The 57,671-nt window shown below is 71.5% G+C and carries 47 protein-coding genes (2 of these 47 only partly in view); 22 read left to right on the top strand and 25 right to left on the bottom strand.

Annotation, left to right across the window (positions count from 1 at the left end; genetic code table 11):
• From ACWEVS_RS21520 to ACWEVS_RS21490, 7 genes are all read right to left on the bottom strand, one after another.
• Positions 1-1,408: the 5' portion of a pseudouridine synthase gene (locus ACWEVS_RS21520; protein WP_452552947.1), read on the bottom strand. It extends 560 nt beyond the left edge of the window; only the first 1,408 of its 1,968 coding nucleotides appear in the window; the start codon lies at positions 1,406-1,408; the stop codon falls past the left edge of the window.
• Complete coding sequence (scpB, locus tag ACWEVS_RS21515) at positions 1,405-1,938, bottom strand: SMC-Scp complex subunit ScpB (protein WP_354911001.1); 534 nt, start codon at positions 1,936-1,938, stop codon at positions 1,405-1,407. Before scpB ends, ACWEVS_RS21520 begins: the two co-directional genes overlap by 4 nt.
• Positions 1,939-2,797: 859 nt before the next feature.
• Positions 2,798-3,580 (bottom strand): segregation and condensation protein A, encoded by a 783-nt coding sequence (locus ACWEVS_RS21510; RefSeq protein ID WP_354910999.1) that lies wholly within the window; start codon positions 3,578-3,580, stop codon positions 2,798-2,800.
• Positions 3,581-3,681: 101 nt separating this feature from the next.
• On the bottom strand, positions 3,682-4,623 hold the full coding sequence (locus tag ACWEVS_RS21505; protein ID WP_449920784.1) for a ParA family protein: 942 nt from the start codon (positions 4,621-4,623) through the stop codon (positions 3,682-3,684).
• A gap of 114 nt (positions 4,624-4,737) precedes the next feature.
• Positions 4,738-5,643 carry a site-specific tyrosine recombinase XerD gene (locus ACWEVS_RS21500; RefSeq protein ID WP_449920786.1) on the bottom strand — a complete coding sequence of 302 codons (906 nt, stop codon included), beginning with the start codon at positions 5,641-5,643 and terminating at the stop codon, positions 4,738-4,740.
• Between the two features lie 14 nt (positions 5,644-5,657).
• A complete protein-coding gene (locus ACWEVS_RS21495; protein ID WP_354910625.1) occupies positions 5,658-6,278 on the bottom strand; it encodes an NUDIX hydrolase in 621 nt (206 codons plus the stop codon).
• The gene (locus tag ACWEVS_RS21490) at positions 6,275-7,939 is read right to left on the bottom strand and encodes a CTP synthase (protein ID WP_354910623.1); all 1,665 of its coding nucleotides are present in this window, start codon (positions 7,937-7,939) and stop codon (positions 6,275-6,277) included. Before ACWEVS_RS21490 ends, ACWEVS_RS21495 begins: the two co-directional genes overlap by 4 nt.
• Positions 7,940-8,047: 108 nt before the next feature.
• Between ACWEVS_RS21490 and ACWEVS_RS21485 the strand changes: the two genes are divergently transcribed.
• The 5 genes from ACWEVS_RS21485 to ACWEVS_RS21465 all read left to right on the top strand — a co-directional run bounded on the left by ACWEVS_RS21485 (position 8,048) and on the right by ACWEVS_RS21465 (position 12,177).
• Entirely contained in the window at positions 8,048-8,704 is a 657-nt protein-coding gene (locus tag ACWEVS_RS21485; RefSeq protein ID WP_449920792.1) for an acyltransferase, read from the top strand.
• Positions 8,705-8,808: 104 nt separating this feature from the next.
• Entirely contained in the window at positions 8,809-9,894 is a 1,086-nt protein-coding gene (locus ACWEVS_RS21480) for an NAD(P)H-dependent flavin oxidoreductase (RefSeq protein ID WP_449920794.1), read from the top strand.
• 285 nt (positions 9,895-10,179) lie between these two features.
• Positions 10,180-10,755, top strand: a complete 576-nt coding sequence (locus tag ACWEVS_RS21475) for a DUF4126 domain-containing protein (protein WP_354910617.1) — start codon at positions 10,180-10,182, stop codon at positions 10,753-10,755.
• Positions 10,756-11,000: 245 nt separating this feature from the next.
• Positions 11,001-11,537, top strand: coding sequence for a hypothetical protein (locus tag ACWEVS_RS21470; protein ID WP_449920797.1), 537 nt, complete (start codon positions 11,001-11,003; stop codon positions 11,535-11,537).
• Positions 11,538-11,655: 118 nt separating this feature from the next.
• Positions 11,656-12,177 (top strand): Uma2 family endonuclease, encoded by a 522-nt coding sequence (locus tag ACWEVS_RS21465; RefSeq protein WP_452552944.1) that lies wholly within the window; start codon positions 11,656-11,658, stop codon positions 12,175-12,177.
• Here the strand turns inward: ACWEVS_RS21465 and ACWEVS_RS21460 are convergent.
• Complete coding sequence (locus tag ACWEVS_RS21460; protein ID WP_452552942.1) at positions 12,170-12,703, bottom strand: hypothetical protein; 534 nt, start codon at positions 12,701-12,703, stop codon at positions 12,170-12,172. The genes ACWEVS_RS21465 and ACWEVS_RS21460 overlap by 8 nt on opposite strands.
• 198 nt (positions 12,704-12,901) lie before the next feature.
• Here ACWEVS_RS21460 and ACWEVS_RS21455 point away from each other — a divergent pair, with 198 nt between their 5' ends.
• Positions 12,902-13,747 carry a serine protein kinase RIO gene (locus ACWEVS_RS21455; RefSeq protein WP_452552940.1) on the top strand — a complete coding sequence of 282 codons (846 nt, stop codon included), beginning with the start codon at positions 12,902-12,904 and terminating at the stop codon, positions 13,745-13,747.
• Between the two features lie 43 nt (positions 13,748-13,790).
• Here ACWEVS_RS21455 and ACWEVS_RS21450 read toward each other — a convergent pair whose 3' ends face one another.
• The 9 genes from ACWEVS_RS21450 to ACWEVS_RS21410 all read right to left on the bottom strand — a co-directional run bounded on the left by ACWEVS_RS21450 (position 13,791) and on the right by ACWEVS_RS21410 (position 25,510).
• A complete protein-coding gene (locus ACWEVS_RS21450; protein ID WP_452552938.1) occupies positions 13,791-15,362 on the bottom strand; it encodes an amylo-alpha-1,6-glucosidase in 1,572 nt (523 codons plus the stop codon).
• Complete coding sequence (locus ACWEVS_RS21445) at positions 15,362-16,183, bottom strand: carbohydrate ABC transporter permease (protein ID WP_449920809.1); 822 nt, start codon at positions 16,181-16,183, stop codon at positions 15,362-15,364. The genes ACWEVS_RS21450 and ACWEVS_RS21445 overlap by 1 nt, the downstream gene beginning before the upstream one ends.
• A 10-nt stretch (positions 16,184-16,193) precedes the next feature.
• Positions 16,194-17,123 (bottom strand): carbohydrate ABC transporter permease, encoded by a 930-nt coding sequence (locus tag ACWEVS_RS21440; protein WP_449920812.1) that lies wholly within the window; start codon positions 17,121-17,123, stop codon positions 16,194-16,196.
• 2 nt (positions 17,124-17,125) lie between these two features.
• Positions 17,126-18,406 carry an ABC transporter substrate-binding protein gene (locus ACWEVS_RS21435; RefSeq protein WP_452552936.1) on the bottom strand — a complete coding sequence of 427 codons (1,281 nt, stop codon included), beginning with the start codon at positions 18,404-18,406 and terminating at the stop codon, positions 17,126-17,128.
• Between the two features lie 67 nt (positions 18,407-18,473).
• On the bottom strand, positions 18,474-19,235 hold the full coding sequence (locus ACWEVS_RS21430; RefSeq protein WP_452415630.1) for an SDR family NAD(P)-dependent oxidoreductase: 762 nt from the start codon (positions 19,233-19,235) through the stop codon (positions 18,474-18,476).
• The gene (locus ACWEVS_RS21425) at positions 19,232-20,686 is read right to left on the bottom strand and encodes an ATP-NAD kinase family protein (RefSeq protein WP_452552934.1); all 1,455 of its coding nucleotides are present in this window, start codon (positions 20,684-20,686) and stop codon (positions 19,232-19,234) included. Before ACWEVS_RS21425 ends, ACWEVS_RS21430 begins: the two co-directional genes overlap by 4 nt.
• Positions 20,683-22,224 carry an aminomethyl-transferring glycine dehydrogenase subunit GcvPB gene (gcvPB, locus tag ACWEVS_RS21420; RefSeq protein WP_449920817.1) on the bottom strand — a complete coding sequence of 514 codons (1,542 nt, stop codon included), beginning with the start codon at positions 22,222-22,224 and terminating at the stop codon, positions 20,683-20,685. Before gcvPB ends, ACWEVS_RS21425 begins: the two co-directional genes overlap by 4 nt.
• Positions 22,221-23,546, bottom strand: a complete 1,326-nt coding sequence (gcvPA, locus tag ACWEVS_RS21415; RefSeq protein WP_449920819.1) for an aminomethyl-transferring glycine dehydrogenase subunit GcvPA — start codon at positions 23,544-23,546, stop codon at positions 22,221-22,223. The genes gcvPB and gcvPA overlap by 4 nt, the downstream gene beginning before the upstream one ends.
• Positions 23,543-25,510 carry a beta-galactosidase gene (locus ACWEVS_RS21410; protein WP_452552932.1) on the bottom strand — a complete coding sequence of 656 codons (1,968 nt, stop codon included), beginning with the start codon at positions 25,508-25,510 and terminating at the stop codon, positions 23,543-23,545. Before ACWEVS_RS21410 ends, gcvPA begins: the two co-directional genes overlap by 4 nt.
• A gap of 105 nt (positions 25,511-25,615) precedes the next feature.
• On the opposite strand from ACWEVS_RS21410, the gene ACWEVS_RS21405 reads away from it, so the two are divergent.
• Positions 25,616-26,260 (top strand): GntR family transcriptional regulator, encoded by a 645-nt coding sequence (locus ACWEVS_RS21405; RefSeq protein WP_452552930.1) that lies wholly within the window; start codon positions 25,616-25,618, stop codon positions 26,258-26,260.
• A 694-nt stretch (positions 26,261-26,954) separates the two neighbouring features.
• Here the strand turns inward: ACWEVS_RS21405 and uvrB are convergent.
• Entirely contained in the window at positions 26,955-29,090 is a 2,136-nt protein-coding gene (gene uvrB / locus ACWEVS_RS21400; protein WP_452552928.1) for an excinuclease ABC subunit UvrB, read from the bottom strand.
• 177 nt (positions 29,091-29,267) lie between these two features.
• Here uvrB and ACWEVS_RS21395 point away from each other — a divergent pair, with 177 nt between their 5' ends.
• The 5 genes from ACWEVS_RS21395 (at position 29,268) to ACWEVS_RS21375 (ending at position 35,463) form a co-directional block, all read left to right on the top strand.
• On the top strand, positions 29,268-29,771 hold the full coding sequence (locus ACWEVS_RS21395; RefSeq protein ID WP_449920827.1) for a SigE family RNA polymerase sigma factor: 504 nt from the start codon (positions 29,268-29,270) through the stop codon (positions 29,769-29,771).
• A gap of 211 nt (positions 29,772-29,982) precedes the next feature.
• Positions 29,983-31,197: a hypothetical protein gene (locus ACWEVS_RS21390; protein ID WP_452552926.1), complete on the top strand. Its 1,215-nt coding sequence runs from the start codon at positions 29,983-29,985 to the stop codon at positions 31,195-31,197.
• Positions 31,198-31,397: 200 nt separating this feature from the next.
• Positions 31,398-33,443 (top strand): SPFH domain-containing protein, encoded by a 2,046-nt coding sequence (locus ACWEVS_RS21385; RefSeq protein ID WP_452552924.1) that lies wholly within the window; start codon positions 31,398-31,400, stop codon positions 33,441-33,443.
• On the top strand, positions 33,440-34,669 hold the full coding sequence (locus ACWEVS_RS21380) for an SPFH domain-containing protein (protein ID WP_449920835.1): 1,230 nt from the start codon (positions 33,440-33,442) through the stop codon (positions 34,667-34,669). The genes ACWEVS_RS21385 and ACWEVS_RS21380 overlap by 4 nt, the downstream gene beginning before the upstream one ends.
• Before the next feature lie 20 nt (positions 34,670-34,689).
• Positions 34,690-35,463, top strand: coding sequence for a sporulation protein (locus tag ACWEVS_RS21375; protein WP_449920837.1), 774 nt, complete (start codon positions 34,690-34,692; stop codon positions 35,461-35,463).
• 56 nt (positions 35,464-35,519) lie between these two features.
• Here the strand turns inward: ACWEVS_RS21375 and ACWEVS_RS21370 are convergent, their stop codons facing one another.
• Complete coding sequence (locus ACWEVS_RS21370; protein ID WP_449920839.1) at positions 35,520-36,416, bottom strand: PIG-L family deacetylase; 897 nt, start codon at positions 36,414-36,416, stop codon at positions 35,520-35,522.
• Positions 36,417-36,583: 167 nt separating this feature from the next.
• On the opposite strand from ACWEVS_RS21370, the gene ACWEVS_RS21365 reads away from it, so the two are divergent.
• From ACWEVS_RS21365 to ACWEVS_RS21355, 3 genes are read left to right on the top strand one after another with little or no spacing between them, the layout of a single operon-like run.
• Entirely contained in the window at positions 36,584-37,615 is a 1,032-nt protein-coding gene (locus ACWEVS_RS21365) for a hypothetical protein (RefSeq protein WP_449920842.1), read from the top strand.
• The gene (locus ACWEVS_RS21360) at positions 37,612-38,232 is read left to right on the top strand and encodes a hypothetical protein (protein ID WP_452415637.1); all 621 of its coding nucleotides are present in this window, start codon (positions 37,612-37,614) and stop codon (positions 38,230-38,232) included. Before ACWEVS_RS21365 ends, ACWEVS_RS21360 begins: the two co-directional genes overlap by 4 nt.
• A gap of 10 nt (positions 38,233-38,242) precedes the next feature.
• Positions 38,243-39,040, top strand: a complete 798-nt coding sequence (locus ACWEVS_RS21355) for an inositol monophosphatase family protein (protein WP_449920846.1) — start codon at positions 38,243-38,245, stop codon at positions 39,038-39,040.
• Here ACWEVS_RS21355 and ACWEVS_RS21350 read toward each other — a convergent pair.
• Positions 39,032-40,180 (bottom strand): SLC13 family permease, encoded by a 1,149-nt coding sequence (locus ACWEVS_RS21350; RefSeq protein WP_452552921.1) that lies wholly within the window; start codon positions 40,178-40,180, stop codon positions 39,032-39,034. The genes ACWEVS_RS21355 and ACWEVS_RS21350 overlap by 9 nt on opposite strands.
• A gap of 95 nt (positions 40,181-40,275) precedes the next feature.
• Between ACWEVS_RS21350 and ACWEVS_RS21345 the strand changes: the two genes are divergently transcribed.
• Positions 40,276-45,846, top strand: coding sequence for a TIR domain-containing protein (locus ACWEVS_RS21345; protein WP_452552919.1), 5,571 nt, complete (start codon positions 40,276-40,278; stop codon positions 45,844-45,846).
• Between the two features lie 19 nt (positions 45,847-45,865).
• Positions 45,866-46,828, top strand: coding sequence for a hypothetical protein (locus tag ACWEVS_RS21340; RefSeq protein ID WP_452552917.1), 963 nt, complete (start codon positions 45,866-45,868; stop codon positions 46,826-46,828).
• Here the strand turns inward: ACWEVS_RS21340 and coaE are convergent.
• Together coaE and ACWEVS_RS21330 are read right to left on the bottom strand one after the other, a co-directional pair.
• Positions 46,818-47,405, bottom strand: coding sequence for a dephospho-CoA kinase (gene coaE / locus ACWEVS_RS21335; protein WP_452552915.1), 588 nt, complete (start codon positions 47,403-47,405; stop codon positions 46,818-46,820). The genes ACWEVS_RS21340 and coaE overlap by 11 nt on opposite strands.
• Positions 47,406-47,439: 34 nt before the next feature.
• Positions 47,440-47,886 carry a GNAT family N-acetyltransferase gene (locus ACWEVS_RS21330; RefSeq protein WP_452415640.1) on the bottom strand — a complete coding sequence of 149 codons (447 nt, stop codon included), beginning with the start codon at positions 47,884-47,886 and terminating at the stop codon, positions 47,440-47,442.
• Positions 47,887-48,003: 117 nt separating this feature from the next.
• On the opposite strand from ACWEVS_RS21330, the gene ACWEVS_RS21325 reads away from it, so the two are divergent.
• Positions 48,004-48,177, top strand: a complete 174-nt coding sequence (locus ACWEVS_RS21325; RefSeq protein ID WP_452415642.1) for a hypothetical protein — start codon at positions 48,004-48,006, stop codon at positions 48,175-48,177.
• 125 nt (positions 48,178-48,302) lie between these two features.
• Positions 48,303-50,318, top strand: a complete 2,016-nt coding sequence (locus tag ACWEVS_RS21320; protein WP_452552913.1) for a CehA/McbA family metallohydrolase — start codon at positions 48,303-48,305, stop codon at positions 50,316-50,318.
• Positions 50,319-50,517: 199 nt separating this feature from the next.
• On the opposite strand, the gene ACWEVS_RS21315 is transcribed toward ACWEVS_RS21320, so the two are convergent.
• A complete protein-coding gene (locus ACWEVS_RS21315; RefSeq protein WP_452552912.1) occupies positions 50,518-50,844 on the bottom strand; it encodes a hypothetical protein in 327 nt (108 codons plus the stop codon).
• A gap of 373 nt (positions 50,845-51,217) precedes the next feature.
• On the opposite strand from ACWEVS_RS21315, the gene ACWEVS_RS21310 reads away from it, so the two are divergent.
• The 3 genes from ACWEVS_RS21310 (at position 51,218) to ACWEVS_RS21300 (ending at position 55,255) form a co-directional block, all read left to right on the top strand.
• Positions 51,218-51,607 carry a hypothetical protein gene (locus ACWEVS_RS21310; protein WP_449920860.1) on the top strand — a complete coding sequence of 130 codons (390 nt, stop codon included), beginning with the start codon at positions 51,218-51,220 and terminating at the stop codon, positions 51,605-51,607.
• Entirely contained in the window at positions 51,604-53,649 is a 2,046-nt protein-coding gene (locus tag ACWEVS_RS21305) for a M48 family metalloprotease (protein WP_452552910.1), read from the top strand. The genes ACWEVS_RS21310 and ACWEVS_RS21305 overlap by 4 nt, the downstream gene beginning before the upstream one ends.
• 421 nt (positions 53,650-54,070) lie before the next feature.
• Complete coding sequence (locus ACWEVS_RS21300; RefSeq protein WP_452552909.1) at positions 54,071-55,255, top strand: acyltransferase family protein; 1,185 nt, start codon at positions 54,071-54,073, stop codon at positions 55,253-55,255.
• A 487-nt stretch (positions 55,256-55,742) separates the two neighbouring features.
• Here ACWEVS_RS21300 and rpsA read toward each other — a convergent pair whose 3' ends face one another.
• Complete coding sequence (gene rpsA, locus ACWEVS_RS21295; RefSeq protein WP_449920869.1) at positions 55,743-57,224, bottom strand: 30S ribosomal protein S1; 1,482 nt, start codon at positions 57,222-57,224, stop codon at positions 55,743-55,745.
• Between the two features lie 224 nt (positions 57,225-57,448).
• Positions 57,449-57,671: the final stretch of a polysaccharide deacetylase family protein gene (locus ACWEVS_RS21290; protein WP_452552907.1), read on the bottom strand. It continues 848 nt past the right edge of the window; 223 of the gene's 1,071 nt are visible here — the last part of the coding sequence; its start codon lies beyond the right edge, outside the window — the gene reads right to left on this strand; the stop codon is at positions 57,449-57,451.

Here is a 57,671-nt window from a genome sequence, read left to right as displayed (position 1 = left end):
TGCCGTCGACGTGGATGACCTGCGTCGCGGGGTCGACCTTCGCGCCGAACCTCCGCACGACCTGGCCGTTCACGGTGACGCGGCCCTCGCCGATCATCTCCTCGCAGGCCCGCCTGCTGGCCACGCCCGCCTGGGCGAGCACCTTCTGCAGCCGCACGCCGCCCGGCACCTCGGTGGTGTCGCGCTCGTCGGCGTAGTCGTCGGGGTAGAAGTCACGGTCGCGGATGGGCTGGCGAGCCGACTTGAAGGCGTCGCGCGGCTTGCCGCCGCCGAACGACTGCGCCCTTCCGGTACGGCCCGCGCCGGCCTCGCGCTTGGGGGCGGGACGGCTGGAGACCCGGCCGATCGTCTGGGGCTCCTCGCGCCTGCCGTAGCGGGCCCGCGTGGAGCTCTCCCCGCGCCTGCCGACCCTGTCGGCCCTCAGGCCGGCACGGTCGTCACGGCCCGAGGCGCCGCGCTCCTGACGGTCACCGCCCTGGAAACCGGCCCGGTCGCCACCCTGGAAACCGGCCCGGTCGCCACCCTGGAAGCCGCGGCCGTCCCGGTCACGGAACCCACGGTCACCGCGGTCGCCGCGGTCACCACGGTTACCCCGGTCGCCGCCGAAGCCGCGGTCCGGGCGGTCGCCGCCGCCGGATCCACGCCCGTCACGGCCACCGCCGAACCCGCGGCCGCCGCGGTCACCGCCGAACCCGCGATCGCCGTAGCCGCGCTCGCGGGACCCGCGGCCTTCCCGGTCGCCGCCGCGGAACCCGCGGTCGTCACGGTCACCGCCGAACCGGCGGTCACCACGCTCACCACGCTCGCCACCGCCGGACCCGCGGCCCGGACGGTCGCCGGCACGGAAGCCGCGCTCGTCACGCTGGGCGCGGAAACCCCGCTCGCCCCGGTCCTGGCGGCCGGCGTCGCGGGAGCCGCGCTCGCCACCGCGGAAACCGCGGTCCTCACGAGAACCGCGGTCCTCACGGGCCCGGCCGTCCCGGTCGCCCCGCCCGTCGCGGAAACCCCGGTTGTCTCGGGCCTGATCGCCACGGTGACCCCCGCCGTCGCGGAAGCCGCGGTCCTCGCGCGGGCCGCCGTCGCGGAAGCCGCCACCGCGCTCGTCGCGGGACTGCGGCTTGCCGTACCTGGCACGGGAGCCGCCGCGGTCGGCGCGCATGGAGTCGCGGGAACCGCCGAAGCCGCCCCGGCTGTCGGATCCGGCACGGAAGTCGTCACGGCGGGAACCCCCGCCGAAGTCGTCGCGGCGGGGACCGCCACGAGAGTCGTCGCGGCGCGAGTCGCGCCTGTCGTCGGAGCGGTAGGCGGGACGCCCACTGCCGCCGCTCCTGGAGCTCGCGCCCCGGGAACCGCCGGTGCGTCCTCGACCGCGTCCATCACCGGACGGGGTGCTGCGCCTGTTGATCACTTCGTTGTCTCCTCAAGGTTTTCCACGTCGTCGGGCAGGAAGGGCGCGAGCTCGGGAAGCTCGTCGAGGCTCTTCAGGCCCAGTCGCTCCAAGAAGTAGGAGCTGGTCCGGTAGAGCACCGCCTGGCTCTCCGGATCGGTGCCGGCCTCTTCGACCAGCCCTCTGGCGACCAGCGTCCGCATGACGCCGTCGCTGTTGACGCCGCGCACGGCGGCGACACGGGCGCGGCTCACCGGCTGCCGGTAGGCCACGACCGCGAGAGTCTCCAGCGCGGCCTGGGTGAGCCGCGCCTGCTGGCCGTCGCGGACGAACCGCTCGACCAGCGGGGCGCAGTCGGCGCGCGAGTAGAACCGCCAGCCGCCTGCGACCTCCCTCAGATCGAAACCCCGCCCGGCACCGGAGTATTCCGCCGCCAGCGCATTCAGCGCGGCCTCGACCTCGTGGGTGGGGCGTTCGAGCACCTGGGCGAGGGTGATCGCGTCGACCGGCTCGTCGACGACGATCAGGATCGCCTCCAGCGCCGCGTTCAGATCCGGCGCGGCCGTACCGGGCTCGGGCTCGCCGGCGTCGAGGGGCGCGAAGTCCGCCTCGTCCGGGCGGGGCGGGTCATCGGCCGGCGACCCGACCAGGCCGGACGAACCCGTACCCGGGCTCGTCTCCCCGCCGTCACGGCCGGCACCCCGAACGGCACCGGACTCCCCCGCAGCCACATCCCCGACCTCCGCAGCGGCGAACTCATCCGCCGCCGCGCCCACGGCCGTCTCCGGAGCGGCTAGCTCGGCACCCGGAGCGCCGGACTCGACATCCGGAGCGGCGAAGTCGACACCCTGAGCGGCGAGCTCGGCCGCGACCGCCATGCGCTCGGCCTCCGGAGCGGCGGGCGCGCCATCCTCGGAACCGGTGTGCCCCCCGGGAACGTGCGCGGCCCCCAGGAGGCCGGGCGCGACCCGTGCCGCGGGAAGGCCCGGCCTGACCTGCGTCGCCGGAGGGCTGGATTCGACCGGCCCGGCCGGAAAGTCCGACGTGGCCCGCGCGACCGGAAGGACCGACGAATCCTGCCCGCCCGTACGATCCGGCTCGACCAGCCCCGCCGGGACGTCCCGCTCAGCGGACACCCCCGGCAGGTCAGGCCCGCCCTGGACCTCGGCAGGCTCCGGCTCGGCCCGCGCTGCCTGCGGCTCCGGCGCGTCCGGCGCCGCCGTCTGCGGGGCGGGGTCGTCCATGGGGGAGGCGGCCGCTGGGTCCGCCGGAGCGTCCTCGAGGTCGGCGCCGAAAGCGCCCGAACCCGGCAGGCCCGCCCACGCGGCCCCGCGCGGACGCTCGCGCCGGGGCGCCGGCGAGCCGTCGGCCCGACGCTCGGACGGCGACGGGCCCCTGGGAGCCCGGAACTCACTCATCAGCAGCCTTCTCCGCGCTCTCTTCGTAGTCGTCGCCCACCGCGACGTCTCCGTCGTCGGCTCCCGTCCAGGTCACGTGCAGATCGCCGAGGGGCTCCACCTGTTCGAAGCTGACAGCCGACTCCCTGAACAGCTCCAGCACGGCCAGAAAGCGGGCGATCACCTCGAAGGTGCCCTCGCAGTCGGCGACCAGCGTCCTGAACGTGGCCGTGCGCAGGTGCCGCAACCGCCGCACAAGGATAGCGGCTTGGTCCCTGACGCTGGCCAGCGGTTGGTAGATGTGCCCGACGCCGACGGTGGGCGGCAGCTTGGGCGTGAACGCCTTGGCAGCGATGCGCGCCAGCTGCTCGGGCCCGATGCCGAGGACCAGCTCCGGCAGCAGGTTGGCGAACTGCGGCTCCATCGGTACGGCCCGCGGGAACCGCAGCGACTCCTCCGCCATCAGCCCGGAGAAGACCTTGGCGACCTCCTTGTAGGCCTTGTACTGCAGCAGCCTGGCGAACAGCAGGTCGCGCGCCTCCAGCAGCGCGAGGTCCTCCTCGTCCTCGACCTCGCCGGTCGGCAGCAGCCGGGCCGCCTTGAGGTCGAGCAGCGTGGCGGCGACCAGCAGGAAGTGGCTGGTCTGGTCGAGGTCCCACTCGGGGCCCTTGGACCTGATGTAGGCGATGAACTCGTCCGTCACCTTCGACAGCGAGACTTCGGTGATGTCGAGCTTGTGCTTGGAGATCAGCCCGAGCAGCAGGTCGAAGGGGCCCTCGAAGACGTCGAGGTGCACCTGGAAACCTTGCGGCCGCTCGTCGCCCTGACCGCCGGCTGGGCCGGCCTTCCCGGGCGGGGACTGCCGCCCCTGCCCGGAGCGTGTGGGGGAGGTCGCGGTCACCTGGCCATTGTCGCAGGCTGCTGCCAGCGCGAGAGCACCTCTCTGGCCAGCTCGCGGTAGGCGTTGGCGCCCAGCGAGGACGGGTCGAAGGTGGTGATCGGCTCACCCGCGACGGTCGCGTCGGGGAAGCGGACGGTCCTGTTGATGACCGTGTGGAACACCTTGTCGCCGAAGGCCTCCACGACGCGGGCGAGCACCTCGCGGCCGTGCAGGGTGCGGGCGTCGTACATGGTGGCCAGCAGGCCCTCGATCTCGAGCTCGTCGTTGAGCCGCTCCTGCACCTTGGCGATGGTGTCCATGAGCAGGGCGACACCGCGCAGGGCGAAGAACTCGCACTCCAGCGGCACCATGACGCCGTGGGCGCAGGTGAGCGCGTTGACCGTGAGCAGGCCGAGCGAGGGCTGGCAGTCGATCAGGCACACGTCGTAGAAGGGCAGCAGCGGCTTGAGCACGCGCCCCAGCACCTGCTCGCGGGCCACCTCGGTGACGAGCTGGACTTCGGCCGCCGACAGGTCGATGTTGCACGGCAGCAGGTCGAGGCCCTCGACCCCGGTCTGGAGCAGCACGTCCTCGGCGGCGACGTCGCGCTCCATGAGCATGTTGTAGACCGTCAGGTCGAGCTGGAGCGGGTTGATGCCCAGGCCGATCGACAGGGCGCCCTGCGGGTCGAAGTCGACCAGCAGGACCTTCAGCCCGCACTCGACGAGCGCGGCGCCCAGGTTGATCGTGGTGGTGGTCTTGCCGACCCCGCCCTTCTGGTTGACCATCGCGACCACCCGCGCGGGGCCGTGCGTCTCGCGCGGCACCGGCTCGGGGAACACCGGGCGCGGCCGCCCGGTGGGGCCGAGATTCACGCCCTTGGCGGTCGTGTCGGTCTTCGTGTCGCCCCAGGGGTTCTCAGGGGTCCCCGGGGTCGAACCGTTGGCGGTCACAGTCACCAGCTCGAACCTCCCTGACGGTCCCGAACCGGACCGTCCGGACGGACACTATGGCGTCAGCACTTAGGCGGCAAGAAGGCACGCCGACTTACCGCACGACGCAAAGACTATAGATCACCGGCGGGCACGGGGGTGCGCGGCGGCGTAGACCTCGCGGAGCTTGTCGACCGTCACCAGCGTGTAGACCTGGGTGGTCGTCACCGAGGCGTGGCCGAGCAGTTCCTGGACCACCCTAACGTCCGCGCCGCCGTCGAGCAGGTGGGTCGCGAACGAATGCCGCAAGACGTGCGGAGAGATCCCTTCCAGGCAGGCCCGCTCGGCGGCGGCCTGCAGCACCTCCCAGGCGCCCTGCCTGGTGAGGCGGCCGCCGCGGGCGTTGAGGAAGACGGCCGGCGTGCCTCTGCCGTGGCCGAGCAGGGACGGCCTGGCCCGCACCAGGTAGGCGTCGAGCGCTTCCCTGGCGAAGCGGCCGACGGGCACGACGCGGGTGCGCCCGCCCTTGCCGCGCAGCCGTACCTGGTCGTCCTCGAGGTCGTCGAGAGCCAGGCCGACGGCCTCGGAGATGCGGGCGCCCGTGCCGTACAGGAGCTCCAGGAGGGCGCGGTTGCGGAGGGTCAGCGGCGCGCCGTCGGGCCCGGAGGCGGCGATGAGCCGCTCGACCTCGGCGACGCCGATCGCCTTGGGCAGGCGGCGCAGCTGGCGGGGCGGGCGCACCTCGTGGGCGGGATCGTGGCCGGTGACGCCTTCGCGCAAGGCGAACCTGTGCAGGCCGCGCACGGCCGAGACGGCGCGCGCCGCCGAGCTGGCCACCAGGGCCGGGTGCTCGCCGTCGCCCTCGCGGAGCGCGGCGAGGAAGGCGAGGACGTCGGCCTCGCCCACCTCGCCCAGCGAGACCCGGCCGCGCGACCGCAGGTGGTCGACGTAGCGGCGCAGGTCTCTGCGGTAGGAGGCCAGCGTGTTGGCAGCCAGGCCCCGCTCCACCGCCAGATGGGCGAGGTAGCTGGAGAGCACTGCCTCCACGGATGATCCTCCCGTCACGCCTCCGGTGCGTCGGCGGGCCGCAAGTGGGCGAATCCGTCGGCCGACGCCGCATATGCGGCGAGGATACCGGCCACGGCCGGGGAATTGTGGATCATTCCCTCGAGCGTCTTCTCGACCGCTTCGGCGAGCGGGACCCACTGGACCGGCATGTCGAACTCCTCGTGGCGGCGTTCGAAGTCGATCTCCGTCTCGGACAGGTCCCTGGCCAGGAAGACGCGGATGCGCTCGTCGGACATGCCGGGCGAGGTGTAGAGGTCGACGAGCGTGTGCCAGGTGTCGGCCTTGTAGCCCGCCTCCTCGGCCAGCTCGCGCGCGGCGGTGGCGACCAGCGGCTCGCCCTCGACGTCGCGCAGGCCCGCGGGCAGCTCCCACAGCAGGCGGCGCGTCGGGTGCCGGTACTGCCTGATCAGCAGGACGCGCTCGTCGGCGTCGAGCGCGAGGACCGCCACCGAGCCGGGGTGGACGACGTAGTCACGCTGGGCGACCTCGTCGCGCGGCATGCGCACGGTGTCGGTGCGCACGCCGATCACGTATCCCCTGAAGTGCTCCCGCGAGTCGACGACCGGCCACTCCTCGGGAGAGTCGGCCACGGGCAGGCCGGCGTCGGAGCTCACTTGCCTGCCGCCTTGGGCGAGCGGCCCGCCGCGTAGGCGAGCGAGGCCGAGATGAGGCCCTTGAACAGCGGGTGGGCGCGGGTCGGCCGCGAGCGGAACTCGGGGTGGGCCTGCGTGCCGATGAAGAAGGGGTGCTGCTCGACGGGCAGCTCGGTGTACTCCACCAGGCGGCCGTCGGGCGACAGCCCGGAGAAGACCAGGCCGACCTTCTCCAGCTGCTCGCGGTAGGCGTTGTTGACCTCGTAGCGGTGGCGGTGGCGCTCGTCGGCCTTGGCCTTGCCGCCGTAGAGCTGGCGGGCCAGCGTGCCCTCGCCGAGCTTGGCGGTGTAGAGGCCAAGGCGCATGGTGCCGCCCATGTCGCGCTCGCCGGCGACGACGTCCTCCTGGTCGGCCATGGTGGAGATGACCGGGTGCTTGGTGTCGGGGTCGAACTCGGCGGAGTTGGCGTCATCGACGCCGGCCAGGTTGCGGGCGGCCTCGATGACCATGCCCTGCATGCCGAGGCAGATGCCGAGCAGCGGGATCTTCTTCTCGCGGGCGTGGCGGATGGCGCCGATCTTGCCCTCGATGCCGCGCACGCCGAACCCGCCGGGGATGAGCACGCCGTCGACGCCGTCGAGCTCGCGGGCCGCGCCCTCCTCGCTCTCGCAGTCGTCGGACTTGACCCAGCGGATGTTGACGCGGCTGTCGTTGGCGAAACCACCGGCGCGCAGCGCCTCGGTGACGCTCAGGTAGGCGTCGGGCAGGTCGATGTACTTGCCGACGAGCGCGACCGTGACCTCCTTGGCCGGACGGTGGACGCGGCGCAGCAGCTGCTCCCACTCCTTCCAGTCGACGTCACGGAATGGCAGGCCGAGGCGGCGCACGACGTAGGCGTCGAGGCCCTCGGAGTGGAGCACCTTGGGGATGTCGTAGATGGAGGCGGCGTCGACGGCGCTGACCACGGCGTCCTCGTCGACGTCGCACATCAGGCTGATCTTGCGCTTGATGGAGGTGTGGACGGGGCGGTCGGAGCGCAGCACGATCGCGTCGGGCTGGATACCGATGCTGCGCAGCGCGGCCACGCTGTGCTGGGTCGGCTTGGTCTTCAGCTCGCCGCTCGGCCCGATGTACGGCAGCAGCGAGACGTGCAGGAAGAAGACGTTGTCGCGGCCGACCTCGTGCCTGATCTGGCGCACCGACTCCAGGAAGGGCAGCGACTCGATGTCGCCGACGGTGCCGCCGACCTCGGTGATGACCACGTCCACGTCGGGACCGGCCATGCCGCGGATGCGGTCCTTGATCTCGTTGGTGATGTGCGGGATGACCTGGACGGTGTCGCCGAGGTACTCGCCGCGCCGCTCCTTGGCGATGACGTTGGAGTAGACCTGACCGGTCGTGACGTTGGCCGAGCCGTGCAGGTCGGTGTCGAGGAAGCGCTCGTAGTGGCCGACGTCGAGGTCGGTCTCAGAGCCGTCGTCGGTGACGAAGACCTCTCCGTGCTGGAAGGGGTTCATCGTGCCGGGGTCGACATTGAGGTAGGGGTCGAGCTTCTGCATGGTGACCCGCAGCCCACGGGCCTTCAGCAGGCGGCCCAGGCTGGAGGCCGTGAGTCCCTTGCCGAGACTGGAGGCGACACCGCCGGTGACGAACAGATGCTTGGTTTGCGATGCGCTGCGCAAGAAGTCTCCCGTGGCTCGAGGTGTGGCGTTGACGTCCACGGGCTCTCAGGATATCAAACGGCGCCCCGACATGCCCTAACGGCGTACCAGAGAGTAACTTTGGGCCCTATGTCACTTGTACGGCGGGCGGTCGGCTCCCTCGTTCACCGCGCCTACGCCGCCATCCGCGCCGCGGGAGCGATCACGCCCGCCACCCCCGCCGGGTACCGTTTCGGCAGGCTCGGCGAGGGCGTCAGCATCGCCTTCCCGGTGGGCGCCATCTTCGGCGAGCGGTGGATCGAGATCGGTGACCACACGCTCATCGGGGAGCGGGTCTCGCTGTCGTGCGGCATGGGCCCCGGCGTGGACCTCGGCCCCGCCTCCATCCTGCGGATCGGCGGGAGCTGCTCGATCGGCAGGGGCAGCCACATCGTCGCCCACCAGTCGATCGACATCGGCGAGCACGTCTTCACCGGCCCCTACGTCTACATCACCGACCAGAACCACGTCTACGACGACCCGGAGACGCCGATCGGCCGGCAGTGGCCGCGCAACAATCCGGTCTCGATCGGCGCCGGGTCGTGGCTGGGCACCGGCGCCATCATCCTGCCGGGCACCAGGATCGGACGGCAGTGCGTGGTGGCGGGCGGCGCGGTGGTGCGGGGGCAGTTCCCCGACCACAGCGTGATCGCGGGGGTTCCGGCCAAGCTGGTCAGGAGCTACACGCCCGAGCTCGGCTGGCACCCGCCCGGCGTCACCCCGCTCGACCGCCAGGCCACCGCCTGACCCCGCCCGCCGCACCACCCGCAGGGAGCCGGGGCGGGGGTTCTGCCGGCTGCCCGTGCTCGGAGGTTCTGGCAGCCGCCCGGCCCCGGGGTTAGCGTCACGTCATGCGGACCGCGATCTGTGAACGCCTCGGCGTCGAGTTCCCCCTGTTCGCCTTCAGCCACTGCCGCGACGTGGTCGCCGCGGTCACCAACGCAGGCGGTTTCGGCGTCCTGGGCGCCGTCGCCTACACCGCCGAGCAGCTCGAGACCGAGCTGAGCCGGCTCGACGCCCAGGTCCGCGGCCGCCCCTACGGGGTCGACGTGCTCGTTCCCGGCAGGACCGAGGGTCCGCGCCCGGCCATCCCTCCGGCTCACCTCGCCTTCACCGCCGACCTGCTCCAGCGGTACGGCGTGCCGTACGCGGGCCCGGTGGGCGGGCTCGGCGAGCGCGTCACCGCGAGGGGTGCCACCGAACTGGTCGAGGTGGCGCTCAAGCACAGGATCGGCCTGATCGCCAGCGCGCTCGGGCCGCCTCCGCCGCCGATGGTGTCCATGGCCAGGGACGCAGGCGTGCCCGTCGCCGCGCTGGTGGGCACCGTCGAGCACGCGCGCAGGCAGGTGGCGGCGGGCGCCGACCTCATCGTCGCGCAGGGCACCGAGGCCGGCGGCCACACTGGTGAGATCGCCACCATGGTGCTGGTGCCGCAGGTCGTGGACGCCGTGGACCCGGTGCCCGTGCTGGCGGCGGGCGGCATCGCGTCGGGACGGCAGATGGCGGCGGCGATGGCGCTGGGCGCGCAGGGCGTGTGGTGCGGGTCGGTATGGCTGACCACGGAGGAGGCCGAGACGCCGCCGTCGGTGAAGCGCAAGATGCTGGCGGCCTCGTCGCTCGACACCGTCAGGTCCCGTTCGCGCACGGGCAAGCCGGCCCGTCAGCTGGCCTCGGCGTGGACGGCCGCCTGGGACGGCGGCGAGGACAGCCCGGGACCGCTGGGGATGCCCTCGCAGATGCTGCTGGCCGAGTCGGCGATGGCGCACGTGGTACGGGCCGCGGAACGGGGCGAGCCTGGGGCGGTGGAGCTGGCGAACTACTTCGTCGGCCAGGTGGTGGGGCAGCTGGACCAGGTGAAGCCGGCCCGCAGGGTGGTGCACGAGATGATGGAGGAGTTCGCCGCGGCCGTCGAACGGCTGTCGGCCATCACCGGCTGACCGGGCCACGGCCCGCAGACAGACCGCAGGCCACGCGCCACGGGTCAGGTGTCACGGGCCGCAGACCACGGGCCGCAAACCACGGCCGCAGACCGCGGGTCACGGGCCGCAGGCGCCACAGGCCCGCGGGTCACGGGTCACGGGTCACAGTACGGGGAAGATCCGGCGTCGGGTGCGACGCCATGGCGAGCACCGCGGTTCGGCCGGCGTTAGCGTGAAGGACGGAGGGTCACGCAATGACCGCGGCGGGCTGTGGGGTGCCGGCCGTACAGGACGGGGAACACCATGCTCGCAGCACTGACCGGTCTGGGCCTGAGCACCGCGGCCGGGCTCAACGCCTACATCCCGCTGCTGGTCGTCGGGGTGCTGGCCAACATCACGGACGCGGTCAAACTGCCCGACGGCTACGCGTGGCTGACCGACTGGTGGGTGCTGGCGATCATCGCGGTGCTGCTGCTCGCCGAGTTCGTGCTGGACAAGGTGCCGGTCGTCGACAGCGTCAACGACGCCATCCAGACCGCGATACGGCCCGCGTCCGGCGGCGTGGTCTTCAGCGCCACGGCGGCCGCCGCCGAGTTCGACAACTCCACCTGGATGGCGGAGCACCCGTGGGCCGGGTGGCTGATCGGCATCGTGACCGCGCTGGCCGTGCACGTGCTGAAGTCCACGGCCAGGCCGGTCGTCAACGCCACCACCGGAGGGCTGGGCGGCCCCGTGGCCAGCACGGTGGAGGACGCCGGTTCGCTGGGCGTGAGCCTGGTCGCCATCTTCCTGCCGGTTCTGGTGCTGTTCCTGATGATCGGGATGGCGGTGCTCGCGTGGCGGCTGTTCAGGAAGGTGCGCAGTCCGTCGAGGAGGTGAGACGATCTCACCCGGCAGGCTGATCCCAAGACCCGGCCCGGCCCCTAGCCTTCGACGGGACGACGTGCGGGCGACGTGCCCCCGCCCTGGCGCCCGCACGTCCGTCGCCGCCTCCGAACGAGCCGCGCCCGGCCGCCAGGGATCGCTTATCCTCTCAGGTAAAGGCCGGACGGGAGGTCCCTCCAATCAGCACATTCCTTCTGATCCTGCTCGCGATCGTCCTGATCTTCCTGGCGCTCGCGGGTGTGGCCGTCTACGCCCTGGTCAAGGTCGGCAAGCGGGCCAGCCGGTCGGCCCGGCAGGTCACCGCCCGCCTGGCCACCCACGTCAACGCCATGGGCGTGGGCGACGCGGCCGAGGTCGAGCGGCTCCGCCTCGACCTGCGCCGGGAGGTCTCCATGACCCGCCAGGCGATCGACGCGGCGACGCAGCAGGGCTGGAGCCTCGGCGACCTGCCGCACTTGATGGGCGAGCTGTCGCGCCAGGCCGACGTGCACGACACCCAGCTCGGGATCTACGCCCAGCAGCGCCGCGTGTCGCCGTACATCGACCACGTCACGCTCGACCGGCTGCGCGAGCACCAGGCCAAGCTGACCGCCATGTGCGCCAGGATCAGGGCCGATCTGCTCGACAGCCAGGTCCACCACGCCGGCACCGGCATCGACGAGCTGCACGCCCGCACCGAGCTGGAGATCGAGTCGCGCCGCCGCACGGTCGACCCGCTGGACGAGATCGACGAGCTCTACCGCAAGACCCTGCAGGAGCGCCGAGACCAGACCTGACGGTCACCGACTGTGTCATCATGGATCCGTCGCGTGATCCCCCCGGAGGAGGTACCCGATGACCACCGCACTTCCCGAGTGGTTCTGGCCGGGTCCTCCAGGCGGGTGGACCGCTGACATGCTCGATCGTCTCCCCCCCGACGCGCCCAAGCACGTCGAGCTGATCGATGGGTCCCTCGTCATGATGTCGCCGCAGACCTACCGCCATATGCTCGTGATCGACCTGCTCAGAGACCGGCAGCTGGGTATCAGGCCGCCCGCTCATCTTGCGGTCGCCCGAGAGATGAGCGTCACTCTTGGCCTGCGCCAGCGCCCCGAGCCGGACGTCCTCGTCGTCAACAGATCGGCGATCGTCGGCAACGTCACATCGTTCAAGCGGGAAGACGTCCACTTGGTCGTCGAGGTGGTTTCGGACGAATCCCGAGATCGCGACCGGCAGACCAAGCCCATCAAGTACTCCGACGCGGGCATCAAGTACTTCTGGCGGATCGAACTCGAAGACGACCGGCCTGTCGTCTACACCTTCGAGCTCGAACCGGCGGTCAAGGCCTACGTCCCCACCGGCATCCACCGCGAGAAGCTCCACACCTATGTCGGGTTCGACGTGGACATCGACCTCGATCTCGACCAGGTCATGTGACGAGTTCGGTGGCGAGCTCCTCGTAGGCGGCGCCCTTGTTGATGCGGGCGCGCAGGGCCTGGGCCTGCGGCGTGGTGAGCATCGCGCCGCCCATCACCAGCGGGAAGCTGATCTGCCAGCTGAGCAGGGCCCGCGGCGAGTGCCGGTGGCCGTTGCGCAGGACGGCGGCGCCCACCCGCACGGCGTGCTCGTTGCGCGGCGCCACACCGGGCCGGTCCACCTCGCGGGCGGCGTAGCGGAACCCCTCGTCCAGGTCGCACGGCGGGCAGCCGGTCGGCCCCCTGCCCCGCCGGTTGCCGCACTGCGCGCAGGTCAGGCGATCGAAGGCGGCGTCGACCACCCGCCAGTCGTAGCCCTTGATCTCATCGACGATCATCTCGGCCAGAGCCGGGTCGTCCTCGAACCCCTGCTCGGCCAGAAACGCCTGGTAGCCGTCCTCGACGATGCGGTCGACCAGCGCCAGGCAGCGACCGCAGCCCGGCGCTCCGCCGTACGGCAGCCGGCCGCACTCCGCGCACCTTTCCATGCCGCGATGGTAGGCGGCCGAAAATACGTTGCGCCGCCGGTTTTCGCTCCGGCACACTCGTCGGAGCTTCGACCGAAAGGAGGGTCAACCGTGACGACGACTGTTCGCATGCCGTTTTTCGCGTCCTGTTTCCTCCCCACCGGTCAGCTTCCGACCTGATCGCGCGCCGGTGGGCATTCTCATCAGGAGAACACCACCGTGCCGAAGAAGAACCGTCTCGACGCCGACGACCTCGAGTGGCTCGAGAACAACCCCGTGGACCTCGACGGGCCGCCCGCCGGTGACCGCTGGTCCACCTGGGATCTCAGCACCCCGACCGAGCGCGGCCCCCGGCCGCATCCCGACTGGCTGGTGACCGAGCTGGCCGCCGTCGACACCGAGCTCGGCATCCTCAAGACCGGCAAGGAAGCCGACGTCCATCTCATCTCGCGCGGCGTTCCCGACACCGACCGGGTGTGCCTGCTGGCCGCCAAGCGCTACCGGTCCAACGACCACCGGCTCTTCCACCGCGACGCCGGATATCTGGAGGGCCGCCGGATGCGCGACTCGCGGGCGAGCAGGGCCATGGCCTCGCGGACCGCGTTCGGCAAGCAGGTGATCGCCGGGCAGTGGGCGCAGGCGGAGTTCGCGGCGCTGGTGCGGCTGTGGAAGCTGGGCTTGCCGGTGCCGTATCCGGTGCAGATCCTCGGCACCGAGATCCTGGAGGAGTTCGTCGGCACCGCCGACGGCTATGCCGCGCCCCGGCTGGCGACCGTCGACGAGGGGCTCGACGATCTGTGGGAGCAGCTGGTGGCGGCCATGGTGACGCTCGCCGGGGAGGGGCTGGCGCACGGCGACCTTTCGCCGTACAACCTGCTGGTGCACGAGGGCCGGCTGGTGATCATCGACCTGCCGCAGATCGTCGACGTGATCGCGCACCCGACGGGGCCCGACTTCCTGGACCGGGACGCGCGCAACGTGGCCACCTGGTTCGCGCACAAGGGCCTGCCCGTCTCGGGGGAGGCCCTTGCGGCGCTGCTGCGCCGCGAGGCCGGCCTGGCGTGACCTTGCGGGGCGCCTCCCGCTCGGGACGGCGCCCCCGGTGCGGTCACTGCGCCGCGCCGGCCGTCTCCTCGCGGGCCGGATCGAGGAGGTCCTCGTGGGCCAGGTCGAGGAAGAGCGCGGCCGACCAGCCGAACCCGCTGGTCGCCCGGCCGGCCCTGCGGCCCGTCAGCGGGTTCCAGTACTCGTAGAGGCCGCCGCCGTCGCGGACCATCGCCAGCGTGCGCCGCCGCAGCTCGCGGGCCGTCCCGGGGTGGCCGGACCGGCGCAGCCCTTCGATCAGCAGGTAGTTGATGTTCAGCCAGACCGGCCCGCGCCACATGGCGTCGGGGTCGAACCTCGGGTCGTCGAAGGCGACGGTGGGCACGGGACGTTCGCCCCAGAAGCTCGGCGAGCGCAGGTCCGCCACGAGCCGGGCGGCGATGTCCGAGGGGAGCCTGCCGGTCAGCAGCGGCATGAGCTCCAGCGGGGTGCGCACGGCCACCTCCTGCCCGCCGACCCTGGTGGCGAACCGCGTGCCGGTCCAGCGGCGCGCCACCATGCGGTCGACCAGTTCCTGCGCCCTGGCCCGCCACGGCGACGGGTCGCGGCCGAGCGCGCCGCCGATGTCGCCCAGCCGGTCGTACTGCAGGGCCAGGTAGGAGTTGAGATCGGGGGGCTCGGCGCGCGGCCCGTGATCCCAGACGGGGCTGTCGTCCAGGCCCGAGGAGTACGGGTGGAGGTACTCGGCCAGGCCGTCGCCGTCGGGGTCGGAGTGGGTGAACCACCACTCCTGCGAGCGGACCAGCGGCTCGAAGACCTCGGCCAGGAAGTCGGGGTCCGGGTCCACCTCGTGGATCTTCCACACCGCCCAGGCGGTGAGCGGCGGCTTGGTGACGGGCACGACCTCGCGGACCGGCTCGCCGCCCACGTGCTGGGCCAGGCGGGCCAGGTCCGAGCGGGGCAGGTCGGTGGTCTCGCTGAGCACCCCGTGGTCGTGGACCACGTCGGGGATGAGGCCGTCCGGGCGCTGGTTGTCGAGCAGGATGCGGATCTGCTCCCTGGCCAGCGCGGGGTCGGCGTGCCTGAGCGCGATGGCGTGGAAGTAGGAGTCCCAGTTCCACAGGCCGACGTAGCCGTACTTGGAGGGGATCAGCGACTGCCTGCCCCTGATCGGTACCAGGTTCACCCCGAGCGTCCACCACGCCTGTTCGGCGCGTTCGCGCAGCGCCTGCGGCACGGACGGCATGGCGGCGAACCAGTCACGCCAGCGCGCGGCGGCGGCCGCCAGCACGCCGGGACCGTCGCCGGTCGGGGAGCCGACCAGTGCGAGGCAGCCGTCGATGTCCGCCTCGCCGCCGTCCCACACCGCCCGCGCGTCCCTGCCGGTCAGCACGATGGTGTCGGGCCCGGCGAAGGCCATCGCCACGCCGCCGGCGAAGTCGATCCGGTCCGGCAGCGCCTGCCGTACCGGCAGCTGCCTGTCGCCGGCGAGGACCCGCAGGCCCGTGAGGACGGTCGTGTCGCTCAGCCGGGTCTCGTACAGGGCTCTGGCGATCCACAGGGAGCCGTCGTCGGCCGCCATCACCAGCAGCCGGGAGCCCCGGTCGGTGAACGGCCGTTCTCTCAGATCCAGCATCAGCGTCCACCCAGTCCGGAAGCCGCCATCGAATTGATGATCTTCCGCTGGCCGATCAGGAAGGCGATCAGCGTCGGCACGACCGCGATCGCCGACCCCGCCAGGATGAGCCCGTAGTCGACCGCCGTGCGCTCCCCGGAGAACTGGCTGAGCAGCAGCGGCACCGTGAACAGCTCCGGCGAGTTCAGGAAGATCAGGGGGAAGAAGAAGGAGTTCCACGAGGCGAGGAAGGCGATGATGCCGAGCGCGCCCAGGCCGGGGCGGATGTTCGGCAGCACGACGTTCCAGAAGCACCGCCAGCGGCCCGCGCCGTCGATCCTGGCGGCCTCCTCCAGCTCCACCGGCACCGCCCTGATGAACTGGCGCAGCAGGAACACCGCGAACGGGTTCGCGATCGTCGGCACGATCAGCGCCAGGTGCGAGTCGATCCACCCGAACTCCGCCAGCATGAGGTAGAGCGGGACGATCGTGACCTGCACCGGCACCATCTGGGTGGCCAGGAACACCACGAACAGCACGCCTGAACCCTTGAACCTGATCCGGGCGAAGGCGTAGGCGGCCATGGCCGACGTCAGCAGCGTGAGCGCGACGTTGAGCACGGCGATGTAGAAGCTGTTCCAGTACGCGGTGCCGAACGGCATCGCCGCCAGCGCGTCGGGATAGTTCTCCCACCGCCACGGGGCGGGCAGCCAGTCGAGCGGGTTGTTGAGCATCTGCCGCACGCCCTTGAAGGACGTCAGCAGCATCCATACGAACGGGAAGAGCATCGCCAGCCCGCCGATGGTGAGCGCGGCGTGCAGGGCTACCTGCCGGTGTCGCATCCGGGCTCCCTCACGTGTCGTAGTGGACGAGGCGCTTCTGCGCGGCGAACTGGACAAGGGTCACCAGCAGCGTCAGGACCAGCAGGATCAGCGAGGCGGCGCTGCTCATGCCGAACTCGAAGTCCTGGAAGCCGAGCTCGTAGACCTGGTAGACGATGGTGCGGGCGCCCTCGTTGTACTTCGGGTTGACCAGCACGTAGATCTGGTCGAAGGCCTGGAACGAGCTGATCACCGCGACCACCGTCGAGAAGAAGATGGTGGGCGAGAGCAGGGGCAGGGTGACCGAACGGAAGATGCGCAGGCTGCCCGCGCCGTCCATCCTGGCGGCCTCGACGATCTGCGGCGGGATGGTCTGCAGCCCGGCCAGGAAGATCACCACGTTGAGGCCGAGGGACGACCAGATCGTCACGACGGCGATGGCCACGATCACCCAGCCGGGGTCGCGCAGCCAGTCGGGCGCGGTGATGCCGAACCAGCGCTGCAGCGAGGTGTTCAGCACGCCGTACTCGTCGCCGGCCAGGATGATCTGCCACATCAGCGCGACGGCCACCGAGCTGGTGACCACCGGCATGAAGTACAGCACGCGGTAGAAGCCGCTGCCCTTGACGCTGTTCAGCGCGATCGCGATGAGCAGCGCCAGGGCGAGCCCGAACGGGACGGTCAGCAGCGCGAGCTTGATCGTGTTCCACACGGCCAGCCCGAACTCGGGGTCGGACAGCTGGGCGGCGAAGTTGTCCAGGCCCACCCAGTCCTTCTCGCCGAGCCCGTCCCATCGCATGAAGGCCAGCACGACGGCGAAGCCGAGCGGGAAGACCAGGAACAGGGCCAGCGCGACGAGCTGCGGCCCGAGGAAGAACGCGGCCCACCAGCCGTCCCTGTTCCTGATGGTCTGCTTCCCCCGGGCGGCCGCCCGGGGGCGCGCCTCGGTGACGATGGCCACGGCTAGCCCAGCTTGCTCTCGACGAGCTTCTGCAGTTCGTCCATGCCCTGGTCGAAGCCGACCTTGCCGGTCCACACCTTCATCAGGTGCTCGTTGATGTCGGCGGTGAGGCCGGGCACGGACACCTCCTCGGAATAGTTCGCGAAGCCGGTGTCGCGCACGTCGAGGAAGGTCTGGGCGTGGGCGGGGTAGTTGTCGCCCAGGACGACCTGCTCGGCGCCCTTGATGGACGGCACGGCGCCGCCGTCCTTGAGCCGCAGCAGCTGTCCGTCCTTGCCGACGAACTCGGTGAAGAAGGTGAAGGCCTCCTTCGGCAGCTTGGTGTCCTTGTTGATCGCCAGGTAGGAGGCGGCGACCGCGCCGGGCATCGGCTCACCGGTCGGCGAGGGGAACGGCACGATGTCGTAGTTGCCGAGGTCGCCGCCCTTCCTGAGCGAGTCGATCATCCATCGGCCGCCGGCGTAGAAGCCGGCCTTGTGCTTGAGGAACTGCGTGCTGGGCCCGTTGCTGTCGGGCAGCGTGTCGGCGCTGAGGAAGGTCTCGTCCTGGTAGCCCTTGGCCAGCGTCTGCAACGCCTCGCGGGACTTGGCGTCGGTGGTGGCCACGAACTTGCCGCCGTCCCACACCTTGCCGCCGAAGCCGTTGATCATCGAGTACGTCGAGCCGTACCAGTTCCAGAAGATCGAGCCGGCCTTGCCCGCCGCCTTGAGCTTGGCGTTCATCTCCAGGTACTTGGCCATGGTCCACTGCTTGGCCTCGTGGAGGGCGGCGGGGTCCTCGGTGATCCCGGCGTCCTTCAGGGCCTGCTTGTCGAACCAGAGGACCTCGGGGTTGGTGTCGTTGGGGACGCCGTAGATCTTCCCGTCGCGCTTGGCGCCGCCGTACACGCCCTCGAAGAAGTCCTCCGGCTTGCTCTTGGAGTCGGCCCCGGCGAGCTGGTCGTTGAGCGGGGAGAGCACGCCGGCGGAGACGAACTTGCCGATGTTGTCGTCGCCCACGAAGAACACGTCGGGCGCCGTCTTGCTGGTGAGCTGGGCCAGCAGCTTGGGGTGGTACTCCTCGTACTTGGCGACCGACTCCATCTTGAGCCGGATGCCGGGGTGGCGCTTGTGGAAGTCCTCGGTGAACTTCTCGTACAGCTTCACGTCCTCGGCCGATCCCCAGGTGGACCAGCGGACGGTGACCTGGCCGCCGCTCGTGCCGGGAACGTTGCCGCCGCCGCTGCCGCTGCACGCGGTGGTGGCGAGGGCGAGTGCGCCCAGGAGGGCTAGCGCACGCTTCATGGTGGCTCCTTCAGGCTTTTCGGGGGGTGGTGAGGCGATTCGGGGCCCGGGGGACGGGCCCGGGGGGTCAGGCGAGGCCGCCGCCGTCGACGACGAGGGCCGATCCGGTGATGTAGCTGGCGGCGTCGCTGGCCAGGAAGAGCACGGACTGGGCGATCTCGTCCGGGGTGCCGGACCTGCCCATCGGCCGGTCGGCCGCGTCGGCCTCGAAGGCCGACCAGTCCTCGCCGAGCTGGCGGGCCTCGTCGCGCAGCATCGGCGTGTCGGTGTCGCCGGGGTTCACCGAGTTGACGCGGATGCCGGCCTTGGCGTGGTCGATGGCCAGGGCCCTGGTCATGTTGACGACGGCGGCCTTGGAGGCGCAGTAGGAGATGGCGTTGCCACCGCCCTTGAGGCCCCAGCCGGAGCCGGTGTTGATGACGGAGCCGCCTTCGGTCATGGCCGGGATGGCGTGCTTGCACATGAGGAAGACGGACCGCACGTTGACCGCCATGACGCGGTCCCACTCCTCGACGTCGAGGTCCAGGGCGGTGGTCCGGCGGATGATGCCGGCGTTGTTGAACAGCACGTGCAGCCCGCCGAAGGTGTCGACGGCGGTGCGGACGATCCGTGCGCAGTCGTCGGGGTCCGACACGTCGGCCCGCACCGCCACGGCGGCCTTGTCGCCCGCCTCGGCCGCGATCTGCTCGGTCGTCGCCTCGGCTCCGGGGCCGTCGAGGTCGGCGACCACCACCTGGGCGCCCTCGCGGGCGAACAGCAGCGCCGTCGCCCGCCCGATGCCCGAGGCACCGCCTGTGACGATCGCGACCTTGCCCTCGAGCGTCTTCATCCGTGGAACTCCTCACTTGCTGTACAGATCTGGTAAATCGTGCTTTCGCGGTATCCGGTGATCACCTGGACGTGGCCGCTGAGCTTGCGGTCCAGGTCCTCGTCGCCGCTGTCGGCCAGCAGTGGCCGGCCCCGCAACGCGGCCAGCTTCTGCGGGGTGGAGACCACCAGCAGGCGCCGCGCGGCGGCGTCGCCGTACCCGATGACCGCGTCGAGCACCCGGGGCGAGATCTGCTGGTTGCCGCGGCCGAGGACGAACCCCTGCCCGCCGATCACCGACAGCACGACGACCGCCTCCCGGCCCGCGACGAGAGCCAGCAGTTCCGGCTCGGAGACGTCGCCCGCCACCAGCACGCCCGTCTCACCGGACTCGACCACGTCCACCCCGAGCAGCGTGGTCGCCAGCCCGAGGGCGCGGCCGACCGCCTGCGTGGTCGCGCCGGGGCCCAGGACGTAGCGGACGCCGGGCCGCATGCGGGCCACGACCTCCCGCGCGATGCCCTCGACGGTGGCCGGGCCGATCCCGCTGGATCCGGCCTTCCGGCCCGACAGGCCGGCCCTGGCGGCGGGGACGCGCAGGATTCCGTAGAGGCGCGGGCTCACCTGTCCCTGCCGGTAGCGCTCCTCGTCGAGATCCACCACCTCGGCCTCCACCGTGCCCGGTACGTCCGGGCCTGGTGTCGCCGGGCCTGGTGTCGCCGGGCCTGGTGTCGCCGGGCCTGGTGCCGCCGGGACCGATTGCGCCGGGTCCGGGTCCGCCGGGTCCGGGTCCGCCGGGACCGCCGTCCCGGCGCCGCGCCGCAGGCCGGCCTCGGCGGCAGAGAGATGGTCGGCGGCGAGCAGTCCCGCCGCGGCCGGGCTGACCGCGAAGCAGCCCGAGTAGACCTTCACCCCCGCCGGGATCCCCAGCACCGGGGGCGCCTGGTCGCCGAGCCCGCCGACCGCGTCGAGCACGTCCCGCGCGGTCCCGTCGCCGCCGGCGAACAGCAGCAGGTCGACGTCGGCGAGCGCGCCGACCGCCAGCCGCGTGTCACGTGCAGTGGTGGCCACGCCCACCGGGAGGTCCGTCTCCGGCGTTCCGGCGCCCGCCGAGAGGTCCGCTCCCGGCGTTCCGATGCCCGCCGGGAGGTCGGTTTCCGGCGTTCCGGCGTCCGCCGGGGCCGGCCGTACCAGGGTGAAGGACGCTCCGGCGGCGCGGGCGCTGTCCTCGCCCATCGGACCCGGCACCGTGACCACGCGGGTGCCGGGACGGCGGGCCAGCAGGGCGCGGACGGCGCGCGCCGCCCGCTCCCCCGCCCGAGGCGTCGCGCCCCTGGCCAGGGCCTCACGCTGGATCCGCGCGCCGTCGCTGCCCTTCAGACCCGCCGCCCCGCCCAGCCCGGCCACCGGGTTCACGATCAGCCCGACCACCGCGGCGCGGGCCGGGCGCGGGGCGGGCAGGCCGGCGGTCATGACAGGTGCTTGCGGACGTAGGCGCGCCAGGTGGGCGCCCACTCCTTGGGGTCGTCGAGCGGCGTCGGGTCGATCTTGTGCACGCTCTGGTTGTACGGCGCGCCCTTGACGAACTCGGGGTCGCGGCGCGCCTCGTCGGCCACGTGGGCCAGGATGGCGGCGTACTCGTCCAGGTCCTCCTTCGAGTACGACTCCGTGGGCTCCAGCGTGAACGGCTCCGGCACCAGGTAGGGGTGGTGGCTGGTCCAGTAGTGGACGCCGAAGTCGGCCGCCCTGACGCCGATCTCCTCCGAGTGGACCCCGGTCTCCTCCGACAGCTCCTGCCAGGAGTAGCGCACCTGCTCGACGCGCCGCTTGTCCCAGGGCGCCGACGCGCCGGGAATCTGCAGGATCTTGTGCATCAGGTAGTTGTTGTTGAGCACGGCCGTCTCGGCCACCTGCCGCAGACCCTCGCCGCCGAGGGCCATGATCCAGGCGTAGGCGCGGACGATGTTGGGGGTCACGCCGAGGAAGGGACGCACCTTGCCGATCGAGCGGGACGGGGTCTCCAGGCCGTAGGCCGAGCCGTCGAAGCTGACGACGGGGCCGGGCAGGAACGGCTCCAGCGCCTCGGAGACGCCGCACGCGCCCGCCGCGGGGCCGCCGCAGGCGTGCGGCGTGGAGAAGGTCTTGTGCAGGTTGAAGTGGCACAGGTCGAACCCGGCGTCACGGGCCCTGGTGATGCCGAGGATGCCGTTGGCGTTGGCCTGGTCGTAACAGGCCAGGCCGCCCACGCCGTGCACCAGCTCGACGAACTCCCTGATGCGGGGGTTGAAGATACCGGTGTCCTCCGGATTGGTGATCATCAGGGCGGCGGTGCGGGGGCCGACGGCCGCGCGCAGCGCCTCGATGTCGGGGTAGCCGTCGGCGTCCGGCATCAGGGTGATCACTTCGTAGCCGGCGGTCTTGGCGCAGGCGGCGTTCGACGGGTGGGAGAACATCGTGGTGATGACCTGGTCGCGGTGGCCCTCGCCGTTGGCGGCGTGGTAGGCGCGGATCATGGCGATGTTCGCGTAGATGGCCGCCGACCCCGATCCGGGCTGGAGGGAGACCCTGGACATGCCGGAGATCTCCGCCAGCATCCGCTCCAGCCGCCAGTAGATCTCCAGGACGCCCTGGACGGTCTCCTCGTGCTGCAGCGGGTGCACCTCGGCGATCGCGGCGGCGAACCTGTCGTTGACCTTGGGGCTGTACTTCATCGTGCAGGTGCCCTGGCCGACGTCGATGTTCAGGTCGACGCCGAGGTTCTCCTGCGACAGGCGCAGGTAGTGCCGCAGCACGTGCAGCTGCGCCATCTCGGGCAGCTTCGGGGGCTCGGCGCGCCGTACGGACTCGGGCAGCTCCACGCGCGGCGCGCCCGGCTCCGGCACGGCCAGGCCGCGGCGGCCGGGGGCCGACAGCTCGAAGATGATCGGCTCGTCCCAGCGGGCCTGGTGGAAGCGGCGCAGCGGCGGCTTCGGCGCGACGGGGAGTTCGGCGAAGGACTCACCGGTGTTCACAGCACCTCCTGGACGGCTGCGGCGAGGCGGTCGATGTCGGCGATGGAGTGGCGCTCGGTCACGCAGACCAGCACCGTGCGGTCGTCGAGGGCGACGCCGCCGTAGATGCCGCGGGCGCGCAACCCGTCGAGCAGGGCCCGGCTGGAGGGCACCTCGATGGCGAACTCGCGGAAGTGGATCGCGTCCCTGTGCAGCACGGTGACGGATCCGGCGAGGGCGTCCATGGCGTAGCGGGTGCGGGCCAGGACGGTCTCGCCCAGCTCGCGCATGCCCTCCGGCCCCATGAGCGCCAGGTAGACGCCCGCCGTGATGCCCCAGAGGGCGGCCGCGGTGCCGACCCACTCCTTGCCCTCCTCGCGCAGGGCGAAGGAGGTGCGGTCGTAGTAGACGTCGCCGAAGCCGTACTCGCCGGGGACCTTGGTGGGCGCGATGCCGAACAGCCGGGAGGGGAACTCGGCGACCAGCGGCTCGTGGTCCTGGGTGGCGATGTAGCCGGCGTGGCCGCCGCCGTAGCTCTGGTGCATGCCGAGCGACTGGATGTCGCCGCAGACGATGTCGGCGCCGTAGGCGGCCGGCGGGGCCAGCACCCCGAGCGAGATCGGGTCGGCGCCGACCACGAGGAGCGCGCCGTGGGCGTGGGCGAGGTCGGCCAGCTCCCGTCCGCGGGTCTCGACGACGCCGTAGACGTTGGGCGTCTCCAGGTAGACGGCCGCGTAGGAGTCGTCGAACGCCGAGACGGAGATCTCGCCGCCGTCCCCGACCGGGGCCAGGACGATCTCGATGTCGGGGCTGAGGAAGTCGCGCAGCTTGCTCAGCTTGTCGGCGCTGACGGCCGCGCTGAGGAGCACCTTCGAGCGCCCGGTGTAACGGCAGGCCATGCGCAGGGCCGTGCCCGCCGCCTGGAAGCCGTCGTAGGTCGGGACGTTGACCACGTCCATCTCGAGCAGCTCGCCCATCATGCTGACGTACTCGAACAGGGCCTGGAAACGCCCGTGGTCCTCGTACGGCTCGCCGGCGTAGGCGGTCAGGAACTCGCTGCGGGAGTTGACCTCGTCGCAGACGGCCGGCACGTGGTGGGGGTAGCAGCCGTGCCCGAGGAAGCTCAGCGCCTGCTCGGTGTCGGTGACGCGGTCGAGCAGGCCCTTCATGTGGCGCACGAGGTCGCGCTCGGCCGGGAACGGCTCCGGGAGGTCGAGCGGCCTGGCCAGCCGCAGCTCCGCCGGGATGTCGGCGTAGAACTCCTCGACGCTCGCCGCGCCGATGGCGGCGAGCATCTCCGCCCGCACGCCGGGCTCGGCGTTCGGGATGTAGGGGTGCGTCACGTGTCTCCTTCGATCCTCAGCACGACGGCGTCGCGCGGGGCGAGTTGGATGGTGCCTCGCAGGTCGGTCTGGGTGAGCAGGTCCCTGCCCGGCCTCGGGAGGGTGACCTGTTGCGGGGTGGCGGTGTGGTTGAGCAGGAAGAGGTGGTTCTCCCGCCGGGTGGCCTCCACGCCCGCGGGGACGTCGATCGCCTCGACCCCGTGAAGCACCCGGTCGAGGACGGGCGTGACGTCGTCGAGCAGGCAGCTGACGTAGGTGACGGTGCCGTTGCGGGTGACGGAGGGCAGGCCGTCCAGGTCGCCGCCCTCGTAGCGGGCCAGCACCTCGACGGCGTCGCCGACCAGGCGCGGCCATTCGGCCCACGTGCGGGCGAGGCCGGGGGTGCCGTCGGCGTGCCGTACCGGCTGGGCGGTCCCGTCGGGCAGCGGCCAGAACTCGTCGATCGCGACGCCCAGCAGGTCGCGCAGCGGGCCGGGGGCGCCGCCGTCGTGGACCTGGTCGGAGGCGTCGACCACGCCGCTGAACGGGCCGACGACCAGCTCGCCGGTGACCGACGCGAGGGCCTTGGCCTGCTCGGCCGTGCACAGGTACAGGTTGGGGACGATCACGACGCGGTAGGCCGACAGGTCGCGCTCCGGCGGCGCCAGGTCGACCGCGATCCCGCGGGCGTGCAGCGGCGCGTACCAGGCCAGCAGCAGATCCTTGAGCTTGAGGCGGTTGGAGGGCATCGACTCCGGCGCCTCCAGGCCCCACCAGCTGTCCCAGTCCATGACCAGCGCCACCTCGGCGCGCGTGGCGGTGCCCGCGACCTCGGCCAGTCGCCGCAGGTCGGCGCCGAGCCGCAGCGTGTCCTGCCAGCCGCGCGTCCGGGTGCCGCCGTGCGGGAGGAGGGCCGAGTGGAACTTCTCCGGGCCGTACTTGGCCTGGCGCCACTGGAAGAACATCACCCCGTCGGCGCCGTGGGCCACCGCCTGGAGGCTGTGCAGGCGCATCATGCCGGGCGGCTTGGCCACGTTGACCTCGCGCCACGACACCGCCGAGGGCGCCGACTCCAGCAGCAGCCAGGGGCGCTGCTTGAGCGAGCGCATGAGGTCGTAGCTGAGGGCGATCGCCACGTGCGAGTGCGGGTCGGCGGGGTCGGGGTAGGCGTCGTCGCTCACCAGGTCCTCGGCCGCGGCCCACGCCCAGTAGTCGAGGCCGTGCAGGATGCTCATGAAGTTCGTGGTGACGGGTACGGCGGGCGTCACCTCGCGCAGCGCGTCCCGCTCGGCGGTGAACAGCTCCAGCAGGGCGTCGCTGCAGAAGCGGCGCCAGTCGAGCAGCTGGGCGGGGTTGACCGGCCCGGGCGCCTTGCGGGGCGGCTCGATCTGCCCGAAACCCGTGTAGTGCTGGCCCCAGCAGGAGGTGCCCCAGGCGTCGTTCAGCGCGTCGATCGTGCTGTAGCGGGCCGCGAGCCAGGCGCGGAAGTGCCGGGCCGACTCGGGGCAGAAGCATTCGAGCGTGTGGTCGGCGTACTCGTTGCCCACGTGCCACATCGCCAGCGCCGGATGATCGGCGTACCGGGTGGCCATCGCCGTCGCGAGGCGCACGGCGTGCTCACGGAAGATCGGTGAGCTCGGGCAGTACCCCTGCCGGGACCCGAACTCCAGCCGCACCCCCTGGGCGTCCACCGGCATGATTTCCGGATGCTCCCGAACCAGCCAAGGCGGCGGGGTGGCGGTGGCGGTCGCCAGGTCGGCGGTCACCCCGTGCTCGTGGAGCAGGTCGAGGACCCGGTCCAGCCAGCCGAACTCGTACACGCCTGGTTGGGGCTCCAGCCTTGACCAGGAGAAAACCGCGACGGTGGCCATCGTGACCCCGGCCTCGGACATGAGCCGCACGTCCTCGGCCCAGACCTCCTCCGGCCACTGCTCGGGATTGTAGTCACCGCCGAACAGCAGTCCCGGCACTCGGGTCAGGCGCACTGATCGCTCCTTCCGGACATCCGAAATCTGTATACAGAATTCATAGTGCTGTATTTTGCATGCCGTCAAGGGTTAAGCTGATCAGGGCCGAACCGAAGGAGTGATATGCCGATCGACCGGCGACCGCTACGCGAGCAGATCAGGGAAGAGCTGCTGAGCAGGCTCGATCGAGGCGACTTCGCCGCGGGGACCGACATCAACGAGGTCGCGCTGGCCGCCGACCTGGGCGTCAGCCGCACCCCCCTGCGCGAGGCGCTGATCACTCTGGCGGGTGAAGGCGTGCTGGAGAGCAACCAGGGCCGCGGGTTCCGGTTCGCCCCGGTGAGCAGGAAGGAGTTCAGGGAGCTCTGCGAGATCGTCGCCGCGCTGGAGTCGCTCGCGCTCGACTGCTCCGACCCGGCCTACCTGCGCGAGATCGGCCCCAAGCTGCTCGAGCTGGCCCGCGACTTCCCCGACCGGATCGCGGAGCAGCAGGAGATAGAGCGGCACGACGACGAGTGGCACGACCTGCTGCTGAGCGGCTGCCGCAACGAGCGGCTGCTGGACCTCATCACCAGCGTCAAGGCCGGGATGCGCCGCTACGCCCACCTGCTCGCCGGCGACGAGACGCCCCTCGAACGCGAGGCGGCCGAACACTGCCGCGTGGCCGAACTCCTCATGACCGGCGATCTCGTCCAGGCCGGCGAGGCGCTGCGCGACAACTGGATCAACGGCATGGAACGCATGATGTCGCACATCCCCGCCTCTTGACCGGGCACACCCGTTCCTTCACCGCCGCAGGACACGCGTGTCGCGCCCCTTCTGGATGCGTGCTGCAGCTCTTCCCGGTGGCAGCGTGATGCGGCCCTTCCGGTTGCGTGCTGCGGCGCTTCCGGGTGGATACGTGATACGGCCCTTCCGGATGCGTGATACGACCCTTCCCAGGGGGCAGCGTGATGCGGCCCTTCCGGGTGCGTGATACGGCCCTTCCGGGTGGATGCGTGCGGCGCTTGCGGGTGGATGCGTGATACGGCCCTTCGGGGTGCGTGATGCGCCCCTTCGGGCCGGCCGGATGCTCCTCTTGGGCGGCGTCGAACCGCGGACAGGCGGTCCGGTCTGGCCAGGTCGCCCACACCCCTGAGTCCGTCACCAACCCGACAGGCGCTCACCCTGACGATCAGCCCGCAGAGCCGGCGTCGGGGACGCCAGCCGGAGTCCCGCTGGAGTACGCGTGATGGACGGGCGGCCACCGGTGACCACGGTGGCCGTGACCCCGCTTGCCGTACGGGCACCCACCAGCGGCCCCGACCACACCCCACGGATATCGGCCGACACCCCAGGAACGCCCTGCTACAGACACCCAGGGGACGCCGACCGGCCCCGCGGATGCCAACCGACACCCCGCGGACGCCGGGGTAAGGGCCCCGTCGCAGGTCGGCGAGGGACCCTGGACATACCGGCGGGGCTATTTCACCCCGGCCTCGCGCATGTCGCGGAGTTCGCGCTTGAGCTCCTTGATCTCGTCGCGCAGCCGGGCCGCCACCTCGAACTGCAGGTCGGCCGCCGCCTGGTGCATCTGCTCGGTGAGCGAGTCGATGAGCGTCTCCATCTGGGCGCGCGGCATCTCGCCCGCGATCGCCTTGGCGTGCTGGCCGGCCGGGGCCGCGCCGGAGGCACGCAGCGCGCGCTGCGCGGCGAAGCCCGGCACCGGCGCCTTGCCGCGCGACTGCTGCCTGCCGCTGCCCATCAGCTGCTCGGTGTCGGCGTCCTCGCGCTGCAGCGAGTCGAGGATGTCGGCGATCTTCTTGCGCAGCGGCTTCGGGTCGATGCCGTTGGCCTCGTTGTAGGCGATCTGCTTGGCGCGGCGCCGCGAGGTCTCCTCGATCGCCCGTTCCATCGACGGGGTGATCTTGTCGGCGTACATGTGGACCTGGCCGGACACGTTGCGGGCCGCGCGGCCGATCGTCTGGATCAGGGAGGTCTCCGAGCGCAGGAAGCCCTCCTTGTCGGCGTCGAGGATGGCCACCAGCGAGACCTCGGGCAGGTCGAGGCCCTCCCGCAGCAGGTTGATGCCGACCAGCACGTCGAACTCGCCCATGCGCAGCTCGCGCAGCAGCTCGATCCGGCGCAGCGTGTCGACCTCGCTGTGCAGGTAGCGGACCCGGATGCCGAGCTCGAGGAGGTAGTCGGTCAGGTCTTCGGCCATCTTCTTGGTGAGCGTGGTGACCAGGACCCGCTCGTCCCTGTCGGCGCGCTCGCGGATCTCGTGGACCAGGTCGTCGATCTGGCCCTTGGTCGGCTTGACGACGACCTCGGGGTCGACGAGGCCGGTCGGGCGGATGACCTGCTCGACCACCTCGCCCTTGACCCTGCCGAGCTCGTAGGTGCCCGGCGTGGCCGACAGGTAGACGGTCTGGCCGATCCGCTCCAGGAACTCCTCCCACTTCAGCGGCCGGTTGTCGAGCGCCGACGGCAGGCGGAAGCCGTGGTCGACGAGGGTGCGCTTGCGGGAGGCGTCGCCTTCGTACATGGCGCCGATCTGCGGCACCGTCTGGTGGGACTCGTCGAGGACCAGCAGGAAGTCTTCGGGGAAGTAGTCGAGCAGCGTGTTGGGCGCGCTGCCCGCCTCGCGGCCGTCCATGTGGCGCGAGTAGTTCTCGATGCCGGCGCAGGTGCCGACCTGACGCATCATCTCGATGTCGTAGGTGGTGCGCATGCGCAGCCGCTGGGCCTCCAGCAGCTTGCCCTGCCGCTCCAGCTCGGCCAGCCGCCCGGTCAGCTCGGCCTCGATGCCCTCGACGGCCCTGGCCATGCGCTCCTCGCCCGCGACGTAGTGGGAGGCGGGGAAGATGTAGAGCTCCTCGTCCTCGGTGATGACGTCGCCGGTCAGCGGGTGCATCGTGGAGAGCTTCTCGATCTCGTCGCCGAACATCTCGATGCGCACGGCCAGCTCTTCGTACTTCGGGATGATCTCGATCGTGTCGCCGCGCACCCGGAACGTGCCGCGCGTGAAGGCCAGGTCGTTGCGGGTGTACTGCATGTCGACCAGGCGGCGCAGCAGCTGGTCGCGGTCGACCTCCATGCCGACGCGCAGCCTGGTCATGCGGTCGACGTACTCCTGGGGCGTGCCCAGGCCGTAGATGCACGAGACCGAGGCGACCACGATGGTATCGCGCCTGGTGAGCAACGAGTTTGTCGCCGAGTGGCGCAGCCGCTCGACCTCGTCGTTGATCGAGGAGTCCTTCTCGATGTAGGTGTCGCTCTGCGGCACGTAGGCCTCAGGCTGGTAGTAGTCGTAGTAGGAGACGAAGTACTCGACCGCGTTGTTGGGCAGCATCTCACGCAGCTCGTTGGCGAACTGCGCGGCCAGTGTCTTGTTGGGCTGCATGACGAGCGCGGGCCGCTGCAGGCGCTCGATCAGCCAGGCGACCGTGGCGGTCTTGCCCGTGCCAGTGGCGCCGAGCAGCACGTTGTCCTTCTCCCCCGCCTTCACCCTGCGCTCCAGCTCGGCGATCGCCGTCGGCTGGTCGCCGGAGGGGGTCATCTCGGTGACGACCTCGAAGGGCGCCACCTTGCGCTGCAAATCTGTTACCGGCCGCATGTCATTCACTGTAGGTGGTGGGACTGACATTTCTCACGGCAAGCCCGCCCGCTGACGCCTGCCCGGCCACTCCGGCGGGACTCCTGGTACACGCGGTCGCATCGGGCTGATTTTCTCCCGCCCGCCGTGCAACATCAGCGCCTCCCTCCCCGTCTATACCGGGATGGAAGGGACCACATGACCGACGATGCGCTGTTCGAATCGTTCGTCGCCGGCCGGGCCGACGCGCTGACCCGTTACGCGTACGCGCTGACCGGCAACCCGCACGACGCGGCGGACCTGGTGCAGGAGGCGCTGGTGCGGCTGCGCGGCTCCTGGTCGCGGGTGCGCCGCAAGCACGACCCCGAGAGCTACGTACGGGTGTCGATGACCCGGCTGCACATCAACGTCTGGCGCCGGCGGCGGCGCGAGCATCTGGCGTGGGACCCGCCGGAGAGGGAGACGGCCGACGTCCCGTCGGCGTGGGCCGACTTCGACTCCGATCTGTGGCGGGAGCTGGCCAAGCTGCCCCGCCGTCAGCGCACGGTGATCGTGCTGCGCTACTACGAGGACCGGTCGGACGAGGAGATCGCCGCGATCATGGGCGTCTCCCAGGGCACGGTCCGCAGCCAGGCCTCCCGCGCGCTGGACAAGCTGAGGTCGAGCCTGACCCTGCTCCCCGAGCCCGAGCCGACCACATGAGCGCTCCCCTTGACCACCCCCTCGGCCGCCCCATGACCATCTCCATGGCCATCTCCATGACCGTCACCATGCCTACCCCCATGACCGTCACCGGCCCTGCCCCCGCGAGCCGCGGGCCGGGCCTGCGCCCCGGCGCACGCCGATCTCCCGGCCGCCGCGCCAAGCGTCCCGGATCGGCGCGACCCATCCCCCGAGAAACGGAGAGGACACGATGAGCGAGCTGGAAACCCTGCTGCAGGACTCCCTGTCCCGCTCGGCGGGCCGCGCGCCGGCCGCCCCCCACGACCTCCTCCAGCGGGTGGACGCCGCCGCCCGCCGCCGCCGTCGCAGGGGCACGGCGGTGGCGGGCGCGGCCGCCGCGGCTGCCGTGGTCGCCGTCACGATGACCGGCTTCTTCGTGACGTCCTCGCTGACGCCGGCGCGGCCGGCGGAACCGGCCGCGCCGGCCACGGCCTCCGGCGACCCGCAACCGCTGAGGAAGGTGTGGCCGCAAGCGGTCCACACCCTTCCGCGCACGCTGCCGGACGGCAGGCCGTACCAGGTGGAGAGGTTCCTCGACCGGGACACCCTGCTGGTGCGCACGACGAAGGACGGCAACCCCGACCGCCCCGACGGGCTGTGGTCCTACAACGTGAAGTCCGGCGCGCTGACCAGGCTGGTCGCCGTCCAGCCGCCGAAGGGCACAGTGGTGTCCTGGCCCTTCACCGCCGCCGGGGAGGGCCGGCTGGTCTGGTGGACGCTGCGCAAGGACGGCGCCCGCCGGGTGACCGACATCTGGGCGGCTCCGGTGAAGGGCGGCGCGCAGCGCAGGGTGACCTCCTTCGAGAGCGCGCCGGGACGAGGGGAGATCGGCCACTTCGCCGTCGCCGAAGGGAAGGTGGTCTGGTCGCTGGGCGGGGACGGCGGCCTGTACGAGGCGCCGCTGAGCGGCGGCGCTCCCAGGAGGATCGGCGGGACCGAGGGGCTGCATCTGCTCGGCTGGCCGTGGGCGGCGGCGTTCCAGTATCCGCGCACGAAGAAGCAGCCGGAGCCGCCCTTCGGCGAGCTGGTGAACGTGCTGACCGGCGAGCGGCGCGCGGCTCCGGCGATCAGCCAGGACCGGCCGGTGAACTGCGGGATCACCTGGTGCGTCGCCGGCGAGCGGGCCCTGACGCGCGACGGCTCGCGCGAACGCCTCCTGAGCGGTCGTGCCTGGGACGTGCCCGCGATGGACCGGTTCGTGCTCGCCACCAAGGTCGAGGGCCTACGGCTCCAGCACACGCTGCTGTACGACCTGGCCACCGGCAGGGCGGGTGATCTGGGCATCAGGGCGGAGAAGAGGGGCGGATGGGCCTCCCCGACGCTCGACCGCCGCGCTCCGGGTGTGTTCGCCTACGAGCTCGACGGCAAGCTGACGGTCGTCGACCTCACGATCGCGTCGCGATGAGCCACGAAGAGGTAACAGGCCGTTTACACCGGGGCGCCTCCTCGGGTATCTCCTAGGGAGGTCCGCACCGTCCCAGCACGACACCTCGGGCACCTGCCGGGGCCTTCGACCGTCACGGGCTGTTGACACTCTTTTGCAAGCGATCATCAAGGCTTGCCCGATACGGTACGGATTCCCCCCGGTTCGACAAGAGAGGTGCGATGTCTCGACCACGAGAAGCCCTGATCCAAGCCGGTCAGGGCATAGCTCAGGCCGTGGCCCAGGGCAGAGACGTACGGCAGGCGATGGGCCAGGCCGTCGAACAGGCCGTGGACCAGGTCGGGCAGCTGGCAGGGCAGGCACCGGGCTTCCAGCTCAACCCCCGCGACTTCCTGGCCGCCCGTGACGGCGGCGCGTCCGTCGGCACGATCATCGAGGCGCGGTCGGCGACGCTGGGCGAGGCCGGTGAGATCGTCAGCCGCAGCTTCACCGAACGCGGCCCGAACGGCGAGCCCCTGCACGTCATCTCCCCCGTCGTGATCCCCAAGGGCAGCACCGCCAAGGTGCTCATCCCGCTGGCCATCCTGGTCGTGCTGGGGCTCGTCGGCGCCCTCGGCAACGTGGTGCCCGGTGTCGACGTGCTGTTCGGCGTGCACTACTGGGTGGTGCTGGTGCTGGCCGCGGTGTTCCTGTGGTGGCGGCGCAGCGTGGTCATGGTGCCCGAGGGCTGCAAGGCGCTGATCACCAAGTTCGGCAAGCTGGTGCACATCGCCGATCCCGGCCGGGTGACGCTGTTCAACCCGTGGAAGCGGGTCAGCTACATCGTCAACACCACTCGCGAGTACCCGTTCAACGCGCCCATCAGGGAGGCGCCGACCCAGCAGGGCGTCAAGGCGAGCGTCGACCTGTTCCTGCAGTTCAGGATCGAGAACCCGGCGGAGTTCATCTTCGTGCTCGGCTCGGTCAGCGGCTTCCAGTCCAAGCTGCAGAACGCCATCAGCGAGGTCACCCGCTCGCTCATCTACGCGCAGCGCGCCGAGGAGATCTACGACCTGGTGGGCGAGAGCACGCTTGGCATGCTCGACAGCCTCAACCAGCAGTTCCTGCCCGCCGTACGGCTGACGGACGTGAACATCACCCACGCCGAGCCGTCCAGCCAGGAGTACCGGATGGACCTGGCGGCCCCCGAGATGGTGCGGGTGGCCAAGGAGGCCTACACCTACGAGTACGAGCTGCAGTTGCGCAAGGAGCAGAACGAGGGCGACCTGGTCAAGGAGCTGGCCGGCCTGCAGGAGACGCTGAGCGCCATCCAGGCCGAGATCGCCTCCTACCAGGCGCGTATGGACACCGCGCTGGAGCGGGCCTCGCACCAGGCCAAGGCGCAGGCCAGGCAGCGGCTCGTCGAGGCCGAGTCGACGGCCAACGCCAACGCGGCGCTGCTGGAGGCCCAGGCGCTGGACATCAGGGCGCTGTCGGCGGCCGAGGCGCCCGAGATCCTCGACTACCGCTTCCAGCAGGACCTGCTGGACAAGCTGGAGTCGGTGGCCGCGCGCCTGCCGCAGGTGGTGCAGGTGGGCGAGCAGACCGACATCGACTTCCTCGCGCTGGCCCAGCAGCTGGTCGGCGGCAAGGGGGCGGCGCTGTTCTCGCCCGAGGACATGGCGGCCATCAGGGCCAGGCTGGCCGAGATCGCGCAGCGGGTCGAGCAGCGCGAGGACGAGATCACCGCACTGCTCAAGCGCGCCGCCGACGAGGTGGCGACCGCCGCCGATCCCGAGCCCGCGGCCGTCCCCGACGCCGTGATCCCCGCCATCGCGCAGGCACCCGCCGAGCCGGCGCGCCCCGCCGCGGCCACTGCCGCCCCCGGCGCCGCCGGCAGCGGCGCCTTCGGTGGCGCCGCCCCCGGTGACGGCGCGGCCGGCTCCCCCCGCGCGGCGGCCGGCGGCCCCGACTGGGCGGACGTCGACGCCGAGACGACGATCGAGCGCCCGATGCGCCTGCCCAACCCGGCGCCTCCCTCGGCGCCCAGCGCGCTGCCCTCCTACGAGCGGCCCGTGCCCTCGCCGCCCGCCCCCGGCTCGGCCGTCCCCGGCCCGTCCACGCCGGGCTTCCCCGACGTGTCCGCACCCGGCTCGGTTCCCGGCGCGCCCGCCCCCGGCCCGTCAGGCGGGGGCTGGCCCGCGCCGCCGCCCGAGCCGCGCCCGCTCGGCACCCCTGTCTGGCCCGCCCGGCAGCCCCAGGGCAACGAGGAGGATGACGCCCGATGAGCCGCGAGTTCTCGAAGATCAAGGAGTCGCTGGCCGCCTGGTCCGAGATCCGCCAGCTGCTGCGCGGCGGTGAGCAGGGCCAGCTCGTCCCCGTGGTCATCCCCAAGGACAGGCGCGGCTTCGCGTGGATGACCCTGGTGTTCCTCGCCCTGTACTTCGCGCTGATGGCCGTCTTCACCGGCGAGCTGCTGGCGGTCCTGGCCGCCATCGCCGTCCTGCTGATCGCCCTGATCTCGGTGTGGCGGGGCGCCATCATCGAGATCGAGGAGGGCACCACGGGCGTGCGCAGCAGGTGGGGCGCGATCACCGGGGTGCTTCCCCCCGGTCGCCACTACCTGTGGCTGCCCTGGGACAAGGTGGACGCCGTCGTCGACACCTCCACCGAGATCCCCTACTCGGCGCCCATCTCCGCCTGCCCGACGGCCGAGAACGTGCCGCTGAAGTCGATCGAGTTCTTCCTGAAGTTCCGCATCGTCGACCCGGTGGCCTTCGTCCGCACGATCGGCGCGGGCAACTTCGACCTGGTGCTGTCGAGCGCCGTCCAGGACGCCATCAGGCAGCGCAGCCGCAGGGTCAACACCGAGCGCGCCTACGACCTGCGCGGCTCCGACGTGGGCGACATGCAGGAGGCGCTCAACAGGCAGCTCGGCCGCTACGGCGTGCGCGTCACCGGCGCCAACATCCCGGACGTGCAGCTGCCCGACCAGTACCAGCAGCACCTGGCCACCAGGGAAAAGGTCGCCAAGGAGCTGTCGGCCTACGAGCGGGAGTGGGAGCTGACCCGCAAGCGCCGCATCGACACCTTGCTGATGGAGATCGAGCGGTCGAAGAAGACCCGCGACGCCCGCGTCGTCGAGGTCAAGGCCGCGCACAACACCGCCCGCAAGGACGTCGCCCGTATGCTGGAGGAGCAGGAGACCGAGGCCCAGCGGGTGCGATGGGAGATCGAGGCGCGCGGCAGGGCCGAGCTCACCGCCGCCGAGAACGAGGCCAAGGCACTGCGCAGGCTCGCCGACTCCTACCGTGACAACCGCGCGGTCCTGCAGTACGAGCTGGCTCGCCGCCGGCTCGACGTGGGGGCCAAGCTGGCCGAGAACGCCCCGCAGCCGCTCGTCGTCCGTACGGCGAGCGGGCAGGGCGATTCGGCGCTGTCCACCCTGCTCCTGGCCCAGCTGCTGCCCAGGATCGCGGGGAACGGCCCGGCCAACCCGCCCGTTGGCCAGTAAAAACCTCAAGGAGAACGCTCATGGTGTTCCGCAAGCTGAAGGCCGCCTTCGGGGCAGGCGTCGAGGTCGACACGGTTCTGCACAACACCACTGTCCGGCCGGGTGAGGCCCTGCGCGGCGTGGTCAACTTCAAGAGCGGCAGCTCGGACTACAAGGTCGACGGGATCACCATCGACCTGACCGCCGTCGTCGAGGTCGAGAGCGGCGACCACGAGTTCAAGACCACCTACAGCTTCCTGCGCCAGCAGGTGGCCGGGCCGTTCCACCTGGCCGGGGGGGCCGCCCACCAGCAGCCGTTCCAGATCCCGGTGCCGTGGGAGACGCCGATCAGCGCGATCGGCAACCACCCGCTGCACGGGATGCGCCTGGGCGTGCAGACCGAGCTGTCCCTGGCCGGCGCGATGGACAAGGGCGACCTCGACCCGCTGTACGTCACGCCGCTGCCGGCCCAGGAGCACGTGTTGGCCGCGCTCGACCGGATGGGCTTCCGCTTCAAGAAGGCCGATCTGGAGCGCGGCACGCTGTACGGCTCGACGATGCCGTTCTTCCAGGAGATCGAGTACTACGCCGGCGGCCAGTGGCGCGGCCACTTCAACGAGCTGGAGCTGACGTTCATCGCGGGTCCGACCCAGATGGACGTGATCCTGGAGGCCGACAAGCGCGGCGGCTTCCTGACCTCCAGCCACGACACCTACAACCGTTTCACCGTCCGCTACGGCGACCACCCCGGCGCGGCCGAGCAGGCGCTCCAGGCGGGCCTGGAGCAGATGGCCCGGCGCCGCGGCTGGTTCTAGCCCGTGGGGTACGGCACGGAGTGAGGGGCTGCCCGGCCCCTCACTCCCGCCCCCGCCTACCGCTCGGGCGGCGCGACGGTGTACATCCGGCCGACCCAGTCGCCGTAGCGCGGCGCGCCGCGGGTCCGGTAGTCGTGGCGCCGGTAGATCTGGAAGACCACCCGTTTCAGCCACGCGGCTCCCGCCCGCAGGTTCGGCGGCGCCGACGTGATCGGATACCCGCGGTAGGACCGCACGCGCACGCGCATTCCCGCCGCCGCGGCCCTGGCGAACCTGGCCGAAGCGGTGTGGTCGTGGTGATCGGCAGGCGTTCCCGACGGGTCGGGGTCGAGCGTGCGCAGCTCGGTCGGCCCGAACCCGGTCAGCAGCGCGGCCAGCATGCCGACCACGTCCGCCTTCGACAGGCACCTGCCCGGCAGGCTGAAGGCCCGCACGCAGCGCGTCACACCGGACAGCAGCCGCGACAGCGCGTCCGGCCCGCCGTCGGCGCGCGGGTCGCCGCCGTCGGGTAACCCGGCGAAGACCAGCCGCACCCTCGGGCTGCCGACCAGCCACTCGGTCCTGACGGGCACCCCGCCCGCCAGCTCCGTACGGCCGTGCCACCGGTCGGGCACCCCGGCCAGCCACGCGTAGGCGGCGCGGATGCCGTCCTGCCGTCGCCGGGCGTACTCGTGCGGATCATGATCGTCGTCCAGGCCCGCCGTCCCCTCCCCCGCGGTGAGGAACACCGTCATGGTGGGCCAGCCCGCCACCACGGCGGCGAACAGGTCCGGGCTCATGAACAGCAGGTCGTCGTCGGGGTGCGCCACCACCTGGACGTAGCGCTCCCCCTCCGGCGGCCGGCCGGACAGGCACCGGTCCGGGCGGACCGCCACCGGCAACGCCGCGAGCACGATGAGCGCGCCGCCGACGAACAGGCTGAGCGCGCGCGTGCCGTACCGGCCGAAGAACAAATCCCACCCCCGTGAGCCCCGTCCGTCGACCGTAGGGGTGGGCGATATGTCGTGACATCGGCCGGAAGTCGGGTCCGCCTCCTCCCCTGGTATTACCGTGCGCTGGTGATCGCGTGACGCGCTCGTTACCATGGCGTGGGGAGTCATGAGGAGGTGCGGGGCACACCATGAGGCGGCTCGTCACGGGGATCAAGCGGGCCGCGCCCTGGGCGGCGCAGAACGCCGACGGCGCCATCGCGCTGACGCTCGCGGTCGTGGTCGGCGTGCTCGGCATCATGCCGGACCCGGTCATCCTCGACACCGTCAAGACCCAGCTCATCAGCTCCGCGACGCTGGTCATCCTGGCCCTCGTCGCCACCGCGCTGCTCAGGGACCGGGTACGCCAGGCCCCCGTCGAGCGCACCATCACCTCGGGCGCCCTCGCCCAGCTGCCCGAGCGGCTGCAGCGCCTGGAGCACCTGGAGTCGCTGGTCGCCGGCACCCGGCGGGCACTCGACGAGTTGCAGCTGGTCAGGGTGCTCGGCAGCCGGCAGGAGATCGCCGAGGCGCTGGCCGCCGCCCGCAGGGACACCACACGCTGGAGCTTCAAGGGCGGCACGGGCACCTACCTGCGGGCCGTCACGCTGCCGCAGTGCGTGGCGGCCGCGCGCCGGGTGCGGCGGCATCTCACGATCACGATCGAGATCATCGACCCCACCGACGAGAACGTCTGCGAGGCCTACGCGCACTACCGGCGCTCGCTGTCCGACCTGCCCGACGGCACGGGCGAGCGATGGTCGACCGACCGGGCCAGGAAGGAGTCCTACGCGACGATCCTGGCCGTCTTCTGGCACCGCCAGCGCTACGGGCTGCTCGACATCGGCGTCGGCCTGTCCCGCACGATGACCACCTTCCGCTGGGACCTGTCGGCCACGCGGCTGGTCATGACCGTCGAAGACCCGAACAGGGCGATGAGCGCCCTGGCCGGCACCTTCTACTACGAGAACTGCGACTCGGAGCTGCGGCTCAGTCTCGAGCAGGCCCGGCGGGTCCCCGTCGAGCGCTACAAGGCGGTGCCGCTCAGCGACGAGCCCACGGTCGAGGAGGTCGAGGAGCTGTTCAGGCGGATCGAGCTACCGTTGCCCAAGGCCTACACCGAGCACGACGTCGTGGACGTCACCAGGAAGGCCCTGCAGGCCAAGGACCCCTACGGGTCATGAGCCACCAGGCGGTGTACGAGGAGATCCTGCGCGGCGGCGCCCGGCGGTGGGCGCTGGAGGCGCTGGCCGGCCTGGGCGACCTGCGCGCCGTACGGCATCCGCTGGGTTTCGTCTGCCTGCCGCTCGAGCGCGACGGCGGCGACGGCGTGTGCCTGCACCTGTGGTCCAAGGCGTTCCCGCACGCCGACGCCACCACCTCACAGATCCACTGCCACAGCTGGGACCTGGTCAGCCACGTCCTGTACGGCCAGGTGCGCAACGTCCACGTGATCGTCGAGGACGCCGCCGACGACGCCACGCACCGGGTGTTCAAGGTGGTCAGCGACCCCGGCGGCGACCGCATCGAGCCGACCGAGCGGACCGTGCGGCACCGCACCAGCCTGGTGGAGGTGTTCGGCGAGGGCGAGACCTACATGCTGCCGGCCGACCGCTTCCACGCCAGCGTCATCCCCGAGGACGGCGAGGCGGCCACCATCGCCCTGGGCAGGGGCCGGCCGGGCAGCCACGACCTGTCGCTCGGCCCGCTCGGCACGTCGGCCCACCACACCATCCGCGAGCATCTCGACGCCGCCGAGACCGCCCGCGCGGCGAGGCTGATCGCCGAGCACCTCATCTAGGGAGGATCCCGTGGATCTCGAGCACGCTCGGCACGTGGCGGTGCAGGCCGCCGAAGCCGCCGGGAGGATCCTTCGCGAGGGCGGGCCCGCGCCCGCCGTGCGGCCGAAGGGCGACAACGGCGACGTGGTCACCGACCTCGACCTGGCCTCGGAGAAGCTCCTGCTCGAACGGATCCTGACGGCCTTCCCCGCCCACTCGGTGATCGCCGAGGAGTCGGGGCTGGTGGGGGCGGCGGGCGGGGAGTGGACGTGGCTCATCGACCCGCTCGACGGCACCAACAACGTGGCCATCGGCCTGCCCGCCTACGTCGTCGGGCTGGCGCTGTGCCACCGCGGGCGGCCCGTCGTGGGCGTGGTGCACGAGCCGGTCGCCGACCGCACCTGGTCGGCCCTCCGCGGGAGCGGAGCCTACGGCCCTGCCGGGGTACGGCTGGCGCCGCCGTACCGGCCCTGGCGGCACGGGCCCGTGGTGGCGTGGACGCAGGGTCACGGGGTCTCGCGCGCCGCGGCGCACCCGCTGAAGATGCGCCTGGACCTGGGGGCCCGGCGGGTGCTGCAGCTGTGGGCGCCGCTGCTGTCGTGGGCGATGCTGGCCAGGGGCGACATCGACGGGTTCGTCGGCTACTGCGCCGAGGCCGTGGACCTGCCCGCGGGTGCGTTGCTGGCCCACGAGGCCGGCATCGAGATCAGGGCGCTGGACGGCGGCCCGTTCCCCTGGAGTCTGGAGGGGCCGCCCGAGGACCGCAGTTTCGTCGCCGGGCACCCGCGGGCGATCCCCGCGCTGCTGGAGCTGATCGGGTCAGCCTGAGGAGGCCGTCAGCGCGGCGACGCCGGCCAGGATCCCGGCGACCGCCAGCCCGGCGCCGGTGAGCAGGAAGCGGCCCATGGGCACCTTGACCCCGTGCCTGGCGCACGACTCGAACCACAGCAACGTGGCCAGCGACGCCCACGGGGTGACGACGGGGCCCACGTTGACGCCCATGAGCAGGGCGAGCGGGTCGGCCACGACGCTCTCCAACGCCTTGTACGCGGGCAGGTTGTTGATCAGGTTGGCCAGGCCGGCGCCGACGAACGCGGTGCGATAGGGGTCCTGGGCCTCGCCCAGCAGCCACGACATGGCCGTGCCGAGCCCGTGCGCGCTCAGTGTCGGCACGACGAGGAACAGACCGGTGACGAAGATCAGCAGCTGCCACGGGACCAGGCCCCAGGTGAGCTTGGCCCGGTCCCTGACCGAGAAGGCGACCACCACGATGGCCGCCGCGACCGGTGCCGCCGCCGACACCGGCACCTCCAGCAGCAGCGCGCCGACGAAAAGCACGCACGCCACGGACGCGGCCCAGAACAGCACCCGGTCGGCGACCGGCTCCAGGACGGGAGGGGTGTAGCGCCGGTTGCCCCGCCAGTAGAACACCCACAGGAACACCATCGTCACCGCGATGGCCGCCAGCTGGGCCGCCCACATGTGCCCGGCGAACTCCCTGGTGGACAGGTTGATCCTGGCCATGCCCAGCAGGTTGGTGAGGTTGGAGACCGGCAGCAGCAGGCTGGCGGTGTTGGCCAGCCAGATCGTCGTCATCGCCAGCGGCAGCGCGGCGATGCCCGCGCGTGGCGCCAGGGCCAGCATGACGGGCGTCAGCAGGACCGCCGTGGTGTCGAGATTGAGGAAGATCGTCACCAGCGAGGCGAAGAGCACGCACAGCAGGAAGAGGGCGACGTTGCTGCCCCGCGCCAGCACCGCCATCCTGCCCGCGATGACGTCGAAGACACGGGCCTCCTTGGTCAGCTCCGCCAGCACGATGACCCCGACCAGGAAGATCATCAGCGGCCAGATGCCGTCGAGCTCCTCGACGGCCCTCTCGAGGGGGAGCAGCCCCGTCGCCACGAACGCCAGCCCGAGGGCGAGCAGCCCGATCCTGATCCAGTCCAGGACGCCCAGTCGGCTCAGCACGGGTCGATCTTCGCACATGGACCCGAGTCGACGAACTGATCGTGTCGCGTGCCGTAACCCTCCACAACCGCGTCCGTAGCGGGGATACTGGCGCAATGGCGCGTGACGGCAGGCCCACCGACATCTTCGTCAGCTACTCCCCCGCCGACACGGCCTGGGCCACGTGGATCGCCTGGGAGCTCGAGGCGGCCGGCTACCGGACGATGATCCAGGCGTGGGACTTCGTGCCCGGCACGAACTTCATCGACTTCATGGACAGAGGCGTCAGCGAGGCGCAGGTCGTCGTGGCCGTGCTGTCGCGCAACTACCTCGGCTCCCGCTACGGCCGCATGGAGTGGCAGGCCGCGCTGCGCGCCGTGCCCGACAACCCCTCCGCCAAGCTGATCACCGTCCGCCTCGAGGACGTCCCGCTCGGGGGCCTGCTGTCCACCATCACCTGGGTCGACCTGGTGGGCGTCACCGACCAGGCCACGGCGCGCGGCCTGCTGCTCAACCGCATCGCCGAGGCGGTCGCCGGGCGGGCCAAGCCCCACCTGCCGCCCGCCTTCCCGCACGGCGCGGCCGAGCCTGAGCGCGAGCCGGAGCCGGAGCCCCCGCACGAGGCGCCCTCCAGGGAGCGCCTCGACCGGGCCAGGCGCACCCCGCGGACCGCCCCGTCGTTCCCGCTCGGCCCGGCGCAGCAGCGCACCCGCGACACGCTCAGCGTGTTACATCTGGGCGGCACCAGGTTCGGGCGGGCGCTGCCCGAACCCGGCGAGCCGTTCACGCCGGAGGACCTGCAGGCCCGCATCTGGGCGGACCTGACCAGGATGCAGGACAAGGGCATGCCCAAGCCGGACCTGATGCTGGTCACCGGCGACCTGACCGAGTCGGGCACGCTCACCCAGTTCGGTCACGCCACCCAGTTCCTGACCAGCCTGCGCGTGCTGCTCGGTCTCGAACCGCGCCGGCTGGTCGTGGTGCCGGGCCCGCGCGACGTCACCAAGGCCGCCGCCAAGGCCTACTTCGCCACCTGCGAGGCCGACGACGTACGGCCGCACCCGCCGTACTGGCCGAAGTGGCGCCACTACGCGGGCATGTTCGCCGAGCTGCACCACGACGGGGCGGTGTTCGACGGCGGGCAGCCGTGGACCCTGTTCGAGCTGCCCGAGCTGCGGCTGGCCGTGGCGGGGCTCAACTCCACGATGGCGATGAGCCACCTGGAGAAGGACGCCTACGGCCTGGTCGGCGAGGCGCAGGCGGCCTGGTTCGCCGAACGGCTGCGCGAGTACGAGGAGCGCTCCTGGATGCGCCTGGGCGCGATCGGCCACGCGCCCAGCGGGTTGCGCGACATCACCACGATGGAGCGGCTGATCGGGCACCGGCTGAACCTGCTCTTCCACGGGCCCGGCCCCACCGCCGAGGGCACGGTCGGCGCGCCCAGGCGCCACCAGGTCGTCGAGCTGACCCCCACCGGCATCCGGCTCTGGCGGCCCGACGGGGAGCCGGAGCGCACGCCGTACCGGTGGAAGGCGGCCAGGTCGACGTTCACCGGCGAGGCCGCGCCGGGCCCCGCCAAGACCCCGGAGGTCGTCGAGCGCCAGCCGAGCCCCGCGCAGCTGCTGCTCGACCGCATCGCCGAGGTGTGCGAGGCCAGGCACGAGCGCGTCAAGATCCGCAGGTTCGACACCCATCTGGTGATGACCTACCCGGAGGACGGCTTCGTCCGCCAGTCGATGATCGCCGCCCACGTGGGCGAGCTGTCCGCCGAGCACACCGAGGCCCTCGTCCGGCAGGCGCACGCCACCACCCTCGCCCTCGAACTCGTCTACCAGGGCCCGCCGCCCCCCAGGGTGCTGCGCGAGGACCTGATGCGCAGGGGCGTGCGGGTGCGCAGCTTCACCGAGTTCCAGGGCCTGCTCGACCTGTCGGAGTACGTCGCCGAGCAGTCCATGAGGTTGCGCGCCGACCGCCGCTACCCGCCCGAGCTGTACGTGCCCCAGCGCTACCGCGAGCTCGACCGCCCCACGCCCGAGACCAAGGACGGGCTCACCGACGAGCTGATGCGGCTGCTGTCGGCCGACCACGGCAGGTTCCTGCTGCTGCTCGGCGACTTCGGCCACGGCAAGACGTTCGCCCTGCGGGAGCTGGCCAGGCGCATCCCCACCGAGCTGCCGCACCTGACGCCGATCCTCATCGAGCTGCGCGCCCTGGACAAGGCGCACTCCGTCGACGGGCTGGTGGCCGCGCACCTGGCCAACCACGGCGAGGAGCTCATCGACCTCAAGGCCTTCCACTACCTGCTCCGGCAGGGCCGGATCGTGCTGCTGTTCGACGGGTTCGACGAGCTGGTCACCCGCGTCACCTACGACCGGGCGGCCGACCACCTGACGACGCTGCTGGCCGCGGCCGAGGACAAGGCGAAGATCGTCGTGGCCAGCCGTACCCAGCACTTCAAGTCCCACGGGCAGGTGCTGACCACGCTGGGCGAGATGGTCGGGGTCCTGCCGCAGCGGCGCGTCATCAGCGTCGAGGACTTCACGCACGGGCAGATCCGCGCCTACCTCTCCAACCGCTTCACCGACAGCGACGAGGCGCAGGCCCGCCTGTCGCTGCTCGAAGGCATCAAGGACCTGCTCGACCTCGGGCGCAACCCCAGGATGCTGAGCTTCATCGCCGATCTCGACGCCGAGCGGCTGCGCACGGTCGCCACCGCGCGCCACACGATCAGTCCGGCCCTGCTGTACGAGGAGATCCTCACCTCCTGGCTCGCCTTCGAGGAGCGGCGCACCAGCGTGCCGGGCGCCCCCGCGCCGCTGACCGCCGGGGAGCTGTGGCGGGCGGTCACGGCACTGGCGCTGCGGCTGTGGGACACCGGCGAGTCCTTCCTCGGCCTGGCGGAGCTGACCGAGATCGCCGAGACGCTCACCGACCTGGCCGACGGGCAGCTGACCGGCGTGCAGGCGGCCCACGCGGTCGGCACGGGCAGCCTGATGGTGCGCACCGACGAGGGGATGTTCGGCTTCATCCACGCCTCGGTGATGGAGTGGCTGATCGCCCGGCAGGTCGCCGCCTCACTGCCCGACTCGTCACTGCTGGCCAGGCGCCCGCTGTCGGCGCTGATGGTGGAGTTCCTGTGCGACCTGGCCGACATCAGGGCCACCCAGAACTGGGTGGCCACGGTGCTGTCCGACCCCGGTACCGACGACGTGGTCAGGGCCAACGCGGTCAAGATCCTGGCGCGGCTGCGCACCCCCGCCAAGGCCGACCTGCGCGGCGCGAACCTGCAGGGCGAGGACCTGTCCGGGCGCGACCTGCGCGAGGTCGACCTCACCGGCGCGCGGCTGGACGGGGCGACGCTGGCCGGCACCGACCTGTCCAGGGCGACCCTGCGCGACGCGGTCCTGCAGGGGGCCCGGCTCGACGGCGCCGTCCTGTCCGGCGCGGACCTGCGGGGGGCCGACCTGTCAGGAGCCCGGCTGTTCGGCACCGACCTGAGCGACGTCTCCGTCGAGGGCAGCCGCTGGCACCGCGCCGCGCTCATCAACACCAAGGGGACGCTGCCGCCGCTGCGCGGGGCGGCCGTCGTGCCGGGCGACCCGGTCGAGGTGGAGCTGGCGCCCGCGGCGATCGGCGTGCCGTACGGGTACCACTTCCAGACCAGCCGCCTGCCCGAGCCGATCGCCTACAGCCCCTCGGGCGCGCTGCTGGCGGTCGGCAACGAGGACGGCGGCGTGCTGCTGTCCACCGGCGGGCTGCCGGTCCGCACGCTGCAGGGCCACAGCGGGCGCGTCTACGCGGTGGCCTTCAGCGACGACCTGCTCGCCACCGGCGCCAGCGACGGAACGGTGGTGCTGTGGGACCCGCTCACCGGTCGGCCGCTGCACACGCTGCGCGGCCACGCGGACGGGGTGTGGCCGGTGCGCTTCAGCCCCGCGGGCGACCTGATCGTCGCCGGCGGCGGGGACGGCGTCGTGCGGATCTGGTCCACCTCGACCGGCGCGCTCCTGCACCGGCTGAGCGGCCACACCGCGCCCATCTTCACCGCCGCGTTCACCCCTTCCGGGCTGGTCACCGGCGACTCCGCGGGCACCGTCCGGGTGTGGGACCCCCGCTCAGGCCGGCACGTGCGCACGCTGTTCTCCGGGCAGGGCGCGGTCTACCGCGCCGCCGCCGGCGCCGACCTGCTGGCCACCGGCCACGAGGACGGCACGGTGCGGGTGTGGCGGGACGGCGAGCTCCTGCACACGCTGTCCGGGCACCAGGGGCGGGTCTACTGCGTCGCCTTCTCACCTGACGCCGACCTGCTGGCCACCGGCGACACCGAGGGCGCCGTCCTGCTGTGGGAGCCGCGCTCCGGCCACTCACGCGGCCTGCACACCACCCACCGGGCCGCCGTCTACCAGGTGACCTTCTCCCCCACCGGCGAGCTGCTGGCCACCGGAGACTCCGACGGCACCGTCCGCGTGCAGGAGATCGGCGGGCCGCGCAGGACCGAGCTGTCGGGGCACCGCAGCTCGGTGTGGCCCTTCTCCTTCCGCCCCGACGGGGCGCAACTGGCCACCAGCAGCAACGACGGCACCACCCGCCTGTGGGATCCCGTGACCGGCCAGTGCACCCGCATCCTGCGCGGCCACGGCCGCCGCATCTCCTCCGTCTCCTTCAGCGCCGACGGCTCGATGCTGGCCACCAGCGGCAACGACGGCGTGGTACGGATCTGGGAGCCGCGCACGTGCCGCCGCCTGCGGGAGTTCACCGGCGCCGCCGACCGCCTGATCTCCGCCGTCTTCTCCCCCGCCGGGCCCGTCCTCGCCACCGCCAGCAACGACGGCGGCGTCCACTTCTGGAACGCGGTCACCGGCGACCACGAGCGCGAGCTGAACGTCGAGACCGACCACGTGTGGGCAGAGGCGTTCAGCCCCGACGGCTGGCACATCGCCACCGCCAACGACGACGACAGCGTCCGCATCTGGTACCGGCCGACCGCCCGCCTGGTCAGCGACCTGGCCGACCACAAGGGCAGGGTGCGCTCGATCGGCTTCAGCCCCGACGGGGTCTTCGTCGCCACCGGCTGCGACGACCGGCTGGTCCGCGTCTGGCACGTCGAGTCGGGCGGCAGGGTGGCGACCCTGGAAGGGCACACCGACCGCGTCTACTCCGTCTCCTTCGACCCCACGGGCCGCCTGCTGGCCAGCGCCTCCAACGACGGCAGGGCGATGATCTGGGAGCTGCGCCCGGGCAAACCGTGGAATCCCCGGCTGCTGCACACGCTCAGCGGGCACGCGGGCCGGCTGTGGAGCGCCGACTTCTCCGCCGGGGGCGACCTGCTGGCCACCGGCGGCGACGACCTGGCCGTGCGGGTGTGGGAGGTCGCCACCGGACGGCTGCTGCACACGCTGACCGGCCACACACGCCGGGTGCTGACCGTCGCCTTCTCCCCCGACGGGCTGCTGGCCAGCGCCGGCGACGACGGGGTGGTCATCCTCTGGCGCGACGGCGTACGGCAGGCCACGCTCCTCGGCCTGCCTGAGGGCTGGGCGGCGCTGGCGCCCGACGGGCGCTACAAGTTCCAGGGCGAGGTGGCCGGGCAGTTCTGGCACGTGATCGGGACGGCCAGATTCGAGCTGGGCGAGCTGGATCCGCACCTGCCCGCCGTCCGGTCGGTCGCCCTGGACGCCGAATTCTGATCGTGGTAGATGGCGTCCTATGGGAATCTCCGCGCGGCTGCGCGACATCGCGGGCAACCTCGACATCATCGTGGTTTTCGTGGTCGCCATGGTGGTCGGCGGCCTCGACCTCCTCAACGTCATCGAGGACGGCAAGGCCGACGGCGTCATCCTGCCGGTGCTGGCGGCTCTCGCCTTCGTGTGGATCAGGGACCGCCACCGCCAGCGCCGCGTCGCCGACCAACTGGCCAAGGTGGCCACCACGACCGACGGCATGTGGTCGCTGCTCACCAGCGGGCAGTCGGTCATCACGCTGACCGGGCCCGCCATCAGCAGGGAGCTGACCGCCGCCCGCGCCGAGACCGACCGCTGGCTGTTCAAGGGCAGCACCGGCACCTTCACCCGCGCCGTCACCCTGCCCGAGTGCGTCGAGCACGCCCAGCGCCAGCGCAGGAAGCTGACCTTCCGCCTGGAGATCCTCGACCCGGCCGACCTCGACCTGTGTGCCGCCTACACCCGCCTCCACCGGGACCTCGCCCCGGCCGGCACCGAGGAGAAGACCTGGACCGACCTGGGCACCCGCCAGGAGCTGTACGCCACCATCCTGGCCGCCTGCTGGTACCGCCAGCGCAACCGGCAGTTACTCGACATCGAGGTCCGGGTCTCCCAGACCCTCTCGCTGTTCCGCTGGGACCTGTCGTGGAGCCGCCTCATCATCACCCAGCGCGGCCCCGCCTTCCCCGCCGTGTCCATCCCGCGCGGCAGCCCCCACTACAACCTGTGGGCCACCGAGCTGGAGAACAGCCTCGGCCAGGCCCGGCGGCTCCCGCTGGAGCGCGCCACCCCGCTCGGCGACACACCCACCGTCGAGGAGGCCCACCAGCTGTTCGCCGCCCTCGGGGTGGCCGTGGACCTGGCCCCGGCCGACCTGCTGGAGGTCACCCGCATCGCGCTCGACCACCTCGACCCCTACCGCGACCACGTCGCGACGGTCAACCCGTGAGCCGCCGCCACACCTCGGCGACCCGGGCGTCCAGGTCGTCCAGCGAGCCCTCGTTCGGGATCACGACGTCGGCGGCCGCCAGCCGTTCCTCCCTGCCGGCCTGGGCGGCGATCCGCGCCCTCGCGTCCTGCTCGGACATGCCCCTCACCCGGGTCAGCCGCTCGAGCCGGACCTCGTCGGCGGCGTCGACCACGATCACCACCTCGTACATGGGGGCCAGCTTGTTCTCCACCAGCAGCGGCACGTCGTAGACCACCACGGCGTCGTCGGGCGCGTCCTGCTGCAGCCGCGCGACGCGCTCACCCACCAGGGGATGGACGATCCCGTTCAGCGTGGCCAGCTTGTCGGGATCGGCGAACACGATCGAGCCCAGCCGTTCCCTGTCGAGCGAGCCGTCCGGGCGCAGGATCTCCTCGCCGAACGCGGCCACCACCCTGGCCAGCCCCTGCGTGCCGGGCTCGACCACCTCACGCGCGATCTTGTCGGCGTCGATGACCACGGCGCCGCGCTGCGCCAGCCGCTTGGAGACCTCGCTCTTACCCGACCCGATGCCGCCGGTCAGACCCACTTTCAGCACAGGCAGAGCCTATCCGCCGCGCGGGCCCCGCAGATCAATCTCGCCGCATGTGCACCAGCGTGAGGTGATCGTCCATCCGCTCCCGGTGTGTCTCCCTGTAGCCCAGGCGACGGTACAGGCGCAGGTTGCCCTCCGACAGGTGACCGGTGAACAGGTCGAACGCCGCCGCCTCCGGCACCGCATCATGCAGGGCCTCCAGCAGGGCGGTGCCGACGCCGCGGCCCTGCGCGTCCGGCGCGACCACCAGCCGCCCGACCCGGCAGGCGGTGCCGGCCAGCCGGCCCCTGACCGCGCCGACGATCCGCTCGCCGTCGGTCGCCTTGAGCACCACGGCCGACTCGATCGCGGCGCGCACCTGCTCCACCGACTCGACCAGCGGGGGGATGAACGGGTCACCGTACAGCTGGGCCTCGGTGACGTAGGCCGCCCGCTGCACCGTCAGGATCTGTCCCGCATCGCGTGCCACCGCCCGCACGATCATGCGCCCACCCTACCGGCCACCCACCCTCCGGACAGGGCAGGCAGCCCCCGCCACCCCGGCCCCCGCGCAGCGTTCGTCCGCATCGCCCCGGCCGAGCGGCGCGGCCAGGCGGTCGGCGTGGCGACCTCCGTGCTCACCGCGGTACAGGAGCTGGGCGTGCCGCTCAGCGGCCCGCTTGCCGATCTCGCCGGACCGTCGGCCGCGATCGCGATGTACGGAGTGGCGGGCACTATCGCCGCCCTCCCCCTCATGAGAACCTGGCGACGCCGGGTCGCGATCACGGGCCGCTGAGCCGGGTGCAACGCGTCCACATGACGATCATGAACCAGAACCCGAGCGGCAAGGGCCACGCTGCCCGGCCTCGACCATCCGGCACCTGATGAAGATCGAGATGCTCCGTCGACCAGGAGTGACGCATGTGTGACGATCCGATGCTTCCCGAGCCGGTGGCCCGCGCGGTCGCCGACTACCGCGACCTGCGCGACAGGCACGGCCTCACCTGGGGTGAGGCACCCTTGGGGTACGTCGTCCAGGCCCGCGCCACCGTTTTCCTCGACCGGCGCTACAACTACGTGACCGCCGCCCTGCGGCAGCTCGCCGAGCAGCACCCCGGCGCCTCCCCCGGCGAGCTGGAGGACCGGCTCGGCGAGGTGGACGTGGACAGGGCCGTGCGCGACGGGCTCGGGGGCGACGTGCTCGGCCACCTGCCGGCGCTGCGCCTCACACCTGAAGGTGTCACCCTGGAGGCCCGCACGAGGGTCGTGCTCGGCGACGCGCCGTTCCGGACGGCCCTCCTGCTCGACTCCAGCCGGGAGGAGCCGGTCACGGTCGTCGTGGACGGCGTCGCCCACGAGGTGGCCCCGCGCGGCGCCAAGGTGGTCGAGGCCGCACGCGAGGTACGGGTCGGCGGCCAGGCGGTGGACCTCGCGCCGATAGCCAGGCGGGCGCCTGCGGCCAGGCTACGGCTGCGCGCCGGCCTGCCGTGCCGGTGGAGCATCACCGGCGTGGACGGGCAGGGCTGGTATCCCGAGGGTGCGCCGCACAAGGTGGACGCGCACCTGCGGCCGTACTTCCACGGCGACGACCTGGTGGTGGAGGTGCCGGCCGAGCCGGTCAGGGTGCGCGTCACGCGCGGCATGGAGTACACCGAGTCGGGTGTGTCGCTCACGCCTGCCGCGGGAGAGGAGACGCTGGTGGAGCTGACACCCGAGCGGCTCTACGACGCGGCGGCCCACGGCTGGTACGGCGGCGACCTGCACGTCCACCTCAACTGGATGGGAGAGGAGCCCGCCGCTCCCCGGCTGGCGGCGGCGGCACAGCACGGCGAGGGCCTGCACGTGCTCGGGCTGGTCGCGGGCAACGTGGCGGGTCGGCGGGTCTACGACCTGGAGGCGCTGACCCACTGGGTGGGCCGCGACCTGCCGTGGTCCGACAGCGAGCACATCGCCCGGCTCGGCGTCGAGTACCGCAACGACCTGGTGGGCCACTTCAGCGCGTTCGGGCCGCGCGGCCTGCCCGAGCGCTACCACTCGGGCTTCGCGGGCGAGGCCGACTGGCCGCCGAACGCGACGGCGCTGGAGGAACTTCGCGCCCTGGGCGCGATGACGGGCTACGGTCATCCGTTCCACCAGCCGGTCTCCGACGACGACCCGCCCGACGCGGTCCTCGACCGCGGGCGTGACTGCTCCGCCAGGGAGATCGTCGCCGACGCCGCTCTCGGACTGGTCGACACGCTCGACGTGCTCAACCACTCGTCGATCCAGGGGACGGCGGTGGTCTACCGCCACCTGGTCGGGGCCGGCAATCGGCTCGCGGTCACGGCCGGCACCGACGCCGTGCTGTCCTTCTGCCGGCGCGGCACCGCATCCGGCCCTCCAGGCTGGGCCCGGGTGTACGCGCACGTGGACGGGCCGCTCACCGCGGAGTCGTACATGGAGGCGGTACTGCTCGGCCGCACGTTCGCCACCACCGGGCCGTGGCTCGGGCTCACCGTGAACGGCCACGAGCCTGGCGACACGCTGGACCTGGCGCCGGGAACCCGGGTGGAGATCGAGGTGGTGTCCATCGGGCCCGAGGTGGAGCGGCTGGAGATCCGCACCGCCGACGGCGTCGTCGCCGAAGGACCGCCCGGCCGGCTGACGACGACGCTGGCGGTGGGCGAGCCGACCTACGTGGTGGCCGTCGCGAGCGGCGGTCCGCACCCACGCTCGCAGGCCCGGTGCGGCGCCTACGCGCACACCAGCCCCGTCTACCTGGACGTGGCGGGCGACCATGTGGCCCGGGAGTCGGACGTGCGCTGGTGCCTGGCGTGGCTCGACCGGCTGGAGGAGCTGATCGCGGAGTTCGGCCGGTTCGAGAGCAAGGAGCAGCACGCCGACCACCTCGCCGTGTACGAGCGGGCCAGGCAGGTGTACCGGTCACGCCTGCGATGAGCTTGACCCGACGACCCGGAGCCGCCGTACCCGGTGAAGCCCATCGGGCATCGCGTGGATATACCGGGCCTGTACGCGGCTGACGAATCCCTACTTCCAGCAGCCGCCATTCCCGGTTGAGGTCGCACGTTGTCACGGCCTTTCACCGCGATGACGGGACGGGAAAGTGCGTATTCACATTCGTGCTCCGGTCGCGCCCTTACCGGCGTCGTGATGCCCGTTTCAGCGGTCTCGAGAAGCTGTAGTACGAGAATCGCCTTGACGGCCTGCGCGAAGTGGGCAGCAGCGGAGCTCGCGGAGGATACGCCAGGTCTTCAGTCGCGCATTGGCGCGCTCGCCGGGGCCGCGCAGCTTGGCGTGGGCGGAGTTCGCGCCCTTCTGCGAGGCGGGCTTGTTCTTCCCGTTGTACCGGCACACGCACATGCTCACCCGCGCCGACGTAACCCTTGTCGGCGAGCGTGACCAGCCCGGCGGCGGCCAGACGGCGCAGGATGCCCCGGATGCGAACGGCCTTCAGATCGCGCACCGACCCGGGCAGCGAGCCCGAGGTCCACAGCGGCGCTTGTTTCCTCGGCTGGTCGACTCGGGGGAGCCAGGGGACCAGCCGATTTCTTTCGGCCCGGGGGGCATACCCGGACGTAGTTTTTCGTCCCTTCACCAGGCCCCAGCGAGAGCACGACCATTCGTGCCCGCGCGATGAGGCAGCATGCCCCGGGTCTTGCCGCAAGCCCCGGGGTGCGCTATGCGGTAAAAGCGGCGAAGAGTGCGAGCTGGTCCAGCGCGTAATGATTCACCAGACAGCGGACCTCGGGGCTGCCTATATTTCAGGGACCAGAATTCCCGCGTTGGAGGCCCAGGTGTCCGATGTGTTCGCCAAGGATCTCAGCCGTCGAGTCGTGATGAGAATCGCTCCCTCCGAATCGCCCCTGTTCGATCAGACCTGGGACGCGCTCGGCGGCAGGAACAGGTCGAGGCCTCATCGGGAGCCGCTCGGGTTCGGGCTGCCAGGGGTGGACGAGATGCTGGTGACGGCGATCGTCTCCGGCGTCGTGACCACGGTGCTCATGGATGTGGGCAAGGACGTCGGCTCGTGGACCGGCCGGCTGATCGGCCGGTTGCGCCGTCGTCCGAGGGAGCTGCCCGAGGGCCCGCCGCCGTTGTCTCCGGCCCGGCTGGCGGAGATCCGGAAGGTCGCGTACCGGAAGGCGCGCCGGATGGGCATGTCGGAGGCACAGGCCGACGCACTGGCCGATGCGGTGGTGAGTGAGCTCGCCCGCAAGCCGTCATGAACGGCCGCATCCCGTCGGCCACCGCGTCCGCGTTCGTCCTGCTGATCAGTCTGGCGTTCGCGACGACCGCGATCTACCGGCCAGGGGTGTTCGACCTGCTGTCGACGCATGGGCCGGAGGTCGCGGCAAAGGTCAGGGAGGCGTGCCTGCTGGCGGCGTTGAAGGGCCGGGACGATCCCGCGTGCGAGGTGATGAGCCGTGCGGCTGACCAGGATCTCCGACCGGGCACGTTGCTCTGTTTCGCGACACTCATCCTGCTCACAGGGCTGCAGTACTGGTTCGGCCCGGCCTGGCGGATCCGCCGCCGGCGGCTGCGTCCGGTCGTCGGCGAGGTCCACGATGAGTTGCGGCGGATGTCCGAGGAGGTGCTCGGCGGCCGCCGGGTCGTCTTCCTGCTCGACGTGCTCAACCCCGCGGTGGCCGGGCTGGCGTTCGGCCGGGCCGGGCACAGGTATGTCGTGATCAGCCGGGGCACCTTGATGTTGTTCGAGCGCGATCGGCCGCTGTTCCGTGCGGTGGTACTGCACGAGCTGGCGCACGTGCGCAACAGGGATCTGGACATCACGGCGGTGACGCTGGCGATGTGGCGGTCGTACGCCGCGGTGATCCTCGTGCCGGGCCTGCTCGCCGCCGTGATCGGGGTGCTGTCGGAGCATGCGCCGTTCCTGCGGTCCGAGCAGATGCCGTTCGGCTCGAACGTGGTGCTGTCGTGGTTGTTCGCCGCCCAGATCGCCGGACTGGCGGTGCTGTCGTGGCTGACCCGCTCGGTGGTGCTGCAGTCGCGTGAGCTGATGGCCGACGCCCGCGTGTTGTCGTGGCAGGAGGACGCGACGCCGCTGCGCCGCCTGTTCGAGGAGGCGCCGGCTCCGCGCCGGTGGCCGGTGTCGCTGCGGGTGCGCACCCACCCGCATCTCGCCGTACGCCGGGCCGCACTGGACGATCAGGCGCCGCTGGTACGCCAGGGCTTCGTCTTTCCGCTGGCCCTGGGCGGCTGCTTCTCCCTGACCATGGATCCTGCCACGTCGCTGACCGCGCAGGGACGCACCAACACCTTGCCGTGGCCGGCGGAGGTGTTCGCCCTGCTGCTGGCCGTCGCGCTGGGGTTGCGGGCGTTGCGGGCCGTGGGGGCGGAGAGCGACGCCGTGCACGTGCCGCTGGGCCTGGCCGTGGGGCTGGCGGGTGGCTGGGTTCTGGCCCCGAGCAGGATGACGGACCACGCGCTGGCCCCGTTCCCCGTGTCGGTGCAGCTCGCCGGGCTGGTGGTGCTGGCGGTGGCGGGCCTGCTGCTGGGGGTCTGGGTGCGGTGGGTGGCGAGAGTGTGGGCGCCGCGGGTGCAGGGCCTGTGGTCGGCGCTGGCGCTGCTGTTGCTGATCGCGGCGGTGGTGACGCTGAGCGCGCGGACGTTCTACGGCATCCAGACTGACATCATCATCGCCCATGTCCAGAAATATCCGGCCGTCTCCGACCCGCTGGCACACGTCCTGATCAGCGCACAGATCGTGCTGGACACCCGGCTGTCGCCGGGCGTCCTGCTGCTGATCGCCATCGTCCTGCTCATGCTGGCCCCGATGGCGGTACGTCTGGCCACGCTCGGCGAACGCCGGCCGCCGATGCCCCGCCGCAATGGCCGCATCGCCCTGGCTCTGGGCTGCGGAGCCGCCGCAGCGATGATCACGGCGATGGTGTCGGGCACGGTCAACGGCTACGTCTTCCAGAGCCCTGGCACCACCCTGTCGGGCTTCATCGCGGCCGGAGCCGCTTTCGGCGCCGCCCTCGCGGCCGGCGTGGCCGGGTTGTCCGGGACATCGCCGGTCGCGAAGGGCATGGTGACAGGGCTGGCCGCCGCGGTGCTGTACGCCCTCGTGCTGGAGTTGGTGGTGCTCCCCATGAGGGCGGCCCTGCCGTGGATGATCCACATGCTCATCCTGGAACGCATGCTGGAGGCCGCGCTGATCGCCGGGCTGGCCACGGCCCTGCTGGCCCGGTTGCTGCCCGTCCGCAGGGAGCTGGGTCCGGTCGGCGGTGTACCCGTACGGGGGTGAGATCGGCTTTCCCTGGGCGAAGCGGTCGGGGGCGAAAGGCGGAGACGTCGATGGTCTGCGGGATGCCGAGGGCGAGCCCGGCGAGAGCCCGCCCGCCGGCGGGGCAGATCTTGAACCCCATCCCGGCCCAGCCGCGCCGATCAGCCCTTCGGCCCCGGTCACGGAACCGAGCATCGGCCGGGCATCGGGCCAGGCATCGGGCCAGGCATCGGGCCAGGCATCGGGCCAGGCATCGGGCCAGGCATCGGGCCAGGCATCGGGCCAGGCATCGGGCCGGGCATCGGGAAGCGCATCCACCGCGGAGAAGGTCGATCGGCCGTGAGCGAGGGCCCTTTCCTGCGTCCAGGGAATCGATCGTCGGTACGGGAGACGTGTCCCTGGCTGGGGGCGATTGGCCGGGCAGGTCCGATAAGTTGGCTAAATGTCCTTTGCCAGCACATTGGCGCCACCGAGCGGAACTCCCGTTCTGTCGCGTCTGGCGTGGCTGGACGCGCTCCGCGGCATCGGGGCGGTCGCCGTACTGGCCGAGCACATGCTGCCGTGGGTGATCCCGTCGCTGCGGCCGTACTGGTTCAACCTCGGCATGTACGGCGTGCTGGTCTTCTTCCTCGTCAGCGGCTACATCATCCCGACCTCCCTCGAACGCCGCGGCGACGTCGGCGGCTTCTGGATCGGCAGGATCTTCCGCCTCTACCCGCTCTATCTCGCCGTGATCGCCGTGGTGCTGGCCACCTCGTGGTGGATCCCGGTCCGCGTGGACGTCCCGCGGGAGCCGTCCTCGGTCGCCGCGCACGCCACGATGCTCCAGGACGTCCTCGGCACCGCCGCCCTGGTCGACACCATGTGGACCCTCGCCTACGAGATGGTCTTCTACCTGGTGGTCACCATGCTGTTCGTCGCTCGAGGGCACCGCCGCAGCGGCCCGATCGCGATCGTGTTCGGCGCGGCCGCCGTGGTCAGCGGACTGGTCATGGCCGCCGCGCCGGTCCCGCCGGGCCCCTGGCCCTCGTGGTCGGCGTTCGCGGTCTTCGGTGTCGGTCTCGCGTGCCTGGTCAGCGGCAGGTTCGTGAAGCCCGCCGCCTGGGTCATGGGTGCCGGCGCCCTGGCTCTGCTGGTGCTGACGAGCAGGGTGCCGTGGTTCGGGCTGGCCATCCTCGCCGTCATGTTCGCCGGGACCGCCATCCAGCGGTGGGAGCGGGGCGAGGGCGCGCTGTGGCCCGTCGCGGTCACGGCCGCCCTCGTCGCGGTGGCACCCGCGTGGGCGACCCAGGCCGGCTGGTGGTGGGTACGGCCCGGCGTGTGGATCACCACGATCGCCCTGGCAGCCGCGACGTTCGCGGGGGCGATGGTGTTGCGGCGGCGCCTTCCGTTCCGCTTCCTGGCGTGGCTCGGAACGATCAGCTATTCGCTCTACCTGCTGCATCATCCGCTGCTGAAGGCCTTCGTCGTCGTGACGGGGGATCTGCGCCGGGCCGCGCTGCCCGTCCAGGCGGGGATGGCCGCGCTGTATGTGGTGCTGGTGCTGGGGGCCAGCTGGCTGACCTACCGCTGCGTGGAGTCCCCCCTGCAGCGCCTCGGCCGCCACGTCATCACCCGCCGCCGCTGACCCTGAGCTGACAACACCACCCACACCGACCCACCGGATGCCACCCGGGCCGATGCTTCCCCGCACCCGGTAAGGCTTCCGCGCCGTGCCGATGGCTACCGGATGCCGGCTACTCGCTGCTCTCCCGGCCCGGTCGCCGGACCCGTCGAACGAGGGTGGCTCGGTGTGCCTGGTCCGTCGGGGCGGCCGGCCACGTGCGCTCGGTGACGCGTATCCCTGGACAGGCCCCGGCCCCGTGCCCAGGGTGGCGCGTGGCACGGCTTGCCGTACGGGAAGGAAAGCGCCCCGCCGTACGGGAACGAAGGCAACCCGCCGCACGGGGAACGAAGGCAACCCGCCGCACGGGGAACGAAGGCAACGCGCCGCACGGGGAAGAAAGCGAGTCGCCCTACCGGAACCACAAGAAAGAAGCGCGGGAACGGGAAAGGCCCCGCACGAAGGTCGTGCGGGGCCTTTCGGCTAGCTCAGGTCGAGCGAGGGTAGAGCGTCAGCTCTGCCCGCCGGCGAGCTTCTCGCGCAGGGCCGCGAGAGCCTCGTCCGAGGCGAGCGCGCCCGCGGCCGGAGCCGAGGACGAGCTGCTGCTGGACGGGGCCTGGGTCTCGCCGCTGTAGGACGAGGGGACCTCACCGGCCTCAGCCTCGGCCTTGCGGGCCTCCTCGATCTGCTTCTTGTGGGCCTCGAAGCGGGTCTGCGCCTCGGCGTACTGGCGCTCCCACTCCTCACGCTGCCTGTCGAAGCCCTCGAGCCACTCCCCGGTCTCCGGGTCGAAGCCCTCGGGGTAGATGTAGTTGCCCTGGTCGTCGTACGTGGCCGCCATGCCGTACAGCGTCGGGTCGAACTCGACCTCGGCGCCGACGCCCTCGTTGGCCTGCTTCAGCGAGAGGCTGATGCGACGACGGTCGAGGTCGATGTCGATGATCTTGACAAAGATCTCGTCGCCGACCTGGACGACCTGCTCGGGGATCTCCACGTGGCGCTCGGCCAGCTCGGAGATGTGGACCAGGCCCTCGATGCCCTCCTCGACGCGGACGAACGCACCGAACGGCACCAGCTTGGTGACGCGGCCCGGCACGACCTGGCCGATCTGGTGGGTGCGGGCGAACTGCTGCCACGGGTCTTCCTGCGTCGCCTTGAGCGAGAGGGAGACGCGCTCGCGCTCCATGTCGACGTCGAGAACCTCGACGGTGACCTCCTGGCCGACCTCGACGACCTCGGAGGGGTGGTCGATGTGCTTCCAGGACAGCTCGGACACGTGAACCAGACCGTCGACGCCGCCGAGGTCCACGAACGCACCGAAGTTGACGATCGAGGACACGACGCCCTTGCGGACCTGGCCCTTCTGGAGGGTGTTGAGGAAGGTCTGGCGGACCTCGGACTGGGTCTGCTCGAGCCAGGCGCGGCGGGACAGGACCACGTTGTTGCGGTTCTTGTCCAGCTCGATGATCTTGGCTTCGAGCTCGCGGCCGACGTAGGGCTGCAGGTCGCGAACACGGCGCATCTCGACCAGGGACGCCGGCAGGAAGCCGCGCAGGCCGATGTCGAGGATGAGACCACCCTTGACGACCTCGATGACGGTACCGGTGACGATGCCGTCCTCGTCCTTGATCTTCTCGATCGTGCCCCAGGCGCGCTCGTACTGGGCGCGCTTCTTGGACAGGATCAGGCGACCCTCCTTGTCCTCCTTCTGGAGAACGAGGGCCTCGACGTGCTCGCCGACCTCGACAACGTCGGCCGGGTCGACATCGTGCTTGATCGAGAGCTCACGCGAGGGGATGACACCCTCGGTCTTGTAACCGATGTCGAGCAAGACCTCGTCTCGATCGACCTTGACGACGGTGCCCTCGACGATGTCGCCGTCGTTGAAGTACTTGATGGTCTCGTCGATCGCGGCGAGGAAGGCCTCTTCGGAACCGATGTCGTTGACCGCTACCTGCGGGGTGCTCGAGGTGGCCTCGGTGCTGCTCGTCATGTGTGGAATTGCTCCGAACGCGGACAGATGTCGATGTGGCGGATGCGCAGCAGGCTCTCTTCCGCATCAAGCCGAGGATGACGTCATCGACGAGACCGAGCGCGAGCCCGCTCCGTCTGAGGCGCGCGCGAGCCCACAGCGCAGCGATCAGCATATGAGACCTGGCGGGCGGGGTCAATCCGAGGACACGGGAGTGCAACGGGCGCAAAGCCGCGTGAGGCCGCCTAGTAGGCGTTGAGCTGGGCTCTCCGCTTGGCAGCGATATTACCCGCAGATTTCCGTGGGATGGAGATCCGCTGTGGGTCTCCATCGGAGACGTAGCGCTCACCAGGGTGCTTGTTCAGCCATTCCAGCCAGTACTCCGAGCACCACTTCCGGCATTCGCCCCGTTTGCCGTTGCTCTGGATGCGTTGGATCGCACCCCGATCGAAATTTTTCGCGTAAGGC

It is taken from the genome of Nonomuraea sp. NPDC003754 (assembly GCF_053605785.1).
Note: the sequence above shows the minus strand (reverse complement) of the source record. Positions and strands in the feature narration are given on the sequence as shown.

Coding starts and splice junctions, on each gene's coding strand:
- ACWEVS_RS21310 (WP_449920860.1), top strand. CDS start 51,218: ATGAGAATCGCTCCCTCCGAATCGCCCCTGTTCGATCAGACCTGGGAC.
- ACWEVS_RS21425 (WP_452552934.1), bottom strand. CDS start 20,686: ATGACCGCCGGCCTGCCCGCCCCGCGCCCGGCCCGCGCCGCGGTGGTC.
- ACWEVS_RS21445 (WP_449920809.1), bottom strand. CDS start 16,183: ATGCGACACCGGCAGGTAGCCCTGCACGCCGCGCTCACCATCGGCGGG.
- ACWEVS_RS21320 (WP_452552913.1), top strand. CDS start 48,303: ATGTGTGACGATCCGATGCTTCCCGAGCCGGTGGCCCGCGCGGTCGCC.
- ACWEVS_RS21405 (WP_452552930.1), top strand. CDS start 25,616: ATGCCGATCGACCGGCGACCGCTACGCGAGCAGATCAGGGAAGAGCTG.
- ACWEVS_RS21465 (WP_452552944.1), top strand. CDS start 11,656: ATGCTCGATCGTCTCCCCCCCGACGCGCCCAAGCACGTCGAGCTGATC.
- ACWEVS_RS21450 (WP_452552938.1), bottom strand. CDS start 15,362: ATGCTGGATCTGAGAGAACGGCCGTTCACCGACCGGGGCTCCCGGCTG.
- ACWEVS_RS21460 (WP_452552942.1), bottom strand. CDS start 12,703: ATGGAAAGGTGCGCGGAGTGCGGCCGGCTGCCGTACGGCGGAGCGCCG.
- ACWEVS_RS21300 (WP_452552909.1), top strand. CDS start 54,071: ATGTCCTTTGCCAGCACATTGGCGCCACCGAGCGGAACTCCCGTTCTG.
- rpsA (WP_449920869.1), bottom strand. CDS start 57,224: ATGACGAGCAGCACCGAGGCCACCTCGAGCACCCCGCAGGTAGCGGTC.
- ACWEVS_RS21360 (WP_452415637.1), top strand. CDS start 37,612: ATGAGCCACCAGGCGGTGTACGAGGAGATCCTGCGCGGCGGCGCCCGG.
- ACWEVS_RS21395 (WP_449920827.1), top strand. CDS start 29,268: ATGACCGACGATGCGCTGTTCGAATCGTTCGTCGCCGGCCGGGCCGAC.
- ACWEVS_RS21340 (WP_452552917.1), top strand. CDS start 45,866: ATGGGAATCTCCGCGCGGCTGCGCGACATCGCGGGCAACCTCGACATC.
- uvrB (WP_452552928.1), bottom strand. CDS start 29,090: ATGCGGCCGGTAACAGATTTGCAGCGCAAGGTGGCGCCCTTCGAGGTC.
- ACWEVS_RS21375 (WP_449920837.1), top strand. CDS start 34,690: ATGGTGTTCCGCAAGCTGAAGGCCGCCTTCGGGGCAGGCGTCGAGGTC.
- ACWEVS_RS21430 (WP_452415630.1), bottom strand. CDS start 19,235: ATGAAGACGCTCGAGGGCAAGGTCGCGATCGTCACAGGCGGTGCCTCG.
- ACWEVS_RS21485 (WP_449920792.1), top strand. CDS start 8,048: ATGTCACTTGTACGGCGGGCGGTCGGCTCCCTCGTTCACCGCGCCTAC.
- ACWEVS_RS21475 (WP_354910617.1), top strand. CDS start 10,180: ATGCTCGCAGCACTGACCGGTCTGGGCCTGAGCACCGCGGCCGGGCTC.
- ACWEVS_RS21330 (WP_452415640.1), bottom strand. CDS start 47,886: ATGATCGTGCGGGCGGTGGCACGCGATGCGGGACAGATCCTGACGGTG.
- ACWEVS_RS21435 (WP_452552936.1), bottom strand. CDS start 18,406: ATGAAGCGTGCGCTAGCCCTCCTGGGCGCACTCGCCCTCGCCACCACC.
- ACWEVS_RS21345 (WP_452552919.1), top strand. CDS start 40,276: ATGGCGCGTGACGGCAGGCCCACCGACATCTTCGTCAGCTACTCCCCC.
- ACWEVS_RS21305 (WP_452552910.1), top strand. CDS start 51,604: ATGAACGGCCGCATCCCGTCGGCCACCGCGTCCGCGTTCGTCCTGCTG.
- ACWEVS_RS21365 (WP_449920842.1), top strand. CDS start 36,584: ATGAGGCGGCTCGTCACGGGGATCAAGCGGGCCGCGCCCTGGGCGGCG.
- ACWEVS_RS21385 (WP_452552924.1), top strand. CDS start 31,398: ATGTCTCGACCACGAGAAGCCCTGATCCAAGCCGGTCAGGGCATAGCT.
- ACWEVS_RS21380 (WP_449920835.1), top strand. CDS start 33,440: ATGAGCCGCGAGTTCTCGAAGATCAAGGAGTCGCTGGCCGCCTGGTCC.
- ACWEVS_RS21480 (WP_449920794.1), top strand. CDS start 8,809: ATGCGGACCGCGATCTGTGAACGCCTCGGCGTCGAGTTCCCCCTGTTC.
- ACWEVS_RS21390 (WP_452552926.1), top strand. CDS start 29,983: ATGAGCGAGCTGGAAACCCTGCTGCAGGACTCCCTGTCCCGCTCGGCG.